At 59.5% G+C, this 56,754-nt stretch carries 54 protein-coding genes and 2 pseudogenes (1 of these 56 only partly in view); 20 read left to right on the top strand and 36 right to left on the bottom strand.

Annotated elements, in window-relative coordinates:
- Positions 1–214, top strand: the 3' portion of a protein-coding gene (gene selD / locus H621_RS0107245; protein ID WP_028942737.1) for a selenide, water dikinase SelD. Its footprint begins 821 nt before the window's first position; 214 of the gene's 1,035 nt are visible here — the last part of the coding sequence; its start codon lies off the left edge, out of view; it ends in the stop codon at positions 212–214.
- Positions 214–1,317, top strand: a complete 1,104-nt coding sequence (mnmH, locus tag H621_RS0107240; RefSeq protein ID WP_028942736.1) for a tRNA 2-selenouridine(34) synthase MnmH — start codon at positions 214–216, stop codon at positions 1,315–1,317. The genes selD and mnmH overlap by 1 nt, the downstream gene beginning before the upstream one ends.
- Positions 1,318–1,328: 11 nt before the next feature.
- Here the strand turns inward: mnmH and H621_RS0107235 are convergent, their stop codons facing one another.
- Both H621_RS0107235 and H621_RS26980 read right to left on the bottom strand, forming a co-directional pair.
- Positions 1,329–1,697, bottom strand: a complete 369-nt coding sequence (locus H621_RS0107235; protein ID WP_036989557.1) for a lysozyme inhibitor LprI family protein — start codon at positions 1,695–1,697, stop codon at positions 1,329–1,331.
- Positions 1,698–1,794: 97 nt separating this feature from the next.
- Complete coding sequence (locus H621_RS26980) at positions 1,795–2,715, bottom strand: LysR family transcriptional regulator (protein ID WP_051270475.1); 921 nt, start codon at positions 2,713–2,715, stop codon at positions 1,795–1,797.
- A gap of 89 nt (positions 2,716–2,804) precedes the next feature.
- On the opposite strand from H621_RS26980, the gene H621_RS0107225 reads away from it, so the two are divergent.
- Positions 2,805–3,284 (top strand): DMT family transporter, encoded by a 480-nt coding sequence (locus H621_RS0107225; protein WP_028942734.1) that lies wholly within the window; start codon positions 2,805–2,807, stop codon positions 3,282–3,284.
- On the opposite strand, the gene H621_RS0107220 is transcribed toward H621_RS0107225, so the two are convergent.
- The 4 genes from H621_RS0107220 to alaC form a co-directional block, all read right to left on the bottom strand.
- A complete protein-coding gene (locus H621_RS0107220; RefSeq protein ID WP_036989555.1) occupies positions 3,281–3,838 on the bottom strand; it encodes a hypothetical protein in 558 nt (185 codons plus the stop codon). The genes H621_RS0107225 and H621_RS0107220 overlap by 4 nt on opposite strands.
- Positions 3,838–4,398, bottom strand: a complete 561-nt coding sequence (locus H621_RS0107215) for a GNAT family N-acetyltransferase (RefSeq protein ID WP_028942732.1) — start codon at positions 4,396–4,398, stop codon at positions 3,838–3,840. Before H621_RS0107215 ends, H621_RS0107220 begins: the two co-directional genes overlap by 1 nt.
- 65 nt (positions 4,399–4,463) lie before the next feature.
- Positions 4,464–4,835: a YkgJ family cysteine cluster protein gene (locus H621_RS0107210; RefSeq protein ID WP_028942731.1), complete on the bottom strand. Its 372-nt coding sequence runs from the start codon at positions 4,833–4,835 to the stop codon at positions 4,464–4,466.
- 195 nt (positions 4,836–5,030) lie between these two features.
- On the bottom strand, positions 5,031–6,230 hold the full coding sequence (gene alaC / locus H621_RS0107205; RefSeq protein ID WP_028942730.1) for an alanine transaminase: 1,200 nt from the start codon (positions 6,228–6,230) through the stop codon (positions 5,031–5,033).
- 210 nt (positions 6,231–6,440) lie between these two features.
- Between alaC and H621_RS0107200 the strand changes: the two genes are divergently transcribed.
- Positions 6,441–8,630, top strand: coding sequence for a TonB-dependent siderophore receptor (locus tag H621_RS0107200; protein WP_245219035.1), 2,190 nt, complete (start codon positions 6,441–6,443; stop codon positions 8,628–8,630).
- An 8-nt stretch (positions 8,631–8,638) separates the two neighbouring features.
- On the opposite strand, the gene H621_RS0107195 is transcribed toward H621_RS0107200, so the two are convergent.
- The 7 genes from H621_RS0107195 to H621_RS0107165 form a co-directional block, all read right to left on the bottom strand.
- Positions 8,639–9,769 (bottom strand): hypothetical protein, encoded by a 1,131-nt coding sequence (locus H621_RS0107195; RefSeq protein ID WP_028942728.1) that lies wholly within the window; start codon positions 9,767–9,769, stop codon positions 8,639–8,641.
- A gap of 137 nt (positions 9,770–9,906) precedes the next feature.
- Entirely contained in the window at positions 9,907–10,794 is an 888-nt protein-coding gene (gene cyoE / locus H621_RS0107190; RefSeq protein WP_028942727.1) for a heme o synthase, read from the bottom strand.
- Positions 10,795–10,805: 11 nt separating this feature from the next.
- A complete protein-coding gene (gene cyoD / locus H621_RS0107185) occupies positions 10,806–11,138 on the bottom strand; it encodes a cytochrome o ubiquinol oxidase subunit IV (protein ID WP_028942726.1) in 333 nt (110 codons plus the stop codon).
- Positions 11,139–11,768 carry a cytochrome o ubiquinol oxidase subunit III gene (gene cyoC / locus H621_RS0107180; protein WP_028942725.1) on the bottom strand — a complete coding sequence of 210 codons (630 nt, stop codon included), beginning with the start codon at positions 11,766–11,768 and terminating at the stop codon, positions 11,139–11,141.
- Positions 11,769–11,771: 3 nt separating this feature from the next.
- Positions 11,772–13,790, bottom strand: a complete 2,019-nt coding sequence (gene cyoB / locus H621_RS0107175; RefSeq protein ID WP_028942724.1) for a cytochrome o ubiquinol oxidase subunit I — start codon at positions 13,788–13,790, stop codon at positions 11,772–11,774.
- A gap of 3 nt (positions 13,791–13,793) precedes the next feature.
- On the bottom strand, positions 13,794–14,738 hold the full coding sequence (gene cyoA, locus H621_RS0107170; protein WP_028942723.1) for a ubiquinol oxidase subunit II: 945 nt from the start codon (positions 14,736–14,738) through the stop codon (positions 13,794–13,796).
- A 564-nt stretch (positions 14,739–15,302) separates the two neighbouring features.
- Positions 15,303–15,809, bottom strand: coding sequence for a disulfide bond formation protein B (locus H621_RS0107165; protein ID WP_028942722.1), 507 nt, complete (start codon positions 15,807–15,809; stop codon positions 15,303–15,305).
- Positions 15,810–16,046: 237 nt separating this feature from the next.
- Between H621_RS0107165 and H621_RS0107160 the strand changes: the two genes are divergently transcribed.
- A complete protein-coding gene (locus H621_RS0107160; RefSeq protein WP_028942721.1) occupies positions 16,047–16,310 on the top strand; it encodes a YebG family protein in 264 nt (87 codons plus the stop codon).
- Between the two features lie 3 nt (positions 16,311–16,313).
- Here the strand turns inward: H621_RS0107160 and H621_RS0107155 are convergent, their stop codons facing one another.
- A complete protein-coding gene (locus H621_RS0107155; protein ID WP_028942720.1) occupies positions 16,314–17,333 on the bottom strand; it encodes a Leu/Phe/Val dehydrogenase in 1,020 nt (339 codons plus the stop codon).
- 125 nt (positions 17,334–17,458) lie between these two features.
- Between H621_RS0107155 and H621_RS0107150 the strand changes: the two genes are divergently transcribed.
- Complete coding sequence (locus tag H621_RS0107150) at positions 17,459–18,265, top strand: SirB1 family protein (RefSeq protein WP_028942719.1); 807 nt, start codon at positions 17,459–17,461, stop codon at positions 18,263–18,265.
- Position 18,266: 1 nt separating this feature from the next.
- On the opposite strand, the gene maiA is transcribed toward H621_RS0107150, so the two are convergent.
- From maiA to hmgA, 3 genes are read right to left on the bottom strand one after another with little or no spacing between them, the layout of a single operon-like run.
- Complete coding sequence (maiA, locus tag H621_RS0107145; RefSeq protein ID WP_028942718.1) at positions 18,267–18,893, bottom strand: maleylacetoacetate isomerase; 627 nt, start codon at positions 18,891–18,893, stop codon at positions 18,267–18,269.
- A gap of 12 nt (positions 18,894–18,905) precedes the next feature.
- Entirely contained in the window at positions 18,906–20,198 is a 1,293-nt protein-coding gene (gene fahA / locus H621_RS0107140) for a fumarylacetoacetase (RefSeq protein WP_028942717.1), read from the bottom strand.
- A 3-nt stretch (positions 20,199–20,201) separates the two neighbouring features.
- The gene (gene hmgA / locus H621_RS0107135) at positions 20,202–21,503 is read right to left on the bottom strand and encodes a homogentisate 1,2-dioxygenase (RefSeq protein ID WP_028942716.1); all 1,302 of its coding nucleotides are present in this window, start codon (positions 21,501–21,503) and stop codon (positions 20,202–20,204) included.
- Between the two features lie 173 nt (positions 21,504–21,676).
- Between hmgA and H621_RS0107130 the strand changes: the two genes are divergently transcribed.
- Positions 21,677–22,462: an IclR family transcriptional regulator gene (locus tag H621_RS0107130; protein ID WP_028942715.1), complete on the top strand. Its 786-nt coding sequence runs from the start codon at positions 21,677–21,679 to the stop codon at positions 22,460–22,462.
- Positions 22,463–22,757: 295 nt separating this feature from the next.
- Here the strand turns inward: H621_RS0107130 and H621_RS0107125 are convergent, their stop codons facing one another.
- From H621_RS0107125 to H621_RS0107105, 5 genes are all read right to left on the bottom strand, one after another.
- On the bottom strand, positions 22,758–23,111 hold the full coding sequence (locus H621_RS0107125; RefSeq protein WP_028942714.1) for a hypothetical protein: 354 nt from the start codon (positions 23,109–23,111) through the stop codon (positions 22,758–22,760).
- A 78-nt stretch (positions 23,112–23,189) separates the two neighbouring features.
- A complete protein-coding gene (locus H621_RS0107120; protein WP_028942713.1) occupies positions 23,190–24,098 on the bottom strand; it encodes an SDR family oxidoreductase in 909 nt (302 codons plus the stop codon).
- Positions 24,099–24,227: 129 nt separating this feature from the next.
- Positions 24,228–25,133, bottom strand: coding sequence for an alpha/beta fold hydrolase (locus H621_RS0107115; protein WP_028942712.1), 906 nt, complete (start codon positions 25,131–25,133; stop codon positions 24,228–24,230).
- 185 nt (positions 25,134–25,318) lie between these two features.
- The gene (locus H621_RS0107110; protein WP_028942711.1) at positions 25,319–26,005 is read right to left on the bottom strand and encodes an LrgB family protein; all 687 of its coding nucleotides are present in this window, start codon (positions 26,003–26,005) and stop codon (positions 25,319–25,321) included.
- The gene (locus tag H621_RS0107105; RefSeq protein WP_028942710.1) at positions 25,995–26,381 is read right to left on the bottom strand and encodes a CidA/LrgA family protein; all 387 of its coding nucleotides are present in this window, start codon (positions 26,379–26,381) and stop codon (positions 25,995–25,997) included. Before H621_RS0107105 ends, H621_RS0107110 begins: the two co-directional genes overlap by 11 nt.
- Positions 26,382–26,478: 97 nt before the next feature.
- Here H621_RS0107105 and H621_RS0107100 point away from each other — a divergent pair, with 97 nt between their 5' ends.
- Positions 26,479–27,366, top strand: coding sequence for a LysR family transcriptional regulator (locus H621_RS0107100; RefSeq protein WP_028942709.1), 888 nt, complete (start codon positions 26,479–26,481; stop codon positions 27,364–27,366).
- Here the strand turns inward: H621_RS0107100 and H621_RS0107095 are convergent, their stop codons facing one another.
- A complete protein-coding gene (locus tag H621_RS0107095; protein ID WP_028942708.1) occupies positions 27,367–27,822 on the bottom strand; it encodes a flavodoxin in 456 nt (151 codons plus the stop codon).
- Between the two features lie 140 nt (positions 27,823–27,962).
- Between H621_RS0107095 and H621_RS0107090 the strand changes: the two genes are divergently transcribed.
- Together H621_RS0107090 and H621_RS0107085 are read left to right on the top strand one after the other, a co-directional pair.
- Positions 27,963–28,421 (top strand): PAS domain-containing protein, encoded by a 459-nt coding sequence (locus tag H621_RS0107090; protein WP_028942707.1) that lies wholly within the window; start codon positions 27,963–27,965, stop codon positions 28,419–28,421.
- 73 nt (positions 28,422–28,494) lie between these two features.
- The gene (locus H621_RS0107085; protein ID WP_028942706.1) at positions 28,495–29,112 is read left to right on the top strand and encodes a hypothetical protein; all 618 of its coding nucleotides are present in this window, start codon (positions 28,495–28,497) and stop codon (positions 29,110–29,112) included.
- On the opposite strand, the gene H621_RS0107080 is transcribed toward H621_RS0107085, so the two are convergent.
- Positions 29,097–30,047 carry a MerR family transcriptional regulator gene (locus tag H621_RS0107080; RefSeq protein WP_028942705.1) on the bottom strand — a complete coding sequence of 317 codons (951 nt, stop codon included), beginning with the start codon at positions 30,045–30,047 and terminating at the stop codon, positions 29,097–29,099. The genes H621_RS0107085 and H621_RS0107080 overlap by 16 nt on opposite strands.
- Before the next feature lie 226 nt (positions 30,048–30,273).
- Here H621_RS0107080 and H621_RS0107075 point away from each other — a divergent pair, with 226 nt between their 5' ends.
- From H621_RS0107075 to H621_RS0107065, 3 genes are read left to right on the top strand one after another with little or no spacing between them, the layout of a single operon-like run.
- The gene (locus tag H621_RS0107075; protein ID WP_028942704.1) at positions 30,274–30,843 is read left to right on the top strand and encodes a putative antibiotic biosynthesis monooxygenase; all 570 of its coding nucleotides are present in this window, start codon (positions 30,274–30,276) and stop codon (positions 30,841–30,843) included.
- Positions 30,844–30,898: 55 nt separating this feature from the next.
- On the top strand, positions 30,899–31,597 hold the full coding sequence (folM, locus tag H621_RS0107070; RefSeq protein ID WP_036989554.1) for a dihydromonapterin reductase: 699 nt from the start codon (positions 30,899–30,901) through the stop codon (positions 31,595–31,597).
- Between the two features lie 24 nt (positions 31,598–31,621).
- Positions 31,622–31,918 (top strand): DUF1244 domain-containing protein, encoded by a 297-nt coding sequence (locus H621_RS0107065; protein WP_028942702.1) that lies wholly within the window; start codon positions 31,622–31,624, stop codon positions 31,916–31,918.
- 178 nt (positions 31,919–32,096) lie between these two features.
- On the opposite strand, the gene H621_RS0107055 is transcribed toward H621_RS0107065, so the two are convergent.
- Entirely contained in the window at positions 32,097–35,600 is a 3,504-nt protein-coding gene (locus tag H621_RS0107055; RefSeq protein ID WP_156905603.1) for an autotransporter outer membrane beta-barrel domain-containing protein, read from the bottom strand.
- A gap of 193 nt (positions 35,601–35,793) precedes the next feature.
- On the opposite strand from H621_RS0107055, the gene H621_RS0107050 reads away from it, so the two are divergent.
- On the top strand, positions 35,794–36,132 hold the full coding sequence (locus H621_RS0107050; protein ID WP_028942700.1) for a HopJ type III effector protein: 339 nt from the start codon (positions 35,794–35,796) through the stop codon (positions 36,130–36,132).
- Here the strand turns inward: H621_RS0107050 and H621_RS0107045 are convergent.
- The 7 genes and pseudogenes from H621_RS0107045 to H621_RS0107020 form a co-directional block, all read right to left on the bottom strand.
- Complete coding sequence (locus H621_RS0107045) at positions 36,119–37,066, bottom strand: alpha/beta hydrolase family protein (RefSeq protein ID WP_028942699.1); 948 nt, start codon at positions 37,064–37,066, stop codon at positions 36,119–36,121. The two genes, H621_RS0107050 and H621_RS0107045, sit on opposite strands and share 14 nt — an antisense overlap.
- Before the next feature lie 60 nt (positions 37,067–37,126).
- Entirely contained in the window at positions 37,127–38,326 is a 1,200-nt protein-coding gene (gene fabV / locus H621_RS0107040) for an enoyl-ACP reductase FabV (RefSeq protein ID WP_028942698.1), read from the bottom strand.
- A 167-nt stretch (positions 38,327–38,493) separates the two neighbouring features.
- Complete coding sequence (locus H621_RS29200; protein WP_425337417.1) at positions 38,494–39,198, bottom strand: methyl-accepting chemotaxis protein; 705 nt, start codon at positions 39,196–39,198, stop codon at positions 38,494–38,496.
- A gap of 150 nt (positions 39,199–39,348) precedes the next feature.
- A pseudogene (locus H621_RS29195) lies at positions 39,349–39,516 on the bottom strand (HAMP domain-containing protein); the annotation flags it as partial.
- Between the two features lie 1,164 nt (positions 39,517–40,680).
- Complete coding sequence (gene ampE, locus H621_RS0107030) at positions 40,681–41,514, bottom strand: regulatory signaling modulator protein AmpE (RefSeq protein WP_028942696.1); 834 nt, start codon at positions 41,512–41,514, stop codon at positions 40,681–40,683.
- On the bottom strand, positions 41,511–42,077 hold the full coding sequence (gene ampD, locus H621_RS0107025; RefSeq protein WP_028942695.1) for a 1,6-anhydro-N-acetylmuramyl-L-alanine amidase AmpD: 567 nt from the start codon (positions 42,075–42,077) through the stop codon (positions 41,511–41,513). The genes ampE and ampD overlap by 4 nt, the downstream gene beginning before the upstream one ends.
- Positions 42,078–42,155: 78 nt before the next feature.
- The gene (locus H621_RS0107020) at positions 42,156–44,345 is read right to left on the bottom strand and encodes a DUF1631 domain-containing protein (protein WP_028942694.1); all 2,190 of its coding nucleotides are present in this window, start codon (positions 44,343–44,345) and stop codon (positions 42,156–42,158) included.
- 256 nt (positions 44,346–44,601) lie between these two features.
- Here H621_RS0107020 and nadC point away from each other — a divergent pair, with 256 nt between their 5' ends.
- Entirely contained in the window at positions 44,602–45,450 is an 849-nt protein-coding gene (gene nadC, locus H621_RS0107015; RefSeq protein WP_028942693.1) for a carboxylating nicotinate-nucleotide diphosphorylase, read from the top strand.
- A gap of 81 nt (positions 45,451–45,531) precedes the next feature.
- Here nadC and trxB read toward each other — a convergent pair whose 3' ends face one another.
- On the bottom strand, positions 45,532–46,494 hold the full coding sequence (gene trxB / locus H621_RS0107010) for a thioredoxin-disulfide reductase (RefSeq protein ID WP_028942692.1): 963 nt from the start codon (positions 46,492–46,494) through the stop codon (positions 45,532–45,534).
- Between the two features lie 119 nt (positions 46,495–46,613).
- Positions 46,614–47,213: a peroxiredoxin gene (locus tag H621_RS0107005; RefSeq protein WP_028942691.1), complete on the bottom strand. Its 600-nt coding sequence runs from the start codon at positions 47,211–47,213 to the stop codon at positions 46,614–46,616.
- 265 nt (positions 47,214–47,478) lie between these two features.
- Between H621_RS0107005 and cysZ the strand changes: the two genes are divergently transcribed.
- The 3 genes from cysZ (at position 47,479) to H621_RS0106990 (ending at position 51,847) form a co-directional block, all read left to right on the top strand.
- Positions 47,479–48,243 (top strand): sulfate transporter CysZ, encoded by a 765-nt coding sequence (gene cysZ, locus H621_RS0107000; RefSeq protein WP_028942690.1) that lies wholly within the window; start codon positions 47,479–47,481, stop codon positions 48,241–48,243.
- A gap of 54 nt (positions 48,244–48,297) precedes the next feature.
- Positions 48,298–49,578: a site-specific integrase gene (locus tag H621_RS0106995; RefSeq protein ID WP_028942689.1), complete on the top strand. Its 1,281-nt coding sequence runs from the start codon at positions 48,298–48,300 to the stop codon at positions 49,576–49,578.
- 772 nt (positions 49,579–50,350) lie between these two features.
- Positions 50,351–51,847 (top strand): DEAD/DEAH box helicase family protein, encoded by a 1,497-nt coding sequence (locus H621_RS0106990; RefSeq protein ID WP_156905602.1) that lies wholly within the window; start codon positions 50,351–50,353, stop codon positions 51,845–51,847.
- A gap of 786 nt (positions 51,848–52,633) precedes the next feature.
- Here the strand turns inward: H621_RS0106990 and H621_RS26975 are convergent.
- On the bottom strand, positions 52,634–53,092 hold the full coding sequence (locus tag H621_RS26975; protein WP_156905601.1) for a hypothetical protein: 459 nt from the start codon (positions 53,090–53,092) through the stop codon (positions 52,634–52,636).
- Between the two features lie 868 nt (positions 53,093–53,960).
- Between H621_RS26975 and H621_RS0106975 the strand changes: the two genes are divergently transcribed.
- Positions 53,961–54,176: a helix-turn-helix domain-containing protein gene (locus H621_RS0106975; RefSeq protein WP_028942685.1), complete on the top strand. Its 216-nt coding sequence runs from the start codon at positions 53,961–53,963 to the stop codon at positions 54,174–54,176.
- Between the two features lie 579 nt (positions 54,177–54,755).
- Positions 54,756–55,358: pseudogene (locus H621_RS26970) on the top strand (recombinase family protein); the annotation flags it as partial.
- A 721-nt stretch (positions 55,359–56,079) separates the two neighbouring features.
- Here the strand turns inward: H621_RS26970 and H621_RS0106960 are convergent.
- The gene (locus tag H621_RS0106960; RefSeq protein WP_028942683.1) at positions 56,080–56,496 is read right to left on the bottom strand and encodes a hypothetical protein; all 417 of its coding nucleotides are present in this window, start codon (positions 56,494–56,496) and stop codon (positions 56,080–56,082) included.
- Positions 56,497–56,754 lie beyond the last annotated feature (258 nt).

Below are 56,754 nucleotides of genomic sequence, written 5' to 3'. Positions count from 1 at the left end.
GCGCAACTTCGACAGCTACGGCGAGAAGATCGCGCCCCTGAGCGATGATCAGAAGCACCTGCTGTGCGACCCGCAAACCAGCGGTGGCCTGCTGGTGGCGGTAACGCCTGAAGGTGAAGCCGAGTTCCTTGCCGTCGCCACCGAACTGGGCCTGAACCTGGCCCCGATCGGCGAGTTGGTCGAGCGACAGAGCCATGCAGTTGAGGTGCTGTAATGCGTGACAACACCACCGACTACCGCCAACTGTTTTTGAACGATGTAGCGATGATGGACATGCGCGCCCCGGTCGAATTCGGCAAGGGCGCGTTCCCCAATGTGATCAACCTGCCGCTGATGAACGACCTGGAGCGGCAGAAGGTCGGCACCTGCTACAAGCAGCACGGCCAGCAAGCCGCGATTACCCTTGGCCATCAACTGGTCGACGGCCAGCTAAAGGACGAACGCATTGCCGCCTGGGCCGCGTTCGCCCGGGCCAACCCGCACGGTTACCTCTACTGTTTTCGTGGCGGCCTGCGCTCGCAGATTGCCCAGCAATGGCTCAAGGAAGAAGCCGGCATCGCCTACCCCAAGGTAGTTGGCGGCTACAAGGCCATGCGTAACTTCCTGTTCGAGACCACCCAGGGCGCCGTGGCCGAATGCGACTTCGTGCTGATCGGCGGCCTGACCGGCACCGGCAAGACTGAAGTACTGCAACTGCTGGACAACGCCATCGACCTGGAGGGCCATGCCAACCACCGTGGTTCCAGCTTCGGTAAACGTGCTACCGCGCAACCCGCGCAGATCGACTTCGAAAACCGCCTGGCCATCGACGTGCTGAAAAAACGCGCCCGGGGCATCGAGCAGTTCGTGCTTGAGGACGAAGGTCGCATCGTCGGCAGTTGTTCACTGCCTCTTGAGCTGTATCAGGGCATGCAGCAGTACCCACTGGTGTGGCTGGAAGACAGTTTCGACAACCGCGTCGAGCGGATCCTGGGCGACTACGTGATCAACCTTTGCGCCGAGTTCGTGGCCCTGCACGGTGACGAGCAAGGCTTCCCGCTGTTTGCCGAACGCCTGAACCAGAGCATGAACAACATCCTCAAGCGCCTGGGCGGCGAGCGTTATCAGCGCCTGTCGGCATTGCTGCAACAGGCGCTCGACGAGCAGCAGCGCAACGGCGACGTGGCCTTGCACCGTGCCTGGATCAGCGGGCTGCTCAGCGAGTACTACGACCCGATGTACGCCTACCACCGCGACAGCAAGGCCGGACGCATCGAGTTCTCCGGCAACCACACCGAGGTGCGCGAGTACCTGCGTGCCCGCGCCGCCCGTCGCTGATTAACCCGCCCTCAAGGCTCGCGCAGGCTCTGCAATTCGTCTGCCCGGGCCTTGGTCATGTTCAGCACACAGCCTGCGCCATTGAGCTGATCGATGGTGCCGCCGGTAAGGCTGAAGTACAGGCCGCAATTGGCGTCACGGTACTTGATCCATTGCCGCTGGGCCTCACGCAGCTTGCCTTGCTGCTCTGCTTCAAGACCCGCCATCGCGGCTTTGTAGGCGGCGTTCAGGCGGGTGTCCTGACGCTTGATCTCGGCGCCGTTGCAGTCATTCATGGCCAGGGTTGTCTGGGCGCTGCTCATGCATTGGCTGAAGGCGTCGTTGGCAGTGGCCAAAGGCGCTATGACGCTGAGCAGGGCGATGGCCAGCAGAAGCTTCATCAGGTGAACTCCTTGTAAACGAATGGGCCCGCCACAATAACCGAATTCCCCCTGCAGGAGCGGGCATGCCCCGCGATGCGGTGTGCCTGCAAAGTCACTATCGCGGGGCAAGTCGAGACGTCGCACCGCCGCTCCTACAGGCTTGGCGCAGCCATTGGTGGGCGGCATCGCCGTTCCGGCGTTGATGCCAGGCCTGCTGGAAGGCGAATGCCTTGATCGGCAACGGCGGCTCGAAGCGGCGCAGGCGCGGGTCCAGCTTGCCGCTGTCCAGGCTACGCCGCGCCACCGTGAGAATCAGGTCGGTGCCGGCGACCACTTCCTGGGCAGCCGCCCAATGCGGAAGCGCCAAGGCAACCCGGCGGCGGGCGCCGATGCCCTCCAGGGCCAGGTCGATCTCGTTGTCGATGCCTGGACGTACCGCCACCAGCACATGCGGCCGCGCCAGCCAGTCCTCCAGCCCCAGGCCGCCACGCGCAGGCAATACGCTGCGGTCAGCTACACAGGTGAAACGTTCCTCGAACAAGGTCTCGACCCGAAGCTCGGCCGACAGTTGCGGGAACACACCCAGCGCAAGGTCCGCCTCGCCATCGAACAAATGCCCCAGCATCGCTTCCCGACTGCCCTGGATGACCACCAGGTCGATCCCCGGAGCCTCTTGCCTGAGCACTTTCATCAGCCCCGGCAACACCACCCGGGCCCCATAGTCCGACATCGCCAGGCGAAAGGTTCGCCGTGCCTTGCCCGGGTCGAAACCTGGGCTGGCGATCAACCCGTCGAGCTGCGCCAGCGCCTGCTGCAAAGGCTCGATCAGTGCCTGGGCGCGGGCCGTGGCCTGCAATCGTCCACCCCGACGCACCAGCAACGGGTCGCCGAACAATTCACGCAATTGCGCCAGCGCATGGCTGACCGCCGGCTGGCTGCGGTGCAGGCGAATAGCGGCCCTCGACACATGCTGTTCAACCAGCAGGGCATGCAGGGTCAGCAGCAGGTTCAAATCAATACGGCGCAGATCATCCATCAGGCGAATAGCTCCTGTGCAGCATTTTAATTTCCATTATCAAAGCGAATACCGAAGACTTTACCAAGCCACCAACAAGGAGTCTTGCCATGAACCTGTCTTTCGCCCCTGCTGCCTTGCTCCCCCTGGTCATTGCCTTGCTGGCGGGTGCCGCCGTGCCGTTTCAGGCGGGCAGTAACGCAGCACTGGGCCGCCTGCTGGGGCACCCCTTGTGGGCGTCGCTGGTGTCGCTTGGGGTCAGTGTGTTGATGGTGATCCCGGCATTATTGGTGCTACGTGCCCCCCTGCCGCAGGTCGGCGCGCTGGCCCAGGCGCCGTGGTGGGCATGGCTGGGCGGCGTGGCCGGTGTGGCCTACATCACCGCCGCGCTGGTACTGACGCCGCGCCTGGGCGCTGCAGGCTTTATCGTCTGCGTGATCGCAGGCCAGGTATTGTCTTCGTTGCTGATCGATCAGTGGGGGCTGATGGGCCTGCCGGAGCGGCCGGTGAACGGCCTGCGCCTGGCAGGTGTCGGCCTGATCGTGGTGGGCATGCTGGTGGTGCAGTGGGGGACCTCGACGTCCCGCTAGATGGCGTTGGGGGTCGAGGGTTGAACATAGGGTGGCGGCGCCAGCGCCCGGTCGATTTCGAACCTGAGGCTGGGCGCCTGTAGGGCGAAATGGACCACCAGCCCAAGCACCACCGCCAGGGCAGCGTCCGGCCAGTGCCAGCCAGGTACCGCCAGGCCTTGACGCGCCTTTTGACACCACCAGGCCTGCCCCAGGCAAAACCCGAGGATCGACAACAGCCACAAATAGAAGCCTGGAGCGAAATGCTCAAGGTTCAGGAAGTCATAACTGCGGTTGTCTGGTACCCGCTCGATGCCAAGACTGCTTAAGCCCAGCCCCAGAGCGCAGAGCCCCAGCAGCAACGAAAACCAGCGCCAGCGCCGGTGCAACAGGATTGCCAACCCCAGCAGCGGGTTGGCGAACCAGCCATACATACCGAACACGATGCCCCAAGGGCCGTACAACAACGCTTGCAACGCATGCAAGCGACCCCCGCCACTGAGGTACAGGGCGTTGAAGCTCAGGCAAGCCAAAAACAGCAGCAGCGTGATCGAGATGTAGCGGCGTGCAATCATCACACCGTCCGCTCAAGCAACAGCCCGTAGAGCCCCGAATCGGACAACTCCCCGCCCACGCACCAGCGTTCACGCAGGGTGCCTTCCAGCACAAAGCCCAACCGTTCAAGGGTGCGGGCCGAAGCCTGGTTGCGCGGATCGATCTCGGCCTCGAGGCGGCGCATGTTCAAGCCCTGCCCCAGGTACCGGACGAAGTGCTCCAGCGCCTCGCCCATGAAGCCCTGGCCCTGGGCATTACTGGCCAGGCAGTAGCCGATTTCGCCACGGCGCGACTCGGCTTCAATGTGATAGCACTGACACATACCTATCAGCTCGTCGCTGTCACGACGGTAAATCCCGAGCTTGAACAATTGCCCCTCGGCATAAGCCTGGCGATCGACAGCCAAGGCCGCCTGGGCTTCGGCCAGCTCACGCCAGGGGGCGTGATTCCAGAACCGCATGACCTGCGGATCGGCCATGATCGCAAACCAGGCCGCGGCATCGTCGCTGCCCATGGGGCGCAACTGCAAACGCGGAGTCAGCAGGCTGAGGTCCTGAGCAAAGGCATAGGGGTGCGACACGGGTAGAACTCCTGTTCTTGCCGAAAAGCCGCACAGTCTACCTCACCCTTAATGTGATACGCCCCTCAGGCGACCTCGGCCCCTTCATCCGGCCAGATCGGTTCGTTGGCTTCCAGCGGCGGCAGGCCATAGGCCGCACGTGCCGCATCGCAACTGGGGTTGGCATTGCCATCGACCCAGGCAGCCTCGAACTCACGGCAAGGCGTGGAGCGCTTCTCGTAAAGGGAGCAACTCACCCCTTTACCAATTTCGCCTTCAAGGCCGATACAGCGGCAGGGTTTGCTGTCGGTACCGATCATCGCCACACGGGTGGGGTTGATCTGGACCACCAGGTCGTCGGGCACCACACCACCTGCCGACTCACACTCGCCCCAGAAGAAAGACACACGGAAATACCCGCAGCAGGCGCCGCAGTTCAAGCAAGGATTATCGGACATGATGAGAAAAAGACGGGGGGCAGATTATCGTTATTGGGAGGAAACCCGCCGCCATTCTATGCTTCGGCAACGCTTTGAGAAGGGGGGTTAAGCAGAAATAATTGGCTTCTGACAGGCGGTTGAAGCCGGTTGAACGGATCGCGGGGCAAGCCCGTTCCCACACGCCTTGTGGGAGCGGGCTTGCCCCGCGATTTTTTACGACTGCTGTTTGCGGAACATCTGCCGAATACCCCGCACCGCCTGGCGGATACGGTCCTGGTTCTCGATCAGGGCAAAGCGCACGTGATCGTCACCGTAGTCACCAAAGCCGATGCCCGGCGACACACAGACCTTGGCTTCGGCCAGCAGTTTCTTGGAAAACTCCAGCGAGCCCAGGTGGGCATACTGCTCGGGGATCTTCGCCCAGACATACATGGACGCCTTGGGGTTCTCGACCATCCAGCCCAGCTCGTGCAAGCCCTTGACCAGCACGTTGCGACGCTGGCGGTACTGCTCGGCGATATCGCGCACACACTGCTGGTCGCCTTCGAGGGCGGCAATGGCAGCTACCTGCAGCGGGGTGAAGGTGCCGTAGTCGTGGTAGCTCTTGATCCGCGCCAGGGCGCTGACCAGTTCAGGGTTGCCAACCATGAAGCCGATACGCCAGCCAGCCATGTTGTAACTCTTGGACAAGGTGAAGAACTCCACCGCGATGTCCTTGGCGCCCGGCACCTGCATGATCGAAGGCGCCTTCCAGCCGTCGTAGACGATGTCGGCATAGGCCAGGTCGTGGATCACCAGCACATCGTACTGCTTGGCCAGGGCCACCACCCGCTCGAAGAAGTCCAGTTCCACGCACTGCGCGGTCGGGTTGGAAGGGAAGCCCAGGATCATCATCTTCGGCTTGGGGATCGACTCGCGGATCGCCCGCTCCAGTTCATTGAAGAAATCCACACCCGGTACCAACGGCACCGAACGCACCTGGGCCCCGGCAATCACTGCGCCGTAGATATGAATCGGGTAGCTGGGATTGGGCACCAGCACCGTGTCGCCATGGTCCAGGGTGGCGAGCATCAGGTGCGCCAGGCCTTCCTTGGAGCCGATGGTGACGATGGCTTCGCTTTCCGGGTCGATCTCGACCTCGTAGCGATCCTTGTACCAGCGCGAAATCGCCCGGCGCAGGCGTGGAATACCGCGGGAGGTCGAGTAGCCGTGGGTGTCTTCACGCTGGGCGACTTGCACCAGCTTTTCAACGATGTGCGGCGGCGTGGCCCCGTCGGGGTTGCCCATGCTCAGGTCGATGATGTCCTCGCCACGACGGCGTGCGGCCATCTTGAGTTCGGCGGTGATGTTGAAGACGTAGGGGGGGAGACGATCAATGCGCGCAAAGCGGCGCGGCGAACCTTGGTCAGCCATGGCTTCCTCGAAGACGTAAGCGCCCGGAACCGTCCGAGCGACGTTGGCCACTGCGGTGGCCGGAGCGAACAATAGAGCCTGGGTGGGGCGGCTGTCCAGCGAGCGAGGACAAATTTGAATGCAGCAACTTCTCTCCAGGTAAGTGCTCTGTCAAACTAATGATAATCATTAACAATAATATTAAGATTTTGTTTACCGACAGGAGCTGCAATGCCAACGTTGTCCACCCCGCCCCGCCCCCGCTCGCCCGGCACCCCAAGCCTCCTCGCCCTGGCCCTGTGCGCCGCCAGCGCCGGCCTGCAGGCCGGCGAGCCAGACAAACCGGCCGCTCCCGAGCACGCTCCGCAAGTGCTGGAACTGGGTACCACCGAGGTCACCAGCAACCAGTTGGGCACCATCACCGAAGGCAGCGGCTCCTACACACCCGGCACCATCGCCACCGCGACGCGGCTGGTGCTTACGCCCAAGGAAACCCCTCAGTCGATCTCTGTGGTAACCCGCCAGTTCATGGACGACTTCAACCTCAACGCCATCGACGACGTGATGCGCCATACTCCTGGCATCACGGTCTCGACGCTGGACAGCGAGCGGTCCACCTACTATTCCCGCGGGTACCCGATCCAGAACTACCAGTACGACGGCATTCCGACCTTGCAGGACGGCGCCTACGCCGCCGGCAACAACCTCAGCGACACCGCCATCTACGACCGCATCGAAGTGATCAAGGGCGCCAACGGGCTGCTCTCTGGCGCCGGCGCCCCTGGAGCAGCGCTGAATTTTATCCGTAAGAAACCCACCTCCGAGTTCAGTGGCCATGTCACCGGCAGCGCAGGCTCCTGGGACAACTATCGCTCCGAAGTCGACGTTTCCGGCCCGCTCAACGAATCCGGTACGGTGCGCGGTCGCGCCGTCGCGGCCCTTCAGGACAAGCACTCATTCCAGGACCACTACGAGCGCCAGACCAACGTCTACTACGGAATCCTGGAAATGGACCTGGATGCAGACACCCTGTTGACCTTCGGCGCCGACTATCAGGACAGCGATCCGGAAGGCTCCAGCTGGGCCGCCATTCCCCTGTTCAACAGCAAAGGCGAGCTCAACAAGGTGTCGCGCTCGTTCAACCCCGGCACCCAGTGGAGCAGTTGGGAGCAGTACACCCGTACCGTGTTCGCCAGCCTTGAACACAATTTCGCCGGCGGCTGGGTCAGCAAGCTCGAACTGAGCCACAAGATCAACGGCTACGACGCCGAACTGGGCTCGGTCAGCGGCGGCAACCCCAACCCTGACACCGGGGCGGGCACCAGCATGTACCTGGGTAAATACACCGGTGAAACCAAGACCAACACTGCCGAACTTTACGCTACCGGGCCTTTTGAACTGTTAGGTCGCCAGCATGAGCTGGTGGTCGGGGCCAGCTACTCGCAGGCCAAGTGGGACGGCAAGGGCTACTCCCCCGTCGCCAGCTACAACGGCAACGTCGAGAGTTTCTACACCTGGAATGGCAAGGTGCCAAAACCCGAGTGGAGCCAGTGGGGCACCAATGACGAGACCACGCGCCAGACCGCGACCTACATTACCGCGCGCTTCAAACCCACTGACGACCTGGCACTGATTCTGGGCAGCCGCTTCGCCAACTTCAGCCGCTCAGGCGACAATGACCAGAGAGAATCCGGCCGGCCAGTGCCGTATGTTGGCGTGGTCTATGACCTCAACCCCAACTATGCCGTGTATGCCAGCTACACCAGTATTTTCAACCCGCAGTCCAACCAGGACCGCTTCGGCAAGACCCTGGACCCGAACGAAGGTGACAACTTCGAGGTGGGTATCAAGGGCGAGTGGTTCGAGGGTCGCCTCAATGCCAGCCTGGCCTACTTCGAGACCCATGAAGACAACCGCGCCGAACTGGACCTGAGCGGCCAGCCGTCGCTGGTGCTCAGCCCCTACATGGCCATCACGGCCAAATCCAAAGGCTATGAAGCAGAAATCTCCGGTGAGCTGACACCCGGCTGGGAGCTGCAGGCCGGCTACACCCACAAGGTGATTCGCGACGAGAACGACAACAAGGTCTCGACCTGGGAGCCCGAAGACCAGGTCAGCCTGTTCACCAGCTACAAGTTGCCGGGAGCCCTGGAGCGTATGACCGTCGGTGGCGGCGCGCGCTGGCAGGGCAAGTCCTGGCAATCGGTGAGCAACCCGGTGCGCGGCCAGGAAGACTACACCCAGGAGGCCTACTGGCTGGTAGACCTGATGACCAGGTACCAGTTCACCGACAACCTCTCCGGGCAAGTCAACCTGAACAACCTGTTCGACAAGAAGTACTTCACCAACGTCGGCTTCTACAACTCGTACTACTACGGCGACCCACGCAACCTGAGCGTCAGCGCCCGCTATGACTTCTGAGTGAAGCTTCAGCGGATCGCCTTGTAAGCGTTTGAATCCCACCTGACAGGGGCGGCAAGGCCACTGTCAGGCTGGAACATCGCCCCCGTCACCCTGGAAAATGCCGTTCCCTCATCTCCCAGTGACACACAACGCTCTCCCTCCCTGGACGCGTACAGAACGGTGTAGGAGTAATCCCGCATGTTCTGGTACTCGTCGTCATCCCTGGCCATCGCGTGATGGTAGGCCTGCAGTTTGCTATCGCTGAGATTGAGCCTTTTATCCAGCTTGGCGCCCCAGCGCGTCAGGCAGACCTCGGCAAAGTGACGCACGATCAGGCCGGGCTCCATTAGCGCATTACCCTCGCTCGCACCGTCGAGCGATGCATTGCCCACCAGGGTCGCGTGGCGCCCCGGCAGCGGATAGAGATGGCAGCGCGTGCTGGGGTGGGTCTTGGGTATCACGCAATCGAACCCCCTGGAGCGCTCGTCGCGCGAATAAAACCCCACGTACTGTTTGACGTTTTCCCCAAGCTGGACCCGGTGGGCCTGGAAATTCAGCAACCCTGGCACCGGATCGATAGCAAAGATGTTGACCGGGATTTGTTCGAGCGCGCTGTCCTCGAGCATGGCATTGGCCAGCATGTGGCAACTCACGCCTCCCCGGCTCCAGCCGACGATGTTGACCTGGCTGGGAATCGGACCACCCACTCGAAACGTCTTGATGATCTGTTCCTGCAGTTGCTGGGGTGTCAGCAGGCGCTCGCCGAAGTCGTAGGTTCGCCAGAACCAGGAGCCGGTCTCCCCTACCTCTTCGATCGGTATCCCCGCAGCCTTGAGCTGCTGGTACTGCTGCTGGCTCAGCGCCTTGCGCTGCCAGCCACAGCGGCCCCTGATGATGTGCAGGGCATGGTCGACGTTCTCTTCCCAGCCACTGCCAAACAGCGTGCCCGTGGGGCCGTACAACTCGGTCTTGACGAACAGCTCATCGGCCTGCAGGTTGCCGCTGCCCGGCCCGTCGATAGCCACCCACTGGGCAAACTCGCGGCCTTGTTCATTGCTGGCCAGTGTGGATACCAACTCGCCGTTCCAGAAACTGGGGTTGGCGGTGTCGAAGCGGTGCGAACCAGTGCCGCAGAAATAGACAGTCAAGGTACTCACGGTGCGAACCCTCACAGTTGAATGGAAGGTCACGCTAATCGGCAATCCCCGTCGGGATCAGAGGGCAGCCATACCGCCACAAACAAAAACGCCCCGTACTTTGCAGCACGGGGCGTTCTTGATTACCCGCAATGAGATCAGTGCGCGTAGGTCAGCAGCAGCTCGGTCGGCACCTTGGTATCCAGCGACATCATCACGCTCAGGGCAGTGATAGTGAAGATCGAGAACACGAACAGCTTGCGCGCCCAGAGCCGGTCATCCACGGCCTTGTAGCCGGTCCAGGCCATGTACAACCAGTACATGCCCATGGCGGCAGCGACGGCCATGTAGCTCATGCCGGCGTAACCACCGATGGTGAGCATCAGGGTTGCCGCCAGGAATGCCACGATGTACCAGAGGATGTGCTTCTTGGCGACCAGGATGCCACGCTTGACCGGCAGGACCGGAATCGAGGCAGCCAGGTAGTCATTGAAGCGGAAGATCGCAATGGCATAGGAATGCGGCATCTGCCAGAGGCTGAACATCACCAGCAGGGTCAATGCAGCCAGGTCGAAGGTGTTGCTCACGGCGCAATAGCCGATCACCGGAGGCATGGCACCGGACAGGCTGCCAACCAGGGTGCCGTGCACCGATTTGCGCTTCAGGTACAGGCTGTAGAAACCCACGTAGATGACGAAGCCGATCAGGCCGAACAGCGCAGCCAGGGCATTGGCCTGCACATACAGCAGGCCAAGCCCGGCCACCCCGAGCAGGGTGGCGTAGGCCAGTGCGACTTTCAGCGAGATCTGGCCCTGAACCATTGCACGGTTCTTGGTGCGCTCCATCTTGATGTCAATGTCACGGTCGATGCAGTTGTTGAACACGCAACCGGACGCCACCACCAGCGAAGTGCCAATCACCGTGGCCAGGAACAGCATGAAGTCGACATGCCCTTGCGCGGCAAGGAAAAAACCGCCTGCCACAGAAAGCACGTTACCGAAAATGATCCCCGGTTTGGTGATTTGGATAAAGTGCTTAATGGACATGCCGTTTTACCTCACTTCGCCATCATGCTGGTGTGGATGCTGAACATGATCCACAGCGACAGGCCAACCAACAGTGCAATGACCATTGCCGTGAACAGGAAGGCGGTGACGTTTTCACGTTGCTCTTTCGAACGGTCCAGGTGCAGGAAGTAGTACAGGTGCACCACGATCTGGATCGCGGCGAAAGCCACCACGATCAGCACGGTCATGTCTTTCGGCAGGCTTGGGAACATCACCAGGCCGAAAGGAATGGCAGTCAGGATCACCGACAGGATGAAGCCGATTGCGTAGGACTTCACGCTACCGTGGTTGCCCTCGGCGTGGCTGTTATGTGCGTTAGCCATTTACAGAACCCCCAGCAGATACACAACGGTGAACACGCAGATCCAGACCACGTCCAGGAAGTGCCAGAACAGGCTCAGGCAGCTCATGCGGGTCTTGGCGGTACCGGTGATACCGTGCTTGTTGATCTGGTACATCATCACAGCCATCCAGATCAGACCGGCGGTCACGTGCAGACCGTGGGTGCCGACCAGGGCGAAGAAGCCCGACAGGAAGCCGCTGCGCTGTGGGCCGAAACCTGCAGCGATCAGGTGATGGAACTCATAGATTTCCATCGCGATGAAGCCTGCACCGAGCAGGAAGGTCACCGCCAACCAGCCCAGTACGCCGCCCTTGTTGCCTTTGTACATCTGCAGCATGGCGAAGCCGAAGGTGATACTGGAGAACAGCAGCAGCGCGGTCTCGGCCAGTACGAAGTTCAGCTCGAAGATGTCGTGACCCGACGGGCCGCCGGCAAAGTTGCCGGACAGCACCGCGTAAGCTGCGAAGAGCGACGCAAACAGGATGCAGTCGGTCATCAGGTACAGCCAGAAACCGTAGACGGTCATCTGGCCCGAGTCGTGGTGGTGGTCATCGTGCCCATGGTCGTGACCATGAGCATGAGTATCAGCGTTGATTACATGACTGGACATTGATTAAACCCGTTCAAACGATTCGACACGTGCGCCAACCGGAGAACCGGTAGCCAGGCCCAGGGCCTTCATGCGCTCACCTTCGATGCGCGCCACTTCCTCGGCAGGAACCATGTAGCCCTGGTCGTCACGCGCAGCGTGAGCAACGAAGACAGCGATGGTGCCGACCAGGCTGGCCGCGACCAACCACCAGATGTGCCAGACGAAGGCAAAGCCGAAGACGGTGATCAGTGCGCCCATGTACACGCCGGTGGCAGTGTTGTTAGGCATGTGGATCGGTGCGTACTTGGCCGGAGCCTTGTAGGCAACACCCGCTTCCTTGGCTTCGTGCCAGGCGTCCAGGCCGACTTTCTCTGGCATGGTGGCGAAGTTGTAGAACGGAGGTGGCGACGAGGTCGACCATTCCAGGGTACGGCCGTTCCATGGGTCACCGGTCACGTCCATGTTGTCCTTGCGGTCACGGATCGAAACGTACAGCTGGATCAGCTGGCAGGCGATACCGAACAGGATCAGCACAGCACCAACCATGGCAACGTACAGGTACGGTTCCCAGGCAGGGTTGTCGGAGTGGTTCAGACGACGGGTCATACCCATGAAGCCCAGTGCGTACAGCGGCATGAAAGCCACGTAGAAACCGGAGATCCAGAACCAGAAGGCAGCTTTGCCCCACTTCTCGTTCAGGGTGAAACCGAAGGCTTTCGGGAACCAGAAGGCGAAGCCGGCGATGTAGCCGAACACCGCACCGCCGATGATCACGTTGTGGAAGTGGGCGATTACGAACAGGCTGTTGTGCAGAACGAAGTCAGCACCTGGAACAGCCAGCAGAACGCCGGTCATACCACCGATCGAGAAGGTAACCATGAAGCCCAGGGTCCACATGATCGGCGCGGTGAAGCGCAGACGGCCCTGGTAGATCGTGAACAGCCAGTTGAACAACTTCACACCGGTCGGGATCGAAATCAGCATGGTTGCCAACCCGAAGAAGGTGTTGACGCTTGCGCCCGAACCCATGGTGAAGAAGTGGTGCAGCCATACCGCGAAGCCCAGTACCGCGATCGCGCCCGAGGCGTAGATCATCGACTTGTGGCCGAACAGGCGTTTGCCGGTGAAGGTCGAGGTAACTTCCGAGAACACACCGAAGGCCGGCAGGATCAGAATGTAGACCTCAGGGTGACCCCAAGCCCAGAACAGGTTGACGTACATCATCGGATTGCCACCAAGTTCGTTGGTGAAAATGTGGAAATCCATGTAACGGTCAAGCGTCAGCAGTGCCAGGGTAGCGGTCAGGATCGGGAACGAAGCCACGATCAGGACGTTTGCCCAGGTGCAGGTCCAGGTGAAGATCGGCATGTCCATCAGCTTCATGCCAGGGGCGCGCATTTTCAGCACGGTGGCAAGGAAGTTGACGCCTGTCAGTGTTGTACCCAGACCGGATATCTGTAGCGCCCAGATGTAGTAGTCGACACCGACCCCAGGGCTGTACTGGATACCTGCCAGTGGCGGATAGGCCACCCAGCCGGTCTTGGCGAATTCACCAACGCCCAGGGAGATGTTGACCAGCGCAACGCCGGACACCAGCAGCCAGAAGCTCAGGGAGTTCAGGAATGGGAAGGCAACGTCACGTGCGCCGATCTGCAGAGGCAGCGCCAGGTTCATCAGGCCGGTGAAGAATGGCATCGCCATGAAGATGATCATGATCACACCGTGGGCGGTGAAGATCTGGTCATAGTGTTCAGGCGGCAGGTAGCCTTCGGAGCCGGCAGTGGCCATGGCCAGTTGCGAGCGCATCATGATGGCGTCGGCAAAGCCGCGCAGCAGCATGACCATCGCGACGATGATGTACATCACCCCGATCTTTTTGTGGTCGACCGAAGTCAGCCACTCGGTCCACAAGTAGGTCCACTTGCGGAAATAGGTGATAGCACCAACGAGCGCGAGACCGCCGAGCGCAATCATGGCAATCGTCACCATGACTATCGGCTCGTGATACGGAATCGACTCCAGACTTAGTTTACCGAACATCTCTTACTCCTCTGCCCCAGCAGCTGAATGCATACTCACGTCCATCCCTTCGGTACCGGCCGCTGCTTTGGTCTGCACTTCGTGAACCACCGGCTTGCCACGGTTCATGCCTTCGTATTTGTCTACGATGTCCTGGAACGTGTCAGACGGGGCCACGCTGTACAGCGCGACTGGATTGTTTTCGCTAGGTTTGGCCAATGCCGCGTATTCAGCCGGATCCAGCTGTTTAGGCGATTGCTTGACTTCGTTCACCCATGCCTCGAAATCGGCCTGGGAGGTGGCGATTGCCTTGAACTTCATACCGGTGAAACCTGCACCGCTGTAGTTCGCCGAGATACCGTCGAACTCGCCATTCTCGTTGGCGATCAAGTGCAGCTTGGTGGTCATGCCTGCCATCGCGTAGATCTGGCCGCCCAGGCCCGGAATGAAGAACGAGTTCATCACCGAGTCGGAAGTCACGCGGAAGTTGACCGGAGTGTTGGCCGGGAAGACGATCTTGTTGACCGTGGCAATGCCTTGTTCCGGGTAGATGAACAGCCATTTCCAGTCCAGGGCGACCACGTCGATCTGCACCGGCTTCACATCGGAAACCAGCGGACGATAAGGGTCCAGCTCGTGGGTGGTCTTGTAGGTCACATAGCCCAGGGCAATGATGATCAGTACCGGGATGGTCCAGATCGCCACTTCGATCTTGGTCGAGTGCGACCAGTCAGGGGTGTAGGTCGCCGCCTTGTTGGAAGCACGATACTTCCAGGCGAACGCGATGGTCATGAAAATGACAGGAATCACCACCAGCAACATCAAACCGGTAGCGATCAGGATAAGGTTCTTTTGCTCAATGCCGACCTGGCCCTTCGGGTCGAGCAGGGTCCAGTTGCACCCACTGAGTAAAAGCATGCCTAAAAAGGGCAGAATGCCAAACAGTCTGGGGTAACGCTTTTTACTCATCTCACGACCTCTAGAGCAGCTTGCTTCAATGCAATTTGTGTTTTGGTCGCCAACACTTCGTCCTGCCAAGCGTCAGCATTTATGGGATCGAATACGGTCATACCGTGATGCCAGCTGCGGCGGCTCGGTATCGACCGGGTATTACGGTGCTTATTATTTTGACTTCGTAGGCAACAGGCCTGTGTTCAGACCAATTCCATTTGGTGCGGGAAATCACGGAGGGGGGTCAGCCCGGCATCGCCGCAGGCGATGCTCGTCAGAGTCAGCAAAAAGAAGGCTTAAGCTCCTTTGTTCCTGCGACTCGCAAGCGGTGCCGAACGGAAATTGGGGGCGATTGTAGATAGGTAGGCAATCAATGACTATGACTAATTGAGCAACAGTCCTTTACCGATCCTGCAACAATCGGGCGTTACAAATCAGTTTCGCGACAGTTTGTCGCACCCCTTCCAATAGCCCTGTAACGCCCTATCTACAAGGCTTGGTGCTTGATTCAGATCAACTGGGGTGCGACACAATGTGAAAATTTCATTGCCCAACAGACTTGCGTCAATACATGACTTTTGTCTAAGCCTTGCGACGGTTCCGGTAGATCCCGAAGGGCACCAGAATGGCGGTCAAGGTGAACGCCAGCAATGCCCACTGCGCCAGTGAAAGACCCAGTACGGGCGGGTACGGCGTGGAGCAGAATCCATCGACCTGGAACACCAGCGGCAACACCGTTGCCAACGGCAGACCATCGACGATCGGCTGCAGCGTGTCGATACCGCAACTGACAGCAGGGTTGGCGAGGATATAGACGTGGTTGCCCGCCGCGGCCATGCCACCCATGGCACTGAGCACAACCAGGCCCTCGAGGATCGTGAGGCTGCGGCGCCCCGGCATCGCGGCACCGATAAAGGCAAACAAGGCAATCAGCAACAACGCATAACGCTGCAGGATACACAGAGGGCATGGCGCCTCACCGAGAACGATCTGCATGTACAAGGCACCGCCGATAAGCGCCAGGCAAATCACACCCAGCAGTACCAGAAAGCGCCGTTCCCGGTTCAGGCGCGATGTTTGATCGTTCATTGCAAATCCTTGATTGACTGGATAACGGGTGGTCTGCTCCGGAATTCTACACGCAGGACAAGACCATTGAGAGCAGTAAAAGTGCCGCGCCAGGGCTGGATAAACCGACGCGACTCGTCCCGCACGGCAGACGGCTGAATTGCCACTATCTTAGTCCTGAGGATTACCCTATCATTAACACTGTACAAAAACACAGTGTTACGCACACCGTTATTCAAAAGGCATGTGAGGTGATGAATGGCCGTCGAAGTGGTATACCGCAGCAGCCGCGATCTGGAGCGCTTGTTCATGGATAAAGCCGAAGCAGACCGTCACGACAAGATGCTCGAACTGGCCGAGCTGCTGGCCGAGGTCCTGAAAAAAGCCGTGCCGTCGCTCAGCGAACAGCAGGTCGAGGATGCCGGCATCTATATGGCAAAGAATCGCGACGTCTTTGCCAAGGCGTTCAAGAGCCAGCCCGATGCCCTGGCCGAGCTGCTGTCGGACACCCCAGCCGAATAACGCTCAGCCGTAGATCAAACGTTCGGCCAGCATTTGTGCCACCCGCGCCGGCGAGCGTTTTTCCGCCTGGGCATGGGCGAACACTTCGGTCAGGCGCGAGGGTATGCGCGCCAGATGGCCGGTGATGGTACCCAGGTCTTCGCCACGGTGCTTGAGCGCCACGTAGATCAGGCCACCCGCATTGATCACATAGTCGGGTGCATAGAGTATCCCGCGGCTCTCCAACTGATCGGCCACCTGCAAGGTGGTCAGCTGGTTGTTCGCTGCCCCCGCCACGGCGGCACACCGCAACTGCATCACACTCTGGCCATTGAGCACCGGCCCTACCCCGCACGGCGCGAAAATGTCGCACGGGGTGCTGATCAACATCTCGTTGGCCACCGGCCGCGCATTGAACTGTTCGATTGCCAACTGCACCCGTCCCGGGTCATGGTCGCTGACCAACAGCTCGGCACCGGCGGCATGCAGTTGTTCGGCCAGTGCATAGCCGACATTACCCAACCCCTGCACCGCCACCCGCAAACCTTCCAGATTGTCGCTGCCCAGGCGGGCCATGGACGTGGCGCGAATACCGGCGAACACACCCATGGCCGCATGGGGCGAAGGATCGCCCGCTGACGTGGTGCTGGTGACGTGCTGGGTAGTCTGGGCGATGCAGTCCATGTCCAGGGTCGAAGTACCGCTGTCCACCGCAGTGATGAAGCGCCCTTGCAGGGTTTCGACGAAGCGACCGAACGCTTCGAACAGCGCCGCGCGGTTTTCCACATGCGGGTTGCGAATGATCACGGCCTTGCCGCCCCCAAGCGGCAGGCCGGCCAGCGCCGCCTTGTAGCTCATGCCCTGAGCCAGGCGAATCGCATCGACCATGGCGCTGTCGTCATCCGGATAGGCCAGGTAACGACACCCGCCCATCGCCGGCCCCAGGTGTTCGCTGTGAATGGCGACCACAGCCTTCAGACCTGTCGGCGGGTCAATGCACAGGTGCAGCGATTGCGTACGAGTGCTTTGCATGAGTGCGAACATCAGCGGGCTCCTCAGTGAGGTGCTGTTCCCAGTATAGGTCGCCGTTTGCCGAATGATGACAATGCCCGGACCACTGGACGAACGCGTTGGCCAGCGCTACAACAGAAGCTTGAGCGGAGATTGTCATGACCCCACGCCAAGCCTGTATGGCCTGCCTCGAACGTGACCCCGTCGCCTTGTTGGAAGCGGCGTTGTGGATCGCTGCCGAACACGATGGCGGCGTCGACCCCGCCCAGCAACTGCGCAAGGTCCGCGACCTGCAGATTGACGTCAGCAACCACCTGCCCATGTTGCCGCTTGGCGAGCTTGCACAGCCCTTGCTGCGCGAGCTCAATGCAATGGGCTTCCAGCAGGATGAGTATCACCCGCTGCGCCCGCAGGCAGCCCTTCTCGATAAAGTACTGGAGCGTCGCCGCGGGCAACCGCTGGCGCTGGCGCTGCTGACCCTGGAACTGGCCCGGGGCCTGTCGATCCCCTTGGAAGGGGTGAATTTTCCCGGACACTTCCTGCTGCGCGTACCCGGTGCCGATCACCTGCTCGACCCTTGCGGTGGACGCAGGCTGTACCCGACCGATTGCCGCGAACTCCTCGGCCGACAGTTCGGCCCGCAGTTGCAGCTCAGTGCCGAGCATTTGCTCACCGCCACCCCGCAACAGATGCTGCAACGCCTGTCACGCAACCTGCGCCAGTTGCATACGACCCACGACGATGACCTGGCCGCCCTCAAGGATGCCGAGCGCGTCCTGCAACTGGGCCCCGCCACTGCCAGCGACTACCTGGCCCGCGCCACCCTGTACCAGCATCTGGAATGCCCCCAGGCCGAACGTTTCGACCTGGAGTACGCCCTGCTGCTTAGTGACGACCCGATCCAGCGCCTGCGCCTGACCGAGCGCCTGGGACAACTGCCGCCGCTGACACCGTCACTGCATTAGCTCAGGGGTTATCAGGTTGGCGGGAGGGATGCGCCTGGACGAACGCCGAGTGTTGTTCGGCCAGCGCCGCCACTCGGCGAATCCGAGGATAGTCACCCAGGCCGATGTTGAAGCGCTCGGCCGCATACAGCTGAGGAACCAGGTAGACATCCGCCAGCCCTGGCTCCTCGCCAAAGCAGAAGCCTTCGTCGCCGATCAACTCTTCCACCGCCGCCAGGCCCTGGCTGATCCAGTGGGCAATCCACTGGTTGACCTGGTCTTCATCGTGGCCCAGTCCGCGCAGTTGCTTGAGCACGCTGACGTTATGCAATGGATGCACATCGCAACCGATCAACGCTGCCACGCCCCTCACCTGGGCACGCAACACGTGATCCTCGGGCAGCAGCGCCGGCTGTGGATAAACCTCTTCCAGGTACTCGATGATTGCTGGCGACTGCACCAGCAGCTCACCGGAATCGATCCGCAGCGCCGGTACCCGCCCCTGGGGGTTGAGTGCCAGGAAGTCGGGCTGCCCTTGCTCCCCCTTGAGCAGGTTGACCGGCACGTACTGGTACTCAAGCTGCTTGAGTGCCAGGGCAATGCGCACCCGGTAGGACGAGGTCGAGCGGTAATAGTTGAACAGATCCATGGCCCTGCCCTCTCAATGTGCCGGAAGGATCTTGCCGCGGCATTCACCGAAACCGATCGACGCCACGCCGTCGCGCACGCAACGGGCACGCAGAATGATCTCGTCGCCGTCTTCGAGGAACTTGCGCACCTCGCCAGACGCCAATTGCACAGGCTCCTTGCCGCCCTGGGTGATCTCCAGCAGGCTGCCGAACTGGCCAGGCTGGGCACCCGAGAGCGTACCCGAACCGAACAGATCGCCCGGCTGCAGTTGGCAACCGTTGACACTGTGGTGGGCAACCATCTGCGCCACCGTCCAGTACATGCTTAGAGTATTGCTCAAGGTCAGGCGATGAGCTGGCAGGTTTTGCTCGCGCATACGCTCGGTCAGCAGCAGCACTTCCAGTTCGATGTCAAAGGCGCCGCCAGCCTGGTCACGCTTGTCCAGCAGGTACGACAGCGGCGGCGGGTCGCCTGCCGGGCGCGCAGGCTGGGCGCAACGAAATGGCGCCAGCGCTTCGGCAGTGACCACCCAAGGGGAAATGGTCGAGATGAAGCTCTTGGACAGGAATGGACCCAGGGGCTGGTATTCCCAAGCCTGGATGTCACGGGCCGACCAGTCGTTTAGCAGGCAGAAACCGGCGATATGCTCGGCGGCCTCCGACACCGGAATCGACTCGCCCATCTCGTTGCCCTGGCCAATCCAGATACCCAGCTCCAACTCATAGTCCAGGCGCGCGCACGGTCCGAAGCTCGGCTCGTTCTGTCCGGCCGGCAGGGTCTGGCCTTTGGGGCGGCGAACGTCGGTGCCCGACGGGCGAATGGTCGAGGCGCGACCGTGATAGCCGATTGGCACGTACTTGTAGTTGGGCAGCAGCGGGTTGTCGGGACGGAACAACTTGCCGACGTTCTTGGCGTGCTCGATACCCACATAAAAATCGGTGTAGTCACCGATCTGCGCCGGCAGGTGCAACTGGCAATCGGCGCTTGCCAGCAACAGTGGCTTGAGCGCGACCTGATCGTCGCTGTGCTCACCCAGCAGTTCCAGCAGTCGCTCGCGCAGGGCCACACGGGCACCACGGCCCAGGGCGAAGAAGGCGTTCAGCGAACCACCACGGGTCGCTTCGACCGCGGCGCGGGCCTGGCCCTCGAACAGGCCGGCAGCCAGAGCGCCTTCCAGGTCAAGAATGGCATCGCCAATGGCCACGCCGCAGCGTTTGGCCTGATCCTTGTGAGTGAAGATCCCCAGCGGCAGGTTCTGCAGCGGAAAATCGCGATGCCCGTTGGCGTGTTCGACCCAACTGCGGGCAATGGCGGACTGATTCATGGGTTATCTCCGATTCGGGGTGAAGGTGCTCGGCAACGTTGCCCAGCAACTATCGTAGTCGGCCTGCAATTGCGGGCATTCAAGAGCATGGCGGCTCGGACGCAGCACCTGGCTGGTCTCGAACATGAAGGCCATGGTGTTGTCGATCTTGCTCGGTGCAAGGTCGACGGCGATGGCCTTGGCGCAGGTCTCGGCGTCCGGGCCATGGGCGCTCATACAACTGTGCAGGGACGCGCCGCCGGGCAGGAAGCCTTCGGCCTTGGCATCGTATGCGCCCTGGATCAGGCCCATGAACTCGTTCATCAGGTTGCGGTGGAACCACGGTGGACGGAAGGTGTTCTCGGCCACCATCCAGCGCGGCGGGAAGATGACGAAATCGAGGTTGGCCATGCCCGGCACGCTGGTCGGCGACGTGAGCACGGTGAAAATCGACGGGTCCGGGTGGTCGAAGCTGACCGTGCCGATGGTATTGAAACGACGCAGGTCATACTTGTACGGCACATTGTTGCCGTGCCAGGCCACCACATCCAGCGGCGAATGGTTGAGCTGGCAACCCCACAGTTCGCCCAGAAACTTCTGCACCAGCTGCACCGGGCCCTGATGGTCCTCATAGTGCGCCACCGGCGCGAGGAAATCCCGCGGGTTGGCCAGGCCATTGCTGCCGATCGGGCCCAGGTCCGGAATGCGCAGCGGCGCGCCATGGTTCTCGGCGAGGTAACCACGGGCCTGTTTGTCGAGCAACTCAACGCGGAACTTCAGGCCCCGCGCAAGCACGGCGATTTCCAGCGGTTCGACGTCCAGTACGCCCAATTCGGTGACGATACGCAGGCGGCCCAGCTCCGGTACCAGCAACAGTTCGCCGTCGGCGTTGAAGAACACACGCTCCATGGAGCGGTTGGCACTGTAGGTATAGATACTGATACCGGCAGGCTTCTCGCTCGCCGAATTCGCGGCCATGGCCACCCAGCCGTCGAGGAAGTCGGTCGGCGCGTTCGGCAGTTCCTGCGGGTTCCAGCGCAAGCGGTTAGGCGTTACCTGCCCCAGCGGGCCACCGGCCAGCTGACGCTCCAGGCGCTCGAAGCGCGGATGCAGGGCTGACGGCCGGATGCGGTACATCCAGGTGCGGCGCATTTCGCTGCGGGTCATGGTGAAGGCGGTACCGGAGAACAGCTCGGCATACAGGCCATAGGGTGCTTTTTGCGGCGAGTTCTGCCCCACTGGCAAGGCGCCAGGCAAAGCTTCGCTGGCGAATTCGTTGCCAAATCCACTCAGGTAGTCGAGGACGGGGGTGCTATCGAGGTTCATCGAGCCTCCGGGCCCAATGCAGGCCGGTTGATGGCAGTTGGCTGCGAGTCGGTCAGCGTGGCAGCGCTTCTGCGTTATTTTTATCGTAATTAAATTACGCATAACGTAATTTGATTGACGAAGACCGTCAAGCTATAAAGACGCCCACCTGGACAACCCGGATCGAATGCACCATGGCCAAAGCCAGCTCCCCCGCCGACAGCGCCGGCAAACAGAAGGTACGCTCGGCCGAAGTCGGCACCGACATTCTCAAGGCCCTGGCCCAGTTGTCGCCTTCCACCTCCCTTTCACGCTTGGCCGAGCATGTCGACATGCCGGCCAGCAAGGTCCATCGCTACCTGCAGGCCTTGATCGCCAGTGGCTTTGCCGAACAGAACCCGGCCACCAACCACTACGGCCTGGGCCGCGAAGCCCTTCGCGTTGGGCTTGCAGCCCTGGGTGGGATGGATGTGCTGAAGGTCGCGGCGATGCCACTGTCGCAACTGCGCGACGACTTGAACGAAAGCTGCTTTATCGCGGTTTGGGGTAACCAGGGTGCCACCGTGGTGAATATCGAGCCTGCTGTACGCGCAGTGACCGTGGTAACCCAGATCGGCTCGGTGCTGCCGCTGCTCAGTTCATCCACCGGACTGGTGTTCGGCGCCTACCTGCCGGAGCGCGAAACCATCGAGTTGCGTGATCAGGAGCTGTCTGCCCTCGGCCACAACGCCAGCGAATACGAGGCGTTGTTCGCCAGCATTCGTGAACGGGGCCTGCACCATGTCCACGGTTTGTTGATGCCGGGTGTCGATGCACTCTCGGCTCCCGTGTTCAATGCAGTCGGCAAGATTGCCGCAGTGCTCACCGTGGTTGGCCCGACCTCGATCTTTCATGCCGACGAGCAAGGCCCGGCCGCACAGCAATTGCTGGCAGCAGCCAGGCAAATCAGCTGGCGCATGGGCTACGAAGAAACCCCGTGAACTCATTACAAAGGATCACAGTCATTAACAGGTGCCTGGGATAACGTGAGCGGCACGACACTGTTGCCAAGCGTGTAACAGTGAATGTCAGCAACCGCTATTTTTCCTTGAGGGTCAGCGACTTATTCTGTTTGCACGAGGACGACGCTGCAGCAGAAAGCCCTCTAGGCCGGACATTCGAGGCGTGTACACCCCGCTCTTCCGGCAGCAGGTTCACCGACGTTGATTTTGAAGCTCCTTGATCTGCGTCTTACTTGGCCGCTACGTTTGTAGCGGCCTTTTTTATGCCGAGCAGTCAGTCGTCATCGCTGTCGTCGAAATGAAAGCGGTGCAGTAACCGGTGAGCGATGGGCGCCAGGATCAGGCCGATACTGGCAACGAACACCAGCCCTACGTACAGACCGTAACCGGCAAAGAACAGCTTGCCACCGATACTCTCCGGCAAGATCACCGGCCCCACCCCACCCAGCAGCAAGGTGGCGTTGAAGATGGCGTCATGCAGAGGGATGTGCGGCTCGAAGTACAGGTGCCCCACCACCCCGAACAAGATCGAGCCGATCAGCAACAGGCAGGCCGCCAGGGCATGCCAGATCAGGCGCCAGCGAAACTGGCGGGGCGAAATGACGGCGTCGCTTTTGGACTCGTACATCCCCTGTACTCCTGTAACGAACGTGGCCGTCCAGCATAGGCAACTTCATCCGGCGACCACAACCACAGGTGATCGTGCCTATTGATACTTCTGCAAGTTGGCCATCATCTGTTGCAAGGCCTCCAAGCTGTCACGGGGATGTACCGCGTCGGCAAAATCACTGATGCGTTCCCAGTTGGCAGCCACATCCTCCGCTGAAAAGCCTTCATGGGGGTTGAATCCCACGCCCAGGCTGCGTTCCCAACGCACCTTGCCGACCCAGCCTCCACCCACTTCATACAGGCCGCCGCTGTCCTGGCACTGCTCGCTTCCCAGATACACCACCAATGGGCTGACCAGTTCTGGCTTGAGCTGCTCGAACACTTGGGGCGGCAACAGCCCTTCGGTCATGCGTGTGCCGCCGGTAGGGGCAATGGCATTGACCAGGATGCCGTGCTTGCGCCCTTCGATGGCCAGGGTCCGGGTCAAGCCGTACAGGCCAAGCTTGGCCATGCCGTAGTTGGCCTGGCCGAAGTTGCCGTAGATGCCCGAGGTCGATGAGGTGAAAATCACCCGTCCTGCGTTCTGCTCGCGCAGGTGCGGCCAGGCAGCACGGGTAACCTTATAGGCGCCTGCGACATGCACCTGGTAAACCTGCTCCCAGTCGCTGTCTTCCATCTTGTGGAATGTCTTGTCGCGCAGGATGCCGGCATTGTTGACCAGCACATCGACCCGCCCGAAGGTATCCAGCGCTTGCTCGACGATCCGCTGACCGTCGCTGACCGAGTCATGGTTGGCCACCGCTGTGCCACCGGCCTCGCGAATCTGCGCCACTACCCGGTCGGCAGCTGAGGTGCTGGCCCCTTCACCATGGGTCGAGCCGCCCAGGTCGTTGACCACCACCCGGGCGCCATGACGGGCAAACAGCAAGGCATGTGCCTGCCCCAGGCCACCACCGGCCCCAGTGACAATGACCACTTTATCGTCCAGGCGCAGCGAATCGTTCATGCTCAACACTCCAGGAATTCGGCAAGGGATGCCCGAGTGTCGATCAGCACCGGCCCGCATACAACGAAGCGGGCGCGGGGTGAATGGCAGGCGATAAGGTCAGACGATGATGGGGTTGCACCTGGTCCATCAGGACCAGGCGACCTTCTGGGGAAGGTACGCCAGTGGCTGTTCACGAAAATCAAGATAATGGCGCAGCACCTGTACCGGTGCTTCGGTATGGGGATAATGGCCGATGCCATGCAGCGACACGCTATCGGGATTGGGCACCAACTCCTTGTAGCGCTCAAGCATGTGTGCCCCGGAAACAGGATCGACGGCGCCATTGATAAAGCGCAGCGGCACCTGTTGGCTCATCAGGGCCCCGACCCAGCGCTCGCGGTAGGTCGAGCGCTCCGGTACATAGGCCACCAGCTTGTGCAGGATCCGCGTACCGCGATTCGTGGCAATCAGGCTCCAGTAGTCGTCCAGTGCGCTTTCACTGGGGCGAGTGCAGGGCCCGTAGATCTGGGAAACATGGCGCACCAGGTCATCGCGGCCAAACGAACGCCCTACCAGCCACCCCAAGCGGCTGAGCAGCAATTTCTGGATCAGCAATGCCCGGTGCCGCTCGGGGAACAGGCCACCATTGAGGAACACGCAACTGGCGACCTTCGCCCGCCCCTCGTGGCGACGCGCCAACAGCTCCTGGGAAACACTGGCGCCATAGTCATGGGCCAGCAAATGTACCGGCTGATCGATCTGCAGATGGCTGAGCAACGCCTGCTGCAGATCGGCCTGTTCCATAAGGCTGTAGGGGTGATGCAGCGGCTTTGCCGAGTCACCAAAACCGAGCATGTCGCAGGCAATGACCCGAAAGCGCTGGGCCAGTGGCGCCCACAGGTAGTGCCAATCCCAGCTCGCGGTGGGAAATCCGTGGATAAGCAGCAGGGGATCACCTTGCCCTGCCGTCCAGTATCGAATGTCCTGGCCCCGGAACGAAAAACTCAGGCCCCGGGTACGCCAGACGCACAATGGAATCTCGGCCAAAGGCATCAGTGCAGTCCCGGTTGGTAGTGGAGCGGAGTGTTGAGCAAGGCAGCGGCTGCGATCATTGCAATCACCTCGGCACATTCGTGTGCTCTATTGGATCCAGTCTAGCGAGTACCGATCCGGAGGAAAGTTGCATTGGCAGCCAGCTTATTGACCCTGTGAGTCAGCCGCGCAAATAGAGAGGCGCGTCACAACAGTACCGTGAGCAGTGGCGCGGCAAACAGGTTGAGCAATCCAGTAAGGACCATCACCAGCCCCGCGACAGAGCCTTCTTCACCGCCCACCTCATGAGCGCGACTGACGCCAGCGCCATGGGCACCCACCCCGAACAGCGCACCACGGGCCAATGCCGTGCGCAGTGGCAGGAATTTGAGCAGCACCCCGCCGAACAGGGCCCCAAGCACCCCGGTGAACATCACGAACACGGCCGTCAGCTCCGGAACCCCGCCCAGGTCACGGGCCAGGGGCATGGCAAAAGGTGTGGTGATCGAGCGCGGCAGCAACGACAAGCTCACCGAATGGTCCAACGCCAGCAGGTGCGCCAACCCCCAGGAACTGCTGATCGACGCCGCACTACCCACCAGCATGCCCAGCGATAACGCCGGCCAGTGCCGGGCCAGCAATTTGCGTTGCTGCCAGATCGGCACGGCAAAGGCCACCGTCACCGGGCCCAGCACCGACATCAGCCAATGGGTATTGCGCGAGTATTCGGCATAGGCCGTGTGCAAGGGCACCGCGACCGACAACAGCAGCGCGGGCACCAGAATTAGCGGAGACAGCAGGTAGCGCCCGGTTCGCCGGTACAACCAGCGGCTGCCCAGGTAGGCGAGCAAGGTCAGGGCCAGCCAGAACAGTGGCATCGGCTCAAGCGTCATGGCGCATCCTCCAGCGGCACACCCATTCCACCGTCACCGCCGTCATGACCATGACCATCAAGGTACTGACGCCGATCACCAGCAGGATTCGCCAGCCTTCGTCACGCATCAGGCTGCCATAGTCGAGCAGGCTCATCAGCGCGGGAATGAAGAACAGCAGCATCTCGGCCATCAGCAGGCCCGCGCCCAATTGCAGCGAGGCAGGCTTCAACCAGCCCAGGGCAAACAGCAGCAACAGCAAGGCCAGGCCCATGACCCCACCCGGGATCGGCCAACCCAGCCAGACCGCCAGCTGGCCACCGAACAGATAAAGGCCAAGGAAGATCGCAAGCTCGGCGAGCAAGCGCAGGAATCGTTTGATAGACGCGGGTTTCATCGCAGGGGACCTCTTCAGGCCTTCATTCTAAAAGCCTGCCCCACACGCCAAAAGCGAATTGTTAGACTTGCCTCCATTCCACAATGGAATTGCGATCATGGAATTCAAACAACTGCGCAGTTTTATCGAAGTGGTCCACCGCGGTGGCTTCACACAGGCGGCCCACACCCTGCATATCAGCCAGTCGGCGGTCAGCAAGCAAGTCGCCCAACTGGAGCAGGACCTGGGTACGCCGCTGCTCGAACGCCAGGGTTCACACCTGCACCTGACAGCTGCCGGCAGGATTGTCCTCGAGCGCGGCGAAGCCATGCTGCGCCTGCGCCAGGAGTTGCAGAGCGAACTCGACGACCTGAGCCAGCTGGGCCGCGGCGAACTGCGCCTTGGCCTGCCGCTGCTGGGCAGCGATGCGCTGTTTGCCGGGTTGTTTGCCGAATACCGTCGGCGTTACCCGAACATCACCATTCATCTGCTAGAAGGCGGCAGCCGCAGCGTCGAACAGGCGGTACAAAGCGGCGAACTGGAGTTGGGAGGCAGCCTCACTCCCAATGACCCGGCCTTTGCCTATCAGCCGTTCTGCAACGAACCGCTCGATGCGCTGTTGCCTGTCGACCATCCCCTGGCCAACGCCGGACGTGTCAGCCTGGCGCAACTGGCCGACACGCCGTTTCTGCTGTACCAGCGCAGTTTCGTGCTCAACGACCGTTTGCTCAGTGCATGTCAGCAACTGGGGTTTACTCCCAAGGAGGGAGGACGCAGCGGCCAGGCCGATTTTCTCGCCGCACTGGTGGCGGCCGGCCAGGGCGTGGTGTTGCTGCCCAGCGTGGTGGCAAGGGGGCTGGAACGCCCCGGCGTGGTTCGCCTGGCGTTGAGCGAGCCCACCGACCTGCGCTGGGACATCGCCTTCATCTGGCGCCAGGGCGCCTACCTGTCGCGCGCGGCCCAGGCCTGGCTGCAGCTGCTGCGCGAGCAACCGCAGCCATCGTGATCAGCCGCGCAGCTTGGTGACGAGCTCGGCCAGCCAGGGCTCGGCATCGGTTTCAGGCGTCACGGTTTCGCTGGCATCCAGGCGCAGCATCGGCTGCACTTCATTGACGCCCAGTTCGGCGAACAGCTCGCACATCTGTTCGCCACCGCCACAGAAGGTATCGCCGTAGCTCGAATCACCCAGGCCGATCACCGCACCGGGCAGGCCGCGCCAGGCGGCAGGCAGCACATCGCGAATTTCGCTGAACAGCGGCATGAGGTTATCGGGCAACTCGCCCATGCCGGTGGTCGAAGTCACGGCCAGAAAGGCGTCCGGGGCATAGCCCTGGAGGTCTTGCAAGGTGGCACGGGCTGCATGCCAGGCCTCGAAACCTGCGGCCTTGAGCAGGGATTCGGCATGCCGTGCGACTTCTTCGGCCGTGCCGTAGACCGAACCGGAAAGGATGGCGACTTTCATAGTGGATTCCGAAACTGAGTAAAAGCGTAGGATACTAACATCCGACACTGGCAAAAGGCCTCACTCTCCAGGTGTGAGCCCCGCACCAATAAACTAGAATCAGCCGCCGTGCCCGCTCCAATGACCTTGCGAATCTTTCGATGATCAATGCCAAACTGCTGCAACGCATGATTGACGCCTCAAACGATGGCATCGTGGTCGCCGAACAGGAAGGCGACCACGACACTATCCTGATCTACGTGAATCCGGCGTTCGAGCGCCTGACCGGCTACGACGCCAACGACATCCTCTACCGCGACTGCCGCTTCCTGCAGAACGACGACCGCGACCAGGCCCCTCGCAGCCTAATCCGCGAGGCCATCAAGAGCGGCCAGCCGTGCCGGGAAATTCTGCGTAACTACCGCAAGGACGGCAGCGCCTTCTGGAATGAGCTGTCGATTACCCCGGTGTATAACGAAGCCGACCAGCTCAAGTACTTCATTGGCATCCAGAAGGATGTCAGCCGCCAGGTCGAGGCCGAACAGCGGGTGATTGAACTGGAACGTGAGCTTTCACAGGCACGAGCACGCATTGCCGAACTGGAAAGCGACCAACGGTAAAAAACTAAACCACCGTTTGGCTGTCAATCCCGGTGAAGAAATGCATTCACGACTGACATTTTCGAGTTCGATCATGCAAGCAGATGCCCTCCTGACTCAGGATGAGCTGGATTTCATCAGGTCCATGCAGCACACGTCGCAGCCCTCGATGGCTGAGCCGGCGTCGCGCCTGCTGGTCAATGGCGGCAGCGAGATCAAAGACCTGCTGACCCGGCTCATTGCCCAGGAACAAGTCACCTTGCAGGCGCAGTTCGACAACCAGCAAATGACCTTCCCCCTGCAACTGGTCGAAGACGAGTTCCATTCCCTGCACCTTCAGTTGGGTGCGCCGAACATCTATGAAGAAGGCCCCATGGTCCGGCCATGGCGGTTGACGCTTGATGAACCGGTCGCGCTGGAAGATGAGCTGGGCCTCAGCGCTGGCCTGTGGGTACGGGAAATTTCATTCAAGGGTGTTCTGATCGAAATTCGTGATCAACCCGAGCCGCCGAATTCCTTCAATCTCTGGTTCACGCCCGCCCACTGCCCGCCGATTGCGTTGCAGGGTGTGCTGCAACGGCGCACCGGCGACAGCCTGGCGGCCTATAACCTGAGCCCCAGCCAACCGCAGGAAATCGAACGGCTTCGCGAGTACATCCTCCAGGCCCATCGTCAGGCCCATCCAGAGCTTCACCCTCAACTGTCCAGGTGACCGTCCAGGTATTGCTGCAACCGGCGGCGCATCAGGCGCGCCTCGCTGCCAAGACACGCTACTTGCGAACCGACCAGACTGTCCTGGGCCAGGTCCGCTGCCTCCCCCGCCAGTAACAACGGGCACTCCAGTGTCAGGGCCAGGCGCGCCAGGCGCTTGGGCATGTCCGGCGCCGGCGGGCGGTTGGAGAACAACACCAGGGCATGAGGCGCCATGTGCTCGCAGACCAACGCCAACTCCTCCAGCGGTTGCCCCAGGCTCAACACCGTCACGGCAATTTCGCTGCTGCCCAGCAGCAGGGCTGCCACCAGCAGTTCCAGTTCCCGGCAATGATCGGGGATGGCCGCCAGCACAACCCGCACCTCCTGCTGCTCTTCGGCCAGTTGCAAGCGCTGCAGCACTCGCCCCCGCAAAAAACCATCAAGGAACAGCCACTCGCTGGTCTGGCCGAAGGCTTCGCGGGTGCTGCGCAGCGCCTGCCAAACCGGCATGAGGATCTCCTGGAATGCCACCAGCAGGGGATAACCGCTGAATACCTGGCCATAGACCTGCCCCAGACGCTGCTCATCGAAAGCGCGCACGGCCTGGCGCAGCTGTAGCTGCCATTGCTTGAAGTCATTCTGGGACGCAGGATTGTGCAGTGGCTCAGCCTGGGCCTTGAGGCTGTGACTGCGAGCAAGGATCTTGCCGACTTTGCTGACTGCCACACCCCGTTCGATCCAGCCGAGGATAGTGCGCACCTCGTCAATATCGGCCTGAGAGTACAAGCGGTGCCCACTTTCGGTGCGTGTGGGCTGGATCAGCCCATAACGGCGCTCCCAGGCCCGCAAGGTCACCGGATTGATGCCCGTCAGGCGCGACACTTCACGGATCGGGAACAGCTCCTCGTGGTCGAGATCGCCGGGGTTCAACGAAGGCTGGGCAGGTTCGATCATTGCCGGGAAAACCACGATTCAGGGGCCGACGGGCATTCTACTCCGGGGGCGGAAACACGACCATTGGCATTTAGGCCGGTACGGTTTGTCTGCCAGCACTGACGGGTCAGATTATTTCGGCAATAATCCGCGCCCGTTTTTTGCATGCAGCCAGATGTCGCCTACCACCCCAGGCGGCATTTCATGGGCAGGCCACCCGCCACGCCCAGTTGCCAGGAGATACACGATGTCTACCCCACCCGTAACCCTGATGGTGACGCGCCGCGTTGCCCAAGGCCGCTACCAGGACCTGATGGCCTGGCTGCACGAAGGCGAACAACTGGCCACCGACTTTACCGGTTACCTGGGCTCCGGCGTACTGGCGCCGCCCCCGCAGGGCGACGAGTTCCAGATCATCTTCCGCTTCACCAACGAGCAGACCATGCAGGCGTGGGAACACTCCGCCTCGCGCAAGGCCTGGCTGACCCGCGGCAACGGCCTGTTCGAACAACCCCAGGAACTGCGCGCCAGCGGCCTGGACGGCTGGTTTGGCACCCATCCGGTGCAGCGCCCGCCGCGCTGGAAACAGGCCGTAGCGATCTGGCTGGCGTTCTTCCCGGTCTCACTGCTGTTCAACGTGCTGTTCGGCCACTGGCTCGGCGCCCTGGACCTGGTGCCGCGCATCTTGCTCAGCACCCTGGGCCTGACGCCTTTGATGGTGTACCTGTTCATTCCGTTGTCGACCCGTCTGCTGGCCAACTGGCTCAATGCCCCGGCCCGCAGTGCCAGGCCGCAGGGCGCGCGCAATCCAGCCTAGTTCGGGTATGCTGGGGGTTATCCAAGCGAACCAGTAAAAGTTGACCGCCCCCACCATGAAAAGCCCAATTCTTGTCACCGGAGCCAGCCAGCGAGTCGGGCTGGCGCTGGCCCTGAACCTGGCGCAGGCCGGCCATACCGTGGTCAGCGCCAGCCGCAGCAAAAGCCCCGAAGCGGCCCACCCCAACATCATCCAGTTCCAGGCCGACCTGTGCCTGGAACAGGACCGCCTGGCCCTGATCGATCACCTGAAGAGCAACTACGATGGCCTGCGGGCGATCATCCACAACGCCTCGTTGTGGCTCGACGACGACCTGGCCAACCTCAACACCATGTTCAAGCTGCACGTCGAGGCGCCCTATCACCTGAACCTGGCGCTGGGCGAGCAACTGCTGAAGCTGGACAAGGCCGACATCATCCACATCTGCGACGAGACCTCCTCGCGCGGCAGCAAGAGCCACATCGGCTATGCCGCCACCAAGGCCGCGTTGCAGAACATGGTGCTGTCGTTTGCCGAGAAATACGCACCGGTGGTGAGGGTCAACGCGATCCTGCCCGGGCTGTTGATCCTCAAGGAGAACAGCGACGAGGCCTACCGCCGACAAACGCTGAAAAAGGCCCTGCTGGAATTCGAACCCGGCGCCCAGCCGCTGATCGAGGCAGTGCGTTTCCTGCTCGACAGCCAGTACAGCACCGGCAGCAACGTGGTGATCAACGGTGGTCGCCACCTGAAGAACCGCATCGCAACAGACTGAATTGCCCTTGTCACGAGAACGACCATGAACGATCAACAAAAGCTTGAACTCGAAGCCGCCGCCTTCCGCCGGCTGGTTGCCCACCTGGACAGCCGCAAGGATGTGCAGAACATCGACCTGATGAACCTCTCCGGCTTCTGCCGCAACTGCCTGTCCAAGTGGTACAAGGCCGCCGCCGACGAGCGTCAGATCGACCTGAGCATGGATGAGGCCCGCGAAGTGGTCTACGGCATGCCGTATGCCGAATGGAAAGCCCAATACCAGAAAGAAGCCAGCGCCGAGCAACAGGCGGCATTCGCCAAAGGAACGCCCAAGGAATAGGCGCTAGCGGGCGAACCTCATAGGCGATGAGGTTCGCACTTACCAGCGCACTTTCAACCCGAGCGAAGCTTGTACATCAGCCTCCACGCGGGTATCGCCGCTGATGTCCCACATATGGCCGACCTCACCGTAGAGGTCCATGCTGGAAGTCAGCGCCACGGTACCGCCCGCAGCCACTTCACCCGAGGTGTGCCGACCCGCCGGGCCCGACGAATGTAGCTTCATCATCATCGAGGTGGGCACGGTAGACGTTGAGGCGAGCATAGGGTTGCACGTGTCCAACTTTGTCGACGATCACATCACCTTTTATCCGCACCCCCACACGGCCGATCCAGCCATTGCCGGCATCTTGTTCAACCCGGGCACCGGACAGCGTCTCGTCGTCAAAATCGCTGTGCTGAAAGATCAGCTGAACCTGTGGCTCGATGACCCATTGATCATTGAGCGGATAAGCCTTGCCCGTTTCCACCGACGCGACATAGCTTGTCGCCTTGCCCGACTGGCTGGGGCTAGTGTCAGGATTGATATCGTAATGATGACGACCGCTCTGCAGCACGCTGTCGACGTACCATCCCTGATTGTCCCGCCAGGTCGCGTACGCCCCCAGGTAGTTAGAGCTCAGGTCATTGCTGCCGACACGTCCGTTGCGCGCGCTGGCATCCCCGGAGACGTCGATATCACCCCCCAGGTAACCAACATAGATACCGGTGTGCCAATTGGCATTGGCCCAGAGATCGGTGCCCACTTGCAGGCCAGCCACATGCCCGTCGCTCTGGGCCTGGCCAGGGCCGGATTGCGAAAGGTTCATATCGGTATACACAGCCCGTATCCAGGATTCGCGCAGGTCAACTGCGTCATCGCTGACACGCATGGTCGAGCGGCTACCTGAGGGTACTTCATCACCCATTCGCCGATGCAGGTTACCCACCATAGCCAGATCTACCTGCCTGACCTGCGACGGCAGGGCGACCAGAAGCGGCACTTCACTTCGGTAAATCGGCTGGTCATCCACTATGTTCCCTTCATCGTCTCCTATCGGTGTCGGTGTCGGTGTCGGTGTCGGTGTCGGTGTCGGTGTCGGTGTCGGTGTCGGTGGTATGGTCGGCACAACCGGTGTAGCTGGCAAACTCGAACGCAAATACCAGCTTTCCCCTGTGCCATCGGCATTGGCAGCGAACAAGTGGTACTCAAAAGCTCCCGCATCCACATGCTCACCCGAGAGGCTGAACGCGTCCTTTGTGCTCTGGGCGGTGGTGGTGGTTCCATTGATCGCGCCGATGACCTCAATGCCGTTGCCGCTGGTCAAGGCACCGAGCCCACCTATATCGGTGATCTCGATCGTGGTGTGACCGCTCGCATTGACCGGCCCATCCAAGACCATCCGATCGCTCACGCTGGTACCGCCTGCCACGCTAGTGCTCAATGCCAATACACCGTCGTTACCGATATAGGGGCCGGCGACCGTCAGCGTGCTACTGCCACTGCTGCCGACCAGGCTGACTCGGCCGCTATTACTCAACCCGGCGACCTGCTGATCGAAGCCGCCTGTATCGAGTACTGTGCCCGAGGCAACCGCATGCACCGAGGCGGCACTGAAGGTATTTGGCCCCGCAGCGAGCAAGGTCCCTGCTGTCAATTGGGTCGCGCCGGAGTAGGTATTGGCCCCAGCCAGTAACAGCGTGCCATCGCCCTGCTTAGTCAGTGTTCCGCTGCCGGTGATTGCACCGGACAATGTTTCAGTGAAACTACCGGTATCGATAACCGGATCGGTGGTTCCGGTGAGTTCGATGGCATTCGCCACGTTCAAATCGCCGACCGAAAATCCCAACGTAGTGCCCTCATCCATAGCCAAGGGTCCGCTGCCCAATGCCGTGTTGTGGCCTACTATGATTTGACCCGCTTTTAATGCCGTACCGCCGCTGTAATTATTCGCCGCCGACAGCAGGAGGCTGCCATCCCCATCCTTGGTGAGACGGCCTGGCCCGGCAAGCACACCCGTCATGGTCAATGTTGTGCCCGGTTCAGTCAGCAAGGTGCCGTTCGCATCGAGTACGACGGCGCGCGCCATGGAGATATCGCTGGTAGCCTGAAGCGTGCCTAAACCGGCGCCATCGAACGACAGACCTGCGGCCGGGTCACCAAGGCTCTGGTCGGACGAAATCTGAAGTACTCCTTCCTGGATGGACCATGAGGTGAGCTGGCTTGTTGCCCCCGTCAGTATCCATGTGGAAGCGCCTATTTTCGTGAAGGTCTCGAACCCTTGGAACACCTGAGTGGGTCCGATATCAAAAACGTTGAACGTACCGTTGCCTGCACCGCCCAAGGCGAATCTATCGGAGCCATTTGCGATAACAGAGCCATTGAAACTGAAGCCCGAGCGAAGTTCGAGGGTGTTGATACCACTGTCGAACTGGACAGCAACACCGGGCGCGCCGCTGAGTCCCATACCGGCATTAATGGAGCCTGCATTGACGAGGTATATGGTATTGCCTGTAACGCCCCGCCCCGCCTGCCCCCCACTAGTAACAGCCGGGTCGGCACTCCCTCCGCTGATGACCCCCAGATTCACCAGCGTACTGCCAACTACCGATGCACCCGCTCCAGCAATGCCTCCAACGGTGGGGGCGCCTTCGACGCCGGGGTGGCCGTTTGCACCGACAATCGTGCCGCTTGGGGCGTTGGTAAGTACCGCTCCGTTGCGCAGCTCCAATCCAGCACCGCCTCCTCCGCTACCGTTGAAACCAAGATTACGCCCCGCCCCGCCCATGCCCCCCGTGATCAAGCCACTATTGCTATGAGTGCCCTCCAGCAAGATGGCGCCAGCCCCTCCTGCGCCACCGAATTTGTTATCAGCACCGTTTCCTGTTCCGATATTGATGACGCTACCACCTCGCCCCCCTCGGATCGATCCCTGATTGTCCAGCACACCGCTCGATATTCGGATGCCTGCATCCCCTGCCCCACCGCGGCGTGTGGAATTTGACGTAGTGCTGTTAGCGTTGTTAGAACCGCCGGCGCCGCCGACGATGGTGCCGGTGGAGGAATTGACGAGTACTGTGTTCGTCAGGTTCATGCCCACACCGCCGCGACCCGCATTAGTGGCCGTACTGGTATTGCCACCAGCACCGCCTTGGATCGAACCCAGATTCGTGACACTGCCATTCGAATGGACAAAGCTGCCACCCGCATTGCTATTGTTGGTCGGTCCTGCGGCGCCAATCGAAATGTTGCCGCTAAAGCGCAGTGGTCCGCCGGACAGGGTTAGATTTACGCCTGGATTTGAGCCCGCGCTCGCCGTGCCCAGCTGGAAAATCCCACTATCGATAAGCAAGGCCTTATTGACCTGCTGCAAGAAAGATGGATCGCTGACAATGATATTCGCAGTAAGTGTGATAGTTGATTCCGGATCGCCATCGTTGTTGGCGTCAATGATAGCCTGCCGCAACTGCGCTTCATCAGAGACGTTATACTCAGCGGCACCAACAGATGAGCAATATATAGCCAACGCGATAGTTGCTAACCAGGCGAGTTTGCTCCCTGACGGCAGCATAATACCCGCCCCCTCTTGGGCTTTTCGGGTCGAGTTTAAAAACGTCACCCGGGTGATTTTGCCGGCCCTGGCACCGCCTAGGCAAATGACATTTACCATGATGCTGGCCTCTGCAAAAATAAAACGTTGCACCTGGTTTTATTAAAGCAGAACTGAATGTAGCCACCGCGATTTTTGAAATGCAGGTAGGGCGAATTTAAACCGGAAAACTTCGAAAGACGCCGGCAACTTGAAACGACATAAAAAAGTAAATAGCAATTACTCGTAGGCACTCACCATTAGCTATGAACAACGCTAATATTGGTTAACAAGGAGCTGTAAAAGAATGATTGATCTCGACACCCTGCGCCAACGCCTGAACAGCGGCGAGCATCTCTTCGCCGACACCCTGGCATTCATCGCTGCGCACTACGACTACCAGCCACAGGCCTTCAACAACGGTGGTGTCGAAAACGCCGCCGGACAGAACGAAGGCTCCTGCAAGACCTTGGGCCTGGCCGTGCTTGAAGGCCTGAGCGATCAGGAAGCGTTACTGGCGTTCGGCGAGCACTACCGCTCGGTGCTGGCAACGCCTGAGGGCAGCGATCACGCCAACATCCGCGCGCTGATCCAGCACGGACTGGCCGGGGTGAAGTTCGACGCCCAGCCACTCAAGGCACGCTAAGCGTCACCACGCGGCCTGGCGTATCGTCGGCCAGTTGCCCCTGCTGCAGCCACTGCAGGGCAATTGGCCAAAGCCTGGCTTCAAAGCGTTTGTGGAAAAAAGCGAAGTGGCCGATCTGCGTTTCGTCGATGTCTGCAGGGGCGATGCGCAAATGGCTTCGTGTGCTGGACTCGAAATACCCCAGTAGCCGCTCGATGGCCGCCATGGTGCCGAACGGATCGTCGGTCAGGCTGATGGCCAGCGTTTGCGCCCTGACCCTGGCAAATGGCAACTGCCCATGCGCCCTGCCACTGGGACGGCGCTCATAGGCTGGCGTCATCGTGCTCCAGTCCTTCACCACCCCGGCCGGGGTGTCTTCCAGCCAACCCAGGCGCTTGCCGGGAAAATAGCCGAACACCCGTGTCAGCAACGGCATCACCACATGCCACTTGCCGAACAGCTGCCAGCGGCTGTCCTGGGCGTAATCACGCCAGTAGGCAAATTGCGCACCGACCGTGACCAACCTGCGCAAGCGATCGGCCGACGCCGCCAGCCCCGCCGCACACCCCCCAAAACTATGTCCGACCACATCGATCGGTTGCCCCGGAAACTCGCGGGCGGCGCGTTGCAGCATGGCTTCGAAATCCAGAGCCCCCCAATCGGTCCAACTGGCCTTGAAGTGCCGCATGGCAGCCGGGCGCGACTCGCCGATGCCGCGATAGTCATAAGTCATGACATCGAAACCATGGCTGAACAGGTATTGGGCAAAACGGGCGTAGTAGCTGCAGCGCACGGAGGTGGCCGCGTTGATGATCACCACCGGGCGATTGCGGTCCGGTACGGCGTGGCGCCAACTGAAACCACCGAGGGTGTAGCCATCGGCAGCACGTTCGCGAAAGGCGTGTGCGGTGTTGCGGGAGACAGGCAGGGGTGGAAAACTTTCGAGGCTGCTCATTTCACGAACCTCAAGCAAAACGCCGCCCCGGCTCAGGCAGGGGCGGCGATGAAGATGACCTTACAGGTCGATGCAGTCGAACTTCACGTCGGTGGCGACATCGGCGTCGTAGTCCACATCCGGGCGCTCGAAACCGAACAGTTTGAGGAACTCGCGCTTGTAATCCTTGTAGTCGGTCGCCGTGAACAGGTTTTCGGTGGTCACGGTTGGCCACAGGGCCTTGCAGGCGTCCTGCACGTCATCGCGCAGCTCCCAGTCGTCCAGACGCAGGCGGCCCTCTTCGTCCAGCGCCGCCGGCGCGCCATCGGCACGGTACAGACGGTCGCGGAACAAGCGGTCCAGTTGCTCGATGGTGCCTTCGTGAACACCCTTCTCCTTCATGATCTTGAAGACCATCGACAGGTACAGCGGCATCACCGGGATGGCCGAGCTGGCCTGGGTCACCACCGACTTGAGCACAGCGACGTTGGCGCCACCACCGACCTTGCTGTTCAGGCGCTTGGCGGTTTCGTCCAGGTCTTGCTTGGCCTTGCCCAGGGCGCCATGCCAGTAGATCGGCCAGGTGATTTCGGTACCGATGTAGCTGAAGGCCACGGTGCGCGCCTGGGGTGCCAACACGCCGGCAGTGTCCAGGGCGTCGATCCACAGCTGCCAGTCCTGGCCGCCCATCACGGTCACGGTATCGGCGATTTCCTGCTCGGTGGCAGGCTCGATGGATGCTTCGATGATGGTGTCTTTGTTGGTGTCGATAGCAGTCGACTTGTACGGCTGGCCGATTGGCTTCAAGGCCGAACGCACCAGCTCACCGGTTTGCGGCAGCTTGCGCACAGGCGATGCCAGCGAGTAGACCACCAGGTCGACCTGGCCGCCCATTTCGTTCTTGATCAGTTCGATCACTTTGGCACGAGCTTCATCGGAGAAGGCATCACCGTTGATCGACTTGCTGTACAGGCCTTCGGCCTTGGCGAATTTGTCGAAAGCGGCGGCATTGTACCAGCCGGCGGTGCCTGGCTTGGTCTCGGTGCCCGGCTTCTCGAAAAACACGCCCAGGGTATCGGCGCCAAAACCGAAGGCTGCGGTGATGCGGGCCGCCAGGCCGTAGCCGCTGGATGCACCGATGACCAGGACCTTCTTCGGACCATCCTTGCGCACGCCCTGCTTGCGGGTGGCTTCGATCTGATCACGTACATTTAGCTCGCAACCGGTCGGGTGCGTAGTGGTGCAGATAAAACCGCGAACTTTAGGATGGATGATGGCCAATGTCTGTACCTCGTCAGTGAATTTGCTGAGGGAGCCGAATCGCGGGGACTCGAGGTTCCGTTGCTGTGAGGGTGAGACTACACCCGCGGCGTTGCCGACACATCCGGCTCCCTGGAATCCCTCAGGGCGCTACTTTGTCACAGCGTGGAAAAGTTCAGCAACATCACTCAGACCCTGAATGCACCGATCAAGCGCTTGAGTTCCATCACCTGGGCCGACAACTGGCGGCTGGCGTCCTCGGTCTGGTGCGCCCCCTGGGTGGTGTGTTCCGCCGCCCGGTTGATCTCGACGATGTTCTGGTCGATGTCCTGGGCCACTGCCGTCTGTTGTTCCACCGCAGCGGCAATCTGCTGGTTCTGGTCGACGATGCTGCCCACCGCTGCGAGTATGTTCTCCAGCGCCTGTTGCACCTGTTGCGACTGCCCGACCGTACCGGCCGCCACCTGATGGCTGGCGTCCATCGCCTTGACCGCCGCACCGACGCCGCCGTGCAGCCGCGAGATCATCTGCTCGATTTCCTCGGTCGACTGCTGGGTACGCTTGGCCAGGGTGCGAACCTCGTCGGCCACCACCGCAAATCCACGTCCCTGTTCTCCCGCCCGGGCTGCCTCGATGGCAGCATTGAGGGCCAGCAAGTTGGTCTGCTCGGCAATGCTCTTGATCACTTCCAGCACCCGGCTGATCGCCTGGCTGTCACCGGCCAACTGGTGGATGACCGCCACCGACTGGTCGATTTCCCCTGCCAGCCGGGCAATATTGCCCTGCTGAGACTCCACCAGGCCGCGCCCGCTGACCGTCTCCTGGTTGACGCTGTGGGCGCTGTTGACCGCCGCTGCAGCGCTGCGCGCCACTTCCTGGGCAGTGGCCGACATCTGGTTCATGGCCGTGGCCACTTGCTCGATCTGCCCGCGCTGACCGCTGACCGCCTGGTTACTGCGCGCCGACACCGCATGCACTTGTTCAGCCTGGCGCTCGACTTCAACCACGGTGTGGCCGACCTGCTCGATCAAGTCATGAATGCGCTGCACGGTGCCATTGAACACTTGCCCCAGCTCCCCCAGCTCGTCGCGACTGCTGGGCTGGAAATTAACCGTCATGTCGCCCGCGGCCACCTTGTCCATCACCGCACCGAGGGACTTGAGCGTATGGCGGGTCGAGGCATAAAAGCCGCCGTAGAGGTAGACGATCATCAAGAACACGCCGGCCAGCGCCGACACCAGCACGATCATGTGCAGGCGGTGCTCGGCCAGACGCTGCTGCAATAACTGGTCGAGGAATTCGCCAGTCGCCGTGTTCAACGCGTAGGTCTGTGCCATCAGGTCGCTGACTTGCTGGTAGAACGCCGGCCAAGGAGCATCCAGGGTATCGGCAACCACTACCTGTTCCTCGAACAACTCGCCGGCTTGCTTGAGCGATGCCTGGCTGCGCTGGGCCAGGGTGCTCAGCTTGGCATGGGCACCGGGCTCGGTGGCCAGGGCGTCCTGGAGTTTCAGGGCATAGTCGGCGCCCAGTTTATCCAGGCGCTGCAGCAAGTCTTCAAAACGGGTACTGACCGCCGAATTGAGAAAGCCCTGCCCCAGTGAGTACGCGCCCATGGCTCGACCTTCGCCCAACACCTGGGTCACTTCCGGGGTGACCGTGGTCATCAGCTCGCTGAGTTGGCGAATGGCAGAGTCGCTGTCCTGGTTCAGCCCGGCCTGGCTGGCAATCATCTTGCTCAGCACCTGGGCCTGGCCCAGCAACTTGTCCAGCATGGCGACCTTGCTTTGCAGCGACGACTCCGCCTGGGCAGCCTTCAACTGGGCAAGCATCTCGTCGCGCCTGGCGTGAAGATCCCGGGCCTGGTCCTCGTCGGCAATAACGGCCGAAAGCCCTGATAAGCGGCTCATCACCTGTTGTTCGAGACTGGCGATCTGCGTTTCGACATTTTCGGCCTTGCCCGACTGCCCGAGCACCGCATTAATCTGCACCAGGTTGCCCAGGGTTTCCAGGTTGCCGCGCAAGGCCAGGCTGCTGCCTAGCAACTCAAGGCTCTGCAGCTCGACCTGGGTGGCGTGGAACTGTCGGTAGGAGTCACGGACCAGGTAATAGTTGGTCACCAGCATGGGCAGGAAAAACAGAATACTGATCAGGCTGAACTTCATCCCGAAGCTCAGCCGATTCATCAGCGCGATGGCCGGATACAACAGGCTCTTCAAGGGTGTACCCTCCGATTCTTATTGTTTTTGCGCACACAGTGGCACTAGGCCACCGATGGTCTTCGCCGGCACCTGTATAACGTATATCGGAAGGGGGTTTTGTAACTTAAGGTAAACCGTCAGCGGGGCGGACCAATGGCCGCCCCGCGCAATGCCTCAGCCCAGTACGGTCCACAGGGCAAAACAGGCATACCAGAGCACCGCCGAGCGCAGCAGCAGCTCCCACAGCGAGTCCAGCCCGACCAGGCCCTCGGGGCCTGCCGCCGCGCTGGCGGGCATCTCCCCCGCCACTTGGCCTACCGTAGCAATCAAGCGAGCGGCGGTGATGTTCCAGTTGAGCAGTTCATGCAGCATCACCCGACTCACGGCCAAAAAGTTGCCCACCAGGGCGAAGCTCACGCCCAGCACTCGCACCGGTGCCCAGTCGAAGGCATGGCGCAATTGCTGGGCACGTTCCTGCAGTGCCGGGTGACGGGCATGTTCGGCTGTCAGGGCCAGCAGGCGATAGGCCAGCGCAGCGGCGGGCCCCAGCAGCACATACCAGAAAATAACCGCAAAAAAGCTCTGGTAGGCCTGCCACAACAGATGCCCCTGGACCCGTTCGAGCAAGGATTGCGCGCTATCGCCGGTCACACCCAGGTCGCGTTCGGCCACATGCACTGCCGCCTGTTCGTCACCGCGCCGCCAGGCATCGCGAAACGGTCCCAGGGAAGCCTTCACATCGCCACGCCCCAGGCTGTAGATCAGCACCAGCAAATGCACCGGCAGCGCCAGCAACCCGTAGGCCACCGGTTCAAGTACGTGCGTGAGCAGGGCCAGCAACGCGACCGGCAGCAGCACCAGGATCGCCAATACCCACCAGGGGTGGCTTTTGCCGTTGCGCTCCAGGCGAGCCAGTTCGCTGCGAAAGAAACCATCACGCTGCAGTCGCTGGCGCAGGGCCGAGAACTTCTCGAACCAGAGCACCAGTAACATCACCAGAAAAGTCATGATCTGTCCTCGTTATCCTTGAGGGCCGCACGGTAGCGCGGCCAGTCGAATGCCTGGCCAGGGTCGGTCTTGCGTCCCGGGGCAATGTCGCTGTGGCCTTGAATCCGCTGGTCGTCAATAGCGGGCCAGGCCGCCCGGATCTGCCGGGTCAGCCGTTCAAGCGCCTGGTATTGGGCATCGGTAAAGGGCAACTCGTCGGTGCCTTCAAGCTCTATACCGATGGAGAAGTCGTTGCACCCCTCACGCCCATCGAAGCACGAGACCCCGGCATGCCAGGCACGGTCCAGGCAGGAGACAAACTGAGTGACCTTGCCGTCACGCTCGATCAAGAAGTGCGCCGACACTCGCAGGTCCTTGATGCCATCGAAGTAGGGATGCTCGTTGGGGTCCAGGCGGTTCTGGAAGAACGCCTGGACCTTGCCGGTGGCGAACTGCGCAGGCGGCAGGCTGATGTTGTGAATCACCAGCAGGGAAATGACTTCACCCTCGGGGCGGGCGTTGAAGTTCGGCGAGGGGCAATGGGTGACACCGGCGAACCAGCCTGTAGCGCGGTCCAGTTGCATAGAAAATCCTGAGGCACGAGAGCACTGCCCCAGTATGCCCCGAGGCGTTGCGGGATGCATCGTTAAAACACATTCGCACTAGCGCGCCTGGGCCAGGCGCAGTTTACCGAGCACCGAGTCCAGCGCGCGATCAAACAGCAGCGTGTCATCCAGCGAGCGCACATCGCCACGGTCCAGGGCAACCGCCAGCGCCATGCGCGAGTAGTCACGCACCTTCATGCCGGTACGATTGACGAAGATGAACCTGTCGGTGCTGGCGATCTGGGCGATCAGCTTGCAACGCTGCACGTCCCCCTCTTCGCTCAACTCGACCCAGTTGCCGATTCGCAATCGCTGCACTTGCAGCAAGGCCGGATCATCATCCGCCAGGTGTACCAGGCCATGCACGGGCCCGGGATGTTCCGGGCTGGCGAGAACAATTTCGTCGAGTACCAGTACCCGCTCGCAGGCTTGGGCATGGCTTGCGAACGGAGCGTCGAGCGCCTGAACGTGCAAGGCTTCAAGTTGGGCGAAGAATTCACGGGTAGCAAACGGATCGAAGGCAGCACTGGCCAGGCCATCGCGCAAGGCCTTGAGCAAGCCGGGCACAACCTCCAGCAGGCGCGGGCCCGCATCTGCCTCGTCATGCGGCTCGACGCTCCAGATCAAGGTGTCCATGGTCTCCAGCCCCCCCACCCACTGCGCCGAATTGTCGCCATGTTTCAGACAGGCCAGCAGCAACACCTGGCTCCAGGCTTCTTCAAGCAAACTCACCACCACCCGTGGCAGGGTCTTGCCAAGCAGGCGTCGGTTGAGTTCCTGCTGCACCCGCTGGCGAGCCAGCTGGGCGCGGGCACGACCCTCTTCGGCATCACGGGTGCGTTGTTCGAGCAGCTCGTTGCGTCGTCGCTCATCACTGTTGAAGGCGAGGAACTCGGCCAGCAGGTCGGAAAAAATCGCCGGGTCGTCGACAAAGTCACTGAGCAACCGCTGGACGATCTTCTCCACGCGCGGGTACAGGGCATCGCGCTGACAGTCGTCACCGGCGCCCCAGCCCATTGCCGCGTTTGCGATCTCGTTGAGCAGGCGTCGGGCCGGGTGACTGCTGCGGCTGAAAAAGCGCTTGTCGAGCACGGCGACCTTGAGCATGGGAATCTGCAGGCGACCGATCAGCATCCGCAGCGAATGCGGCAGGTTGTGATCAGCCTGGATGAATTCGAAGAGCATGGCGATCAGGTTGATCACATCCTCATCCACGCCTTCGACCTTGCGGTAGGTACCGCTCTTGACGCTGACCCGCGTCAGTAACTGCTCAAGCTGATGGTGCAGGTCGAAATCATCGACCTGCGAGGTTGGCGGCACATAGTGCTGCAGGTGCGAGAGCAAGCGCAGCAGGTCGCGGGTGCTGATCGGCTGCACCGTGCCACCCGCCTCCAGCCGCGGTGCGACTCGACCGCGCACCCGCGCCAGCAAGGATTGCAAGGCACTGAACACGGCTTGCTCGTTGGCATCCAGGGTGGCGCCCAGGCGTTCGTCACCGGCGTGGTTGGTCGGATCGCTGCGGTTGGGGGCGCTGCGATCCTGGATCCGACGGCGGGGCACCGACTTGAGTTCAGGCAGAATGCCGGTGGCCACCAATAACTGGTTGGCCTCGCCATACAACTGATCGGCATCTTGCAGTACATAGTGCTCGAACAACTTGAGGATGATCAGCTTGACCTTGATGCCAACCCCCAGGTTGCGCCCGGCCTGGAGAAAATACTCGCAGAGCATGGCCGGCCCCAGGGGATTGCTGCGGTCATCCAGCGCCAGCCCGGTCAGGGCGGAGAAACGCAAGGTCAACTGGTTGAGAGCAAAACCTTCGCGGGCCAGCACCCGCGCAACCATGGCGTCCAGGGCCACCGTTCGCTCCAGTTCATCGTTGGCCACCAGCGTCAGCTTGTCATAGCCGCCACAGGGTGTGGCCAACGGCATCGGGTCGGTCTGGCCGAGGCGCGCGAATGCCTGGTAGAAGCGGTCAAGGTAGCCGCGCTCGATATGCTTGCGCTTGAGGCGCAGGTCGCGCATGGCTTCGAACAGGTAGTTCTGCTCACTGTTGCTGGCAGCCTTGTCGGCCATCTCGAACAGGGTGTCATCGGCGTTGTCGAACAACGCCTGCAAGCCCTGGCGCAGTTGCAGGGCTGCCTTGTCACGCACTTGCAGGAGTACCACGGGCAGACGAGCAAGCGGCGCAGAATGCGCCTGTTCGATGGAAGCCGTGATTGGCACCACCTTGCCGTCTTTGTGCATCCCGGACTCCTTGCTGGGTAAAGTGTGAAATGAATCGATAAATCGTCAAAGCTATGGCGCCAAATACAAGTCGCATTATCTGGCAAAAACCGGACACTCGCCAGTTGGGCAGCGTCTTCGCTGGCACGAGTGGAGATAGACCGGGCAATCAGTAAAAAGCTCATTTGGACTGACCAGAGGTCAAGCGTGCCGTGCTTGCTGCAAGCGCGCCCCGCCCTGCCCTATAATCCCGGGCACTTAGCTTGTGGAGCCCGCCATGCCGAATTTACGTCTCGCCGACCTGACCGCCGAAATCGAAGCCAACGTGCGCCGTGCGTTGCTTGAAGACGTGGGCAGTGGCGATATCACCGCCCAACTGATCCCGGCTGAGCGCCTGGCCAAGGCCACCATTATTACGCGCGATGATTGCGTGATCGCTGGCACCGCTTGGGTCGATGCGGTGTTTCGCCAGCTCGATCCGCGGGTGGCAGTGCATTGGCAAGTCAAGGATGGTGAGCGGGCCAGGGCCAACCAGCCGCTGTTTCACCTCGAAGGCCCGGCTCGTTCGTTGTTGACCGGCGAGCGCAGCGCGCTGAACTTCCTGCAATTGCTCTCGGGCGTGGCGACTCACGCCCAGTTTTTTGCCGACAAGGTGGCCGATACCCAGGTCAAGCTGCTCGACACCCGCAAGACCCTGCCGGGCCTGCGCCTGGCGCAGAAGTACGCAGTGACGTGCGGCGGCTGCCACAACCACCGCATCGGTCTGTTCGATGCCTTCCTGATCAAGGAAAACCACATCGCGGCCAGCGGCGGTATCGCCCAGGCGATCAGCGCCGCACGGCGGATTGCCCCGGGCAAGCCGGTGGAAGTAGAAGTGGAAAGCCTGGAGGAATTGAAAGAAGCCCTGGAGGCCGGTGCCGATATCGTCATGCTCGACGAACTGAGCCTGGACGACATGCGCGAAGCGGTACGCCTGAATGCCGGCAAGGCCAAGCTTGAGGCCAGCGGCGGCGTGAATGAAAGCACCCTGCGGGTGATTGCCGAAACGGGTGTGGACTACATCTCGATTGGTGCCATGACCAAGGATGTGAAGGCAGTGGACCTGTCCATGCGCCTGAGCCTTTGAGGCGTCAGACACCGGAAACATCGCGGGGCAAGCCCGCTCCTACACAAAGGTGGGAGCGGGCTTGCCCCGCGATCATTTCAATTACAGCGAAGCGTTCTGCAGACCATCCAGGTAACGCTCGACATCCAGTGCTGCCATGCAGCCAGCACCCGCCGAGGTGATCGCCTGGCGGTACACGTGGTCAGCCACGTCGCCTGCGGCGAATACACCTTCAACGTTGGTAGCGGTGGCGTTGCCGTCACGGCCGCCGTTGACCACCAGGTAGCCGTCCTTGAGGGTCAGCTGGCCTTCGAACAGCGAGGTGTTCGGGGTGTGGCCAATGGCGATGAACACGCCGTCGACCTTGATTTCGTCGAAGCTGCCATCGTTGTTCTTCAGGCGCGCACCGGTCACACCCATGTTGTCACCCAGGACTTCGTCCAGGTTGGCGTTGAGCTTGAGTTCGATCTTGCCTTCGGCCACACGGGCGTTGAGCTTGTCGACCAGGATCTTCTCGGCGCGGAAGGTCTCGCGGCGGTGAACCAGAGTGACCTTGCTCGCGATGTTGGCCAGGTACAGGGCTTCTTCGACAGCGGTGTTGCCGCCACCAACAACAGCCACAGGCTTGTTGCGGTAGAAGAAGCCGTCGCAGGTCGCGCAGGCGGAAACGCCCTTGCCCATGAACGTTTCTTCCGACGGCAGCCCCAGGTAGCGCGCACTGGCACCGGTGGCGATGATCAGTGCGTCGCAGGTGTAGGAGCCACTGTCACCCTTGAGGGTGTACGGTTTGCTGGCCAGGTCCACAGCGTTGATGTGATCGAACACAATCTCAGTCTCGAAACGCTCGGCGTGCTCCTGCATACGCTGCATCAGCGCCGGGCCGGTCAGGCCATGGGGGTCGCCCGGCCAGTTGTCGACTTCGGTGGTGGTGGTCAGTTGACCGCCAGCCTGCATGCCGGTGATCAGCAGTGGCTTGAGGTTGGCACGGGCGGCGTAGACCGCGGCGCTGTAACCGGCAGGGCCGGAGCCGAGGATAATCACTCGCGAATGACGTACTTCAGACATGACGCTCTCCTGTCGAGGCGGGCGATGGCTTGCCCGCTTCTGGAATAAAAAAGAACCTGCGAAGCACTTGGGGAAGGCTTTGGGTCGCAGGTCCTGAAAAACATTGAATCGCAGTAGCCTTACAGGCTGTTGGCGTTCTCGGCCAGGTAGTCGGCAACGCCCTTGGCGTCAGCCTTCATGCCTTTCTGGCCTGGACGCCAGCCGGCTGGGCAGACTTCGCCGTGCTGCTCGGTGAACTGCAGGGCTTCGACCAGACGGATCATCTCGTCGACTTCACGCCCCAGTGGCAGGTTGTTCACCACCTGGTGCTGAACCACGCCTTGCTGGTCGATCAGGAACGAGGCACGCAGGGCCACGCCCGCTTCGTGTTCGATACCGTAGGCGCGGGTGATTTCGTGGGTTACGTCGGCCACCATGGTGAACTCGACTTCGCCGATACCGCCCTTCTCTACCGGCGTGTTGCGCCAGGCGTAGTGGGTGAACTGCGAGTCGATGGACACACCAACCACCTCGACACCCAACTCACGGAATTTATCCATGCGATTATTGTGGGCAATGATTTCCGACGGGCAGACAAAGGTGAAGTCCAGCGGCCAGAAGAACAACACGACGTATTTGCCGCGCAGGGAAGAAAGCGTGAAGCTGTCGACGATCGAACCGTCGCCCAATACTGCCGCCGCATCGAAATCAGGGGCTTGCTTGTTGACCAGAATGCTCATGAAAACTCCTTGAAAGTTTGAATTCGAAGGCGTTGAAAAGTTGTGCGCACTTTAGCGAGGCCGCAGAGATTAAGGAAATATCCTTAGACAATCCACCTTATAGGCCGGCTCTATTCATCGCTAAAAGCTACAGCTGTTTGTCTATCAAGCCTACAAGGGCTGTCGCCGAGGATTTGTTACGGCCCGTGTCCCGCTTTGCGCTGCGCTTTCGTCGACCGCTCAAACTCGGTAAGGTCAGCGCGTTTTCCTTTACCCGGAGCCCTCTATGCAAGCCCCTGTCCTCTCTGGCCCACAGTACCTGCGCGAAGGACTGAAACTGGTCCTGAGCCCGAGCCTGCGCCTTTTTGTGTTGCTGCCCCTGGCGGTCAACCTGCTGCTGTTCGTCGGTCTGATCTACGTTGCCGGCCATCAATTCAGCCTCTGGGTCGATTCTCTGATGCCCAGCCTGCCGAACTGGCTGAGCTTTCTCAGCTACGTCCTGTGGCCCTTGTTCGTGGTGCTGGTGGCGTTGATGGTGTTCTTCACTTTCACCATGCTGGCCAACGTCATTGCCGCGCCATTCAATGGCTTTCTCGCGGAAAAAGTCGAAGTGGTGGTGCGTGGCACCGACGACTTCCCGGCGTTCAGCTGGGCCGAACTGATGGCCATGGTGCCGCGCACCCTGGGCCGTGAAATGCGCAAGCTGGGTTACTTCCTGCCCCGGGCAATCGGCCTGTTCATCCTCTCGTTGATCCCGGTGGTCAACATCATTGCCGCCCCGCTGTGGCTGCTGTTCGGTATCTGGATGATGGCCATCCAGTACATCGACTACCCGGCGGACAACAACAAGATGAGCTGGCAGGACATGCTCGCCTGGCTGCGCAGCAAGCGCTGGCAGTCGCTGGGCTTTGGCGGCATCACCTACCTGGCGCTGATGATTCCGGGGGTGAACGTGCTGATGATGCCGGCGGCGGTGGCCGGCGCCACGTTGTTCTGGGTGCGCGAAAAGGGAGACACCCGCGTCGCCAAACCGTCCAGCCAGAACGCCTGACAAACACGTAAGCGATGCCCTTTCCCAGCCGACTGATACACAAGGCTGGTACACATGGCACTGATAGCACAACCATTCAGGCACCCCGACTCGGGCATCTATTACCTACGTCGCAGGGTGCCGGATGACCTCAGGCAGATCATCGGCAAGACCGAGATTCGTCGTTCGCTAAACACTCGACACTACCTGCAAGCGAAGGCGGCTTTTGCCCATGCGTATGCGGAATCGGAGAGGTTGTTCAGTGATGCCCGCCAGGGCCTCTACGTTGAGCACCGTGAGCCTGAGACAATAGGCAAGCCTCTGCCTACAGTTTTATTGACCGCCCCTACAAAGAGCTCCATAAGGCTTTCAGAAGCACTCACCCGCTACGTCCAATCCATCTCCATGTCCGGTAGGTCCGACTACGTTTCACGGCGGCATACAGTGGACTACAGCCGAGCCGTCAATCGATTCATTACGGACATGGGTGACAAGCCAATCGCCTCGATACAGCCATCGGACATCCATGCATTTGCGGCGAACTTGATTCAGCCTGCTGAGGAGAAGGTAAAGCCGCTGGCTACCTCATCTACTCGCTTGCTGCTGGCCCGACTGTCATCGGTGATGGCTTTTACCGTCGATTCAGGTCTGCTTGAAACGAATCCCGTAACCGCGTCGCGCATTCACAAGAGACTGGGGTCGGGCAAACCAAAACGGCGCTTGGACGATAACCGAGGCTACACCTGGGGCGAACTGGTTACGCTTTTCAGCCACACCGAATTTCAACAGCTACGAAATGCCGAAGGTCGGCCAGGTAATGCTGTGTACTGGATACCTTTGATAGCTGCATACACGGGCGGACGACGTGAAGAGCTGGCTCAGCTCTATGTGGAGGATATCCACCAGCATGAGAGCGGCTCTTGGTTTATTCGGATCATTGATGACCAGCCTGACAAGTCAGTTAAGACGGACAGCAGCCGTAGGGAAATTCCTGTTCATCCCGACCTTATTGCCCTTGGCTTGCTCACACTCGTACAAGATCGCACGCCTGGAACCAGAATCTTTCCCCAGTTAGTGAAAGTGAGCGACGGCTTTGCAGGAATAGTGTCCAAGTCATGGCGTCCAGTTACGCAGCGTTGTGGTGTTTACCAACCTGGTCGTAACCCACTGCATGCTTTCCGGCATAGCTTCAAAACGCTTGCAAGGGAGCACGGCATACCGAAAGAGGTAAGTGACTGGATCACTGGCCATGCATCTGGCCACATAGGTGACAGCTACGGCGTTAACCCGCTCTCTCGGATGGCAATGGAGATCCAGAAACTTCCAAGCCTTGCGAAGGCTGCAGGGCTCCTTTGACGAATGATGCCCAGAGCCTTGAATTAAACGAGGGTGATCCTTCATTGCTTGGTCTGTTGGCTAAAACCTTATGCTGGATGCATCCCTGCCCTCTCAAGGCGATTAGACCGGCGAGAGGCTTCACAGCTTCGGCATACGCTCAACGACCGCCTATGTGATGCTTGCTGTACAGGGTCCGCTCATCAAACGGGTTGCTGGACACAAAGGAGGACCGGTCATCTTCAGCATTTACGGTAACCGTAGCCCTCTGAGGGCATGGCAGCCCGCAAGCTGATCCACATCGCTGTCTGAATGCTTCGTTCCCAGTACCCCGTCTAAGTGCTTACAGAGACCACTGAATACGTACCCTTCGGGTGAATGGGTCCGCACCTAGGTGGCTGGTTGTCTATACGTCTACTCATTTGCGTACGTACGCACGTACGCACCTGGGTGCTTCATCAATCACGTAGGTGCTCAATTGATCAATTGGTCCATTGAGCAATTGGTCCATTGAGCAATGGCTCACGTGCGTGGGTGAGTGATTGGTTAAGCAAGTTAGTAATTGAGCAACCAAGTAATTGAGTAATTGAGTAATTGAGTAATTGAGTAATTGATCAGTTAATCGACCAACTGACGGAATAAACAGAGCAACACTCATCGCAGAAAAACTCACTTAGCCCATTGACACACTGACAAGCCGAGATAAGAATGATCGCCATCAACTCCAGCGCAAACCAGATCACCAGGAAGCTGAAATTCTTCGCAAACATAAACCATCTCGCCAATCCGCAAAATGAACTTAATCAACACCTTAATAGCACCGCCCGGCGCGGGAAAAACAACTTGGCTAATAAACAACCTTCATGAAAACCGTACGCAGCGATCAGTTATTGCATTCCCTACCAAGCTTCTCTCCACAGAAGTGCAGGACAGGCTGAGAAACTTAGGTATTAAATTTAATGCCATTGACAGCAACACTGTAGAAGGCTTTGTAACCCAACACTTGGAGACAAGCCTGCTCCGCCAGAACGACCAGATCATAATATGCACGCACGAGTCTCTTAGGCTGATTAAACCAAGCACACTCCAAGGCTGGCACGTGTATATTGACGAAATACCAACAACGTGGGACTGCACGACACTAATCTTCACAGACATATCTTACCGAGCCGTGATAGAACAATATGTTGAAAACCATCCTCATGGAAGCAAGCGAATAAAGGCGAAGCACTGTTTTAAGCAACTAATCGAAGAACTGGCCACAAAGCAAGATTCAACGATGTCGAACGACGCCCGAAAGGTATTAAAGACTCTTTTAGACAAAAGATACGTCATTGAAGTTGACCAGCTGGATGCCAAGAAAAATCGAAACGTTCGAATAATCGGAATCAAAGACTATATTCCTGCATTTGAGGCAGCAGAGACAGTTACAATCATGGGGGCGGAAATTGATAAATCTCTACTTGGAGTTATCTTGAGGGGGGCAGGCTGGTCGACAACCCCGACCAATGCAGAACTTGACTTTAAAGGCTACCAAAACAAGGTAATAATTCACCCATTCCTCGAAAACAAAGACTACTCGAAGAGAACTGCACTGATGAAAGGGGGAAAGGAACATGACGAGTACCAAGAGGACTGCTTGTTAGACGCCTGGCTTAGAAAAGACGTTCTGCGCATAATTGGATCTGAGAGGGCCATCCTAGTTGCACATGCTTGGTGCAGACTCCCCGTAGATGAATACAGCAACATTACACCGATCAATATCGATAGTCGAGGAGTCAATGATTATGCTGATTACAGCATTGCTATCTGCCTTCAGCATGGCAACATAACCCCTATCGAGAACAGGAGCATTCCGACCTTGGCGGAACTCCTTTCAATAAGCTGCACGATTGACACTAAGGAAATCAGAGAGGCGATAAAGTACGAGAGATTTTATGAATCGACTTTGCAATCTGTTTGTAGAACCGCTCTCCGATCACGAGACCATGAAGAAGAGATTCTGCTCTTCGTCCAAGATCAGAGCGTAGCGGAATTTCTTCTTGATAAAATTCAAGACTGCATCATAGACAATACCTACTCCGAGGTAGTGGTAATCGAGAAGACAGCTGCCAAGACCGAAAGAGAAAGCCGTCAACAGCAAGCAGTTATGCTGTGGAAGAGCGGATACGATGAAGACTTTATAGCCGATCAAGTAGACAAGACACCGAGAACAGTAAGGAGCTGGCTACGACCGCATAAGCAGCTTAAGGCAATACAAGAAGGTCAGAAACTGGAAATTTTCCCTTAAAAGTTCTCTAAGAGATTTTTTCCACCGCCCTTGATCATTAGGATCAGGCTCACCCACAATCGAGGAAACTTGGAAAAAAGAGTTCAAGAGGCAGGTAGAAACTACCCCTTCTCCCTCATACCAACTTGCAACTGAATAATAAAGTAGCTGTTCTAATCTCTCCATACAAGCTAGGCACAGCGTGTTGCATCACCCCCAGCACTCAACCAATGTGAAACTTGAGGCAACCTCAAATGGAGAAATCAATTGTGACACTACGCCACCATGTATCAGCAAGGTTACAAATAACGCTTAAGGGGGCTTTCTTGCCTCTGCCCCCTCTTATGGTCCTGCCGTGAGGCAAGAATAAAACTCTATCCAGAGGGAAGGACAAAGGGCGAGCAAAGCCCCTTCCCGCTCTTGCTCTTGCTCTTGCTCTGGCTGTGCCGACTTACGCTGTGGCCTCAGCCACAATTGATACACGTCCAGAGCGCTTCCCCTCATAACCTTGCCGTAGCATTGAGAGGCGATACGCGCATATCAACTCCCCAGAGCGAGGAAGGAGGTGTGCAGTACCATCCCCCTTAGCTGAGTACGAATCGTCTGAACGAACCATCAGTGGATGCTGACGAGACGATTCGTCACAAGTTAGCCTCTACAAGAAGACTAAGACCCTCGTAGAGCTTTGCTTTCCTGCCCCACTAAAGCGGGATGGCCGTCAGGCACAGCATCGTTTCAACAGGACAGGGGGAGTGGCGCACGACCACCAACTTTAAGTGAGCTCAACCCGCAATCAGACTCTTCCACTTAGAGCAGCGGCTTCACCAATGACCCACAGTGCTTGCATTTCACTGCTTGCATCTTTATCAACTCAGCACAGAACGGGCATTCTCTCTGACCGCCTACACTCACCACTGGCTGGCCTGTTGACTGATCCGACTCAACCACTACCTCTTGCCAACCTTTACGCAGGTAAGAGTTCGCGATGATGCTGTTTATGCTCCATGCGTAGACCACAATTGCAATGGGCAAGGCGATAATTATCCCTGGACCACCGGTTGCCAGCGAGAACCCGCCAACAAGTAATAACCATAGAAAGAAGTGCCCCCAGAGTCCCTTGCTGGCTAGATACAAGGGACCGAAGAGAACGACCAAACCACTAGCCTCCCTACTAATCGACTCAGTATGCCCGTTTGCCGGGTTACGAAAGGTCCTTGCCATAATAATTTCCTTGAAATTTAAATTAATCAGCCCGAGGTGATTCACGAAATCTTTCCCGCCGCATATAAAACCTCGCAGAAAGGGCATCCTTGCCCTGTTTAACGAGAGAGCTACTCAAAGCTCATAGGTCATTTATATCTGCTTACACGTATTGGGCAAGAGAGGATTGAAGAACGCGATAAGAGTTTCAAAGTCCGAGTCAACGAAGACTGAAGGAACGATCCCGATGAGAAACCCTTCCCGCATCGCTTGCTGGTCCACTGATTGCACCCACCCCTTCTTGATGACCAGCGAGACTGAATAATCTACCCGATCACGCCTGATGGTTAGAAAGCTAGGCAGCAAGTTAATATCGAGCATGACTCGACGATCACTATCCATTCGCAGCAATAGCAGAATCATAATCCCTACCATTTCTTCGCCAAGCGCGGTGTAGGCAGCAAGAGCCTCGAATGTATACCTTGGAATTTTCACTACTCGGCTTTTCCGCTTCACTGAGCATACCCCTCTGCCAAAGAAAGTCGGCTAGTCTCTCCTGACCTTTCTGCACGGAAAGATTTTGCGAGTGGGGATGCCTCATCTTGCTGAAGACCGGTGACGATACTGGTCGCTGAATCTATTTTGGTCATTGTTAAGCTCCTGTATATCAGTAACAAGTTTGACTTACTGCCTTACTGACTTACAGGGCGTACCGGCATGACACACTCACTGAAACGCTCCCCCTTCCAGACAACACGGAAGATTCAACGACTCCATGTAGGGTACACCTGGGGGGCTCCGGCTGGGTGGTAGCCTCGGGCAAGACCAATAATGCCATGCCAGCGATAAAATTCACAGCATACTGTGAAGACCCAGACCACCCTTGAACCGACAGTGCAACCTCATACAGAGGGGGCAAGGTTTGGACGCAGGCTTGGCATTCGGCAAGGTTCTCCGTGAAAGACGGAAGCAGGCAGGACTGACGCAGGAGAAGCTGGCGCTGGAAGCCGATGTGCAACGCAATTACGTCAGTCTTATCGAGAGGGGCATTCACCAGCCCACCATCAACATCATCTTTAAGCTAGCCTCTGCACTCGGATGCAAACCGTCTGACCTCGTTGTAGACGTCGAGACGCTCATCCACGATTGACCCTGTTCGCTATGACATACCTCAGCACGCTCAAAGGGCCAATCGGCGCCAAGTTGCACTACCCCCCCTACAGACCAAGCCACCGTTACTAAACGCAGAACTAAAATCGAACTAATTGCCGCACGAGCATCATTTCTGGAAACACGCCCCTCACAAGCCAGCAAGGCCCTATTTACGTGGCATTGACGGTGACGGCACTAAGCGGATGTCGCCACACGGCCTTCTTTCTATTCCCCTGTAGAACTCTCGCCCCAGCAGGTCTGATTCGCCCTCGGTAGGGTAAGCCGCTGCCATGCGGGAGCTACTGTAGGCGCCAGCAAATTTGCTGAAGCCTTCCCATGAGGGGCGCTGTAATTGACGGCTCAAATGTGAGCCTAGTCTTGCCCCCCCTTAGACGACTCAACTGAGACAGCCCCGGCAGCTCTTCGCGTGTCATTACGGGTGTACTTGAGGTACTACAGACGAACCGGGTTAAAACTCGCTTTGAACGCCCTTGAGTTCGTGTCATTAAATGGCTTTACCTATCCTATGTGACACAGTACTATGTGACACATCCAAAGTGACACAGAGGGAACTACAATGTTCATCCGCACTTACCTTCGGGCTTCAACTTCAGAACAGGACGCTACACGGGCAAAGCAGTCGCTAATCGACTTCGCTGCGGAGCAAGGGCACAAGATCGCCGCCTTCTATATCGAGAACGCCAGTGGCGCTAAGCTCGAACGCCCTCAACTGTTCCGCCTGCTGGACGATAGCCACGAAGGTGATGTATTGCTGATTGAAGGCGTAGATCGACTCTCCAGGCTCAGTCAGGATGATTGGGCGTTGCTGAAGGCGAAGATCGCGGCAAAGAAGGTGACTGTAGTGTCGCTGGACCTAAGTACCAGCCATGCGGCCTTGAAGCCCACAGAGGGAATGGACGATTTCACCAAGGGAATGATCGCGGCAGTGAACGGAATGTTGCTCGACATACTTGCTGTTGTAGCTCGTAAGGACTATGAAGACCGTCGCAGGCGTCAGGCCCAGGGCATCGCTAAGGGCAAGGCAGAAGGTGTGTACAAAGGTCGTCCAGCAAACGTTGACCTCCATAATCGGATTACCGAGTTGCTGGCTGACGGGAAGAGCATTCGGAAGGTAGCCGATCTACTTAAGTGCAGTACTACGACGGTACAGAAGGTGAGGCAGTTGAACGCGCTAGATGCGGCTCATGAAGCGTTCCGGAGGGAATACGCAATCCTCGATGAGAAGATTGACCATTCCCTTAACGGTAATGGGCCTGACCTCACAGAGGCGGATTATCAGCCCTGGTTAGATAAGAAGGATGCCCTGGAGAAGGCAGGACAAGCACCCCAGGTGTGAGGGAAGGGCTACCAAAGCCCCAGCATCGGCGGGGCTTCGTTGCATCTGACTCTGCGTCAGCGGAATCACCATCGGCAATGGGATCATGGATATGGAAGATCGGGACGCGGCAATAGCGAACGCCCTTGAGGCGCTGCATATGAACCAGATTGCCTTGAGGGCAGCGGTGGAAGAGGTAAGTACCTGGATCAGGCAACGGGGGTCAGTCAGCGTCCACGACAACGTGATGACGACATTGGAGGCACTAGACATCAATGCAAGTGTCTTGGCCTCAGCAATAGAATGCTTACGCTCATAGCCGCCTTCGGGGCGGCTTTCTTTGCCTGCCATATTTCATCATCAAGGTTAGCCGGGCCAGATGCCAGAGCCAATGGCGTTAAGCACCGACCCACATCCGGCAGGATTTAGCCGGTTGTCCATTATCTATGCATATTCCCCTCCCCGGATTGGAGGAGGCATTTCCACCCGACCAAAGTGCCGCAGAAGAGTTTCGGGCAGCAGCCCCAGAAAAGCGCGCCCTCTCTGCCGCCAGACTCACAAGTGGTTATCCGTTTAACCACCCTACGACCGGCACGACAATAGAAACCGCCAGCGCCACACCAGACATAACCGTAGCCCACAAGAATTTGCTGTTCTCCTGCTCAAGACCAGCTAATACGGAAGCCATCAACGGGAAGTTGATACACCAGTTTTCCTCGCCGGCTATCTTGGTATAAAAGGCGACCCTACTCCCACTGTCTCTGGCGTAACCGTACTTTTCTTCCATGTGGTAATACAGCCTGCCGAAAACGATGTCGTTATCTACATTCAATTGCCTGGCGATCAGCTTGCAATCAATTGGCACGAATATTTTCGACTTGCGTCCGTTCTGGACATCCTTTTCACCAGAGTGATTCGTGAATTCTTCGTAGTACAATTTATAAATAATGTACAAGACTTTACGATCAGAGGGAGTCTTCATCTTGGGCATCCATTGCTGAGATGGCTCAGTTTACCATGTTGGCGCCTGACCAACTGGCCACCCCCGATACGAGCGTCACATCAGTCCCAAGGCAAAGGACCATCTCGCTCCGCTGAATAAGGTTCGCGTAGTGCACCTCCGGCAGGTGGAATAGCGGCTTCAGGCACGCCAGTCTCTGCTACCTTGTAACGATCCAGTAATGGCGTTTGATGCGAAAGCTTCACAGCATTGAGACGCGCCTTAAATGTGAATCGCCCC

The sequence above is a fragment of the Pseudomonas vranovensis DSM 16006 genome (assembly GCF_000425805.1).
GTDB lineage: Bacteria > Pseudomonadota > Gammaproteobacteria > Pseudomonadales > Pseudomonadaceae > Aquipseudomonas > Aquipseudomonas vranovensis.
Note: the sequence above shows the minus strand (reverse complement) of the source record. Positions and strands in the feature narration are given on the sequence as shown.

Excerpts from the sequence above, each read along its gene's own strand:
- H621_RS0107105 (WP_028942710.1), bottom strand. The coding sequence starts at position 26,381 with ATGAAACCCGCGTCTATCAAACGATTCCTGCGCTTGCTCGCCGAGCTT.
- H621_RS0107005 (WP_028942691.1), bottom strand. The coding sequence starts at position 47,213 with ATGAGCATTCTGGTCAACAAGCAAGCCCCTGATTTCGATGCGGCGGCA.
- cyoD (WP_028942726.1), bottom strand. The coding sequence starts at position 11,138 with ATGGCTAACGCACATAACAGCCACGCCGAGGGCAACCACGGTAGCGTG.
- cyoA (WP_028942723.1), bottom strand. The coding sequence starts at position 14,738 with ATGAGTAAAAAGCGTTACCCCAGACTGTTTGGCATTCTGCCCTTTTTA.
- H621_RS0107210 (WP_028942731.1), bottom strand. The coding sequence starts at position 4,835 with ATGTCCGATAATCCTTGCTTGAACTGCGGCGCCTGCTGCGGGTATTTC.
- cyoB (WP_028942724.1), bottom strand. The coding sequence starts at position 13,790 with ATGTTCGGTAAACTAAGTCTGGAGTCGATTCCGTATCACGAGCCGATA.
- H621_RS0107050 (WP_028942700.1), top strand. The coding sequence starts at position 35,794 with ATGATTGATCTCGACACCCTGCGCCAACGCCTGAACAGCGGCGAGCAT.
- H621_RS0107200 (WP_245219035.1), top strand. The coding sequence starts at position 6,441 with ATGCCAACGTTGTCCACCCCGCCCCGCCCCCGCTCGCCCGGCACCCCA.
- H621_RS0107125 (WP_028942714.1), bottom strand. The coding sequence starts at position 23,111 with ATGTACGAGTCCAAAAGCGACGCCGTCATTTCGCCCCGCCAGTTTCGC.
- H621_RS0107150 (WP_028942719.1), top strand. The coding sequence starts at position 17,459 with ATGACCCCACGCCAAGCCTGTATGGCCTGCCTCGAACGTGACCCCGTC.
- H621_RS0107110 (WP_028942711.1), bottom strand. The coding sequence starts at position 26,005 with ATGACGCTTGAGCCGATGCCACTGTTCTGGCTGGCCCTGACCTTGCTC.
- H621_RS0107075 (WP_028942704.1), top strand. The coding sequence starts at position 30,274 with ATGTCTACCCCACCCGTAACCCTGATGGTGACGCGCCGCGTTGCCCAA.
- hmgA (WP_028942716.1), bottom strand. The coding sequence starts at position 21,503 with ATGAACCTCGATAGCACCCCCGTCCTCGACTACCTGAGTGGATTTGGC.
- H621_RS0107045 (WP_028942699.1), bottom strand. The coding sequence starts at position 37,066 with ATGAGCAGCCTCGAAAGTTTTCCACCCCTGCCTGTCTCCCGCAACACC.
- H621_RS0107165 (WP_028942722.1), bottom strand. The coding sequence starts at position 15,809 with ATGAACGATCAAACATCGCGCCTGAACCGGGAACGGCGCTTTCTGGTA.
- H621_RS26980 (WP_051270475.1), bottom strand. The coding sequence starts at position 2,715 with ATGGATGATCTGCGCCGTATTGATTTGAACCTGCTGCTGACCCTGCAT.
- H621_RS0107115 (WP_028942712.1), bottom strand. The coding sequence starts at position 25,133 with ATGCCTTTGGCCGAGATTCCATTGTGCGTCTGGCGTACCCGGGGCCTG.
- alaC (WP_028942730.1), bottom strand. The coding sequence starts at position 6,230 with ATGGCTGACCAAGGTTCGCCGCGCCGCTTTGCGCGCATTGATCGTCTC.
- H621_RS0107160 (WP_028942721.1), top strand. The coding sequence starts at position 16,047 with ATGGCCGTCGAAGTGGTATACCGCAGCAGCCGCGATCTGGAGCGCTTG.
- H621_RS0107130 (WP_028942715.1), top strand. The coding sequence starts at position 21,677 with ATGGCCAAAGCCAGCTCCCCCGCCGACAGCGCCGGCAAACAGAAGGTA.
- H621_RS0107235 (WP_036989557.1), bottom strand. The coding sequence starts at position 1,697 with ATGAAGCTTCTGCTGGCCATCGCCCTGCTCAGCGTCATAGCGCCTTTG.
- H621_RS0107065 (WP_028942702.1), top strand. The coding sequence starts at position 31,622 with ATGAACGATCAACAAAAGCTTGAACTCGAAGCCGCCGCCTTCCGCCGG.
- H621_RS0107225 (WP_028942734.1), top strand. The coding sequence starts at position 2,805 with ATGAACCTGTCTTTCGCCCCTGCTGCCTTGCTCCCCCTGGTCATTGCC.
- H621_RS0106995 (WP_028942689.1), top strand. The coding sequence starts at position 48,298 with ATGGCACTGATAGCACAACCATTCAGGCACCCCGACTCGGGCATCTAT.
- maiA (WP_028942718.1), bottom strand. The coding sequence starts at position 18,893 with ATGGATCTGTTCAACTATTACCGCTCGACCTCGTCCTACCGGGTGCGC.
- mnmH (WP_028942736.1), top strand. The coding sequence starts at position 214 with ATGCGTGACAACACCACCGACTACCGCCAACTGTTTTTGAACGATGTA.
- folM (WP_036989554.1), top strand. The coding sequence starts at position 30,899 with ATGAAAAGCCCAATTCTTGTCACCGGAGCCAGCCAGCGAGTCGGGCTG.
- H621_RS0107085 (WP_028942706.1), top strand. The coding sequence starts at position 28,495 with ATGCAAGCAGATGCCCTCCTGACTCAGGATGAGCTGGATTTCATCAGG.
- H621_RS0107020 (WP_028942694.1), bottom strand. The coding sequence starts at position 44,345 with ATGCACAAAGACGGCAAGGTGGTGCCAATCACGGCTTCCATCGAACAG.
- ampE (WP_028942696.1), bottom strand. The coding sequence starts at position 41,514 with ATGACTTTTCTGGTGATGTTACTGGTGCTCTGGTTCGAGAAGTTCTCG.
- H621_RS0107095 (WP_028942708.1), bottom strand. The coding sequence starts at position 27,822 with ATGAAAGTCGCCATCCTTTCCGGTTCGGTCTACGGCACGGCCGAAGAA.
- H621_RS29200 (WP_425337417.1), bottom strand. The coding sequence starts at position 39,198 with ATGTCGGCCACTGCCCAGGAAGTGGCGCGCAGCGCTGCAGCGGCGGTC.
- nadC (WP_028942693.1), top strand. The coding sequence starts at position 44,602 with ATGCCGAATTTACGTCTCGCCGACCTGACCGCCGAAATCGAAGCCAAC.
- cyoC (WP_028942725.1), bottom strand. The coding sequence starts at position 11,768 with ATGTCCAGTCATGTAATCAACGCTGATACTCATGCTCATGGTCACGAC.
- H621_RS0107120 (WP_028942713.1), bottom strand. The coding sequence starts at position 24,098 with ATGAACGATTCGCTGCGCCTGGACGATAAAGTGGTCATTGTCACTGGG.
- H621_RS0107100 (WP_028942709.1), top strand. The coding sequence starts at position 26,479 with ATGGAATTCAAACAACTGCGCAGTTTTATCGAAGTGGTCCACCGCGGT.
- H621_RS0107090 (WP_028942707.1), top strand. The coding sequence starts at position 27,963 with ATGATCAATGCCAAACTGCTGCAACGCATGATTGACGCCTCAAACGAT.
- ampD (WP_028942695.1), bottom strand. The coding sequence starts at position 42,077 with ATGCAACTGGACCGCGCTACAGGCTGGTTCGCCGGTGTCACCCATTGC.
- H621_RS0106960 (WP_028942683.1), bottom strand. The coding sequence starts at position 56,496 with ATGAAGACTCCCTCTGATCGTAAAGTCTTGTACATTATTTATAAATTG.
- H621_RS0106990 (WP_156905602.1), top strand. The coding sequence starts at position 50,351 with ATGAACTTAATCAACACCTTAATAGCACCGCCCGGCGCGGGAAAAACA.
- trxB (WP_028942692.1), bottom strand. The coding sequence starts at position 46,494 with ATGTCTGAAGTACGTCATTCGCGAGTGATTATCCTCGGCTCCGGCCCT.
- H621_RS0107220 (WP_036989555.1), bottom strand. The coding sequence starts at position 3,838 with ATGATTGCACGCCGCTACATCTCGATCACGCTGCTGCTGTTTTTGGCT.
- cysZ (WP_028942690.1), top strand. The coding sequence starts at position 47,479 with ATGCAAGCCCCTGTCCTCTCTGGCCCACAGTACCTGCGCGAAGGACTG.
- H621_RS0107155 (WP_028942720.1), bottom strand. The coding sequence starts at position 17,333 with ATGTTCGCACTCATGCAAAGCACTCGTACGCAATCGCTGCACCTGTGC.
- fahA (WP_028942717.1), bottom strand. The coding sequence starts at position 20,198 with ATGAATCAGTCCGCCATTGCCCGCAGTTGGGTCGAACACGCCAACGGG.
- cyoE (WP_028942727.1), bottom strand. The coding sequence starts at position 10,794 with ATGTCCATTAAGCACTTTATCCAAATCACCAAACCGGGGATCATTTTC.
- H621_RS0107080 (WP_028942705.1), bottom strand. The coding sequence starts at position 30,047 with ATGATCGAACCTGCCCAGCCTTCGTTGAACCCCGGCGATCTCGACCAC.